The organism is Pseudomonas sp. TH07 (assembly GCF_016651285.1).
Taxonomy (GTDB): Bacteria; Pseudomonadota; Gammaproteobacteria; order Pseudomonadales; family Pseudomonadaceae; genus Aquipseudomonas.
Genome location: NZ_JAEKED010000001.1, coordinates 5672879 through 5730549 on the forward strand (window position 1 = coordinate 5672879; position 57671 = coordinate 5730549).

48 protein-coding genes (2 of these 48 running past the window's edge) are annotated in these 57671 nt (G+C 60.8%); 34 read left to right on the forward strand and 14 right to left on the reverse strand.

Annotated features, from left to right (window positions below):
- The 5 genes from JFU57_RS26050 to JFU57_RS26070 form a co-directional block, all read right to left on the reverse strand.
- Positions 1-657 carry the 5' portion of an ABC transporter permease gene (locus tag JFU57_RS26050; protein WP_201131263.1) on the reverse strand. 348 nt of this gene lie to the left of the window's left edge, so only the first 657 of its 1005 coding nucleotides appear in the window; the start codon lies at positions 655-657; the stop codon falls past the left edge of the window.
- Complete coding sequence (locus JFU57_RS26055) at positions 644-2197, reverse strand: ATP-binding cassette domain-containing protein (RefSeq protein ID WP_201131264.1); 1554 nt, start codon at positions 2195-2197, stop codon at positions 644-646. The genes JFU57_RS26050 and JFU57_RS26055 overlap by 14 nt, the downstream gene beginning before the upstream one ends.
- Positions 2194-3198 carry a sugar ABC transporter substrate-binding protein gene (locus tag JFU57_RS26060; RefSeq protein WP_201131265.1) on the reverse strand — a complete coding sequence of 335 codons (1005 nt, stop codon included), beginning with the start codon at positions 3196-3198 and terminating at the stop codon, positions 2194-2196. Before JFU57_RS26060 ends, JFU57_RS26055 begins: the two co-directional genes overlap by 4 nt.
- 232 nt (positions 3199-3430) lie before the next feature.
- A complete protein-coding gene (locus JFU57_RS26065; protein ID WP_201131266.1) occupies positions 3431-4414 on the reverse strand; it encodes an MBL fold metallo-hydrolase in 984 nt (327 codons plus the stop codon).
- Between the two features lie 115 nt (positions 4415-4529).
- Positions 4530-5405 carry a LysR family transcriptional regulator gene (locus JFU57_RS26070; RefSeq protein WP_201131267.1) on the reverse strand — a complete coding sequence of 292 codons (876 nt, stop codon included), beginning with the start codon at positions 5403-5405 and terminating at the stop codon, positions 4530-4532.
- Between the two features lie 126 nt (positions 5406-5531).
- On the opposite strand from JFU57_RS26070, the gene JFU57_RS26075 reads away from it, so the two are divergent.
- Together JFU57_RS26075 and JFU57_RS26080 are read left to right on the forward strand one after the other, a co-directional pair.
- On the forward strand, positions 5532-6752 hold the full coding sequence (locus JFU57_RS26075) for a YbfB/YjiJ family MFS transporter (protein ID WP_201131268.1): 1221 nt from the start codon (positions 5532-5534) through the stop codon (positions 6750-6752).
- Positions 6753-6808: 56 nt separating this feature from the next.
- Positions 6809-7807, forward strand: coding sequence for an NAD(P)H-quinone oxidoreductase (locus tag JFU57_RS26080; RefSeq protein WP_201132209.1), 999 nt, complete (start codon positions 6809-6811; stop codon positions 7805-7807).
- Between the two features lie 23 nt (positions 7808-7830).
- Here JFU57_RS26080 and JFU57_RS26085 read toward each other — a convergent pair whose 3' ends face one another.
- Together JFU57_RS26085 and JFU57_RS26090 are read right to left on the reverse strand one after the other, a co-directional pair.
- Complete coding sequence (locus tag JFU57_RS26085; RefSeq protein ID WP_201131269.1) at positions 7831-8451, reverse strand: hypothetical protein; 621 nt, start codon at positions 8449-8451, stop codon at positions 7831-7833.
- 35 nt (positions 8452-8486) lie between these two features.
- The gene (locus tag JFU57_RS26090; protein ID WP_201131270.1) at positions 8487-8990 is read right to left on the reverse strand and encodes a GNAT family N-acetyltransferase; all 504 of its coding nucleotides are present in this window, start codon (positions 8988-8990) and stop codon (positions 8487-8489) included.
- 532 nt (positions 8991-9522) lie between these two features.
- Here JFU57_RS26090 and JFU57_RS26095 point away from each other — a divergent pair.
- From JFU57_RS26095 to JFU57_RS26120, 6 genes are all read left to right on the forward strand, one after another.
- Positions 9523-10041, forward strand: a complete 519-nt coding sequence (locus JFU57_RS26095) for an Hcp family type VI secretion system effector (RefSeq protein WP_078468984.1) — start codon at positions 9523-9525, stop codon at positions 10039-10041.
- Positions 10042-10140: 99 nt separating this feature from the next.
- On the forward strand, positions 10141-12228 hold the full coding sequence (locus JFU57_RS26100; protein WP_201131271.1) for a type VI secretion system Vgr family protein: 2088 nt from the start codon (positions 10141-10143) through the stop codon (positions 12226-12228).
- A 15-nt stretch (positions 12229-12243) separates the two neighbouring features.
- Positions 12244-13749, forward strand: a complete 1506-nt coding sequence (locus JFU57_RS26105; protein ID WP_201131272.1) for a hypothetical protein — start codon at positions 12244-12246, stop codon at positions 13747-13749.
- 22 nt (positions 13750-13771) lie between these two features.
- Positions 13772-14773 carry a cell wall hydrolase gene (locus tag JFU57_RS26110; RefSeq protein WP_201131273.1) on the forward strand — a complete coding sequence of 334 codons (1002 nt, stop codon included), beginning with the start codon at positions 13772-13774 and terminating at the stop codon, positions 14771-14773.
- On the forward strand, positions 14745-15350 hold the full coding sequence (locus tag JFU57_RS26115) for a hypothetical protein (RefSeq protein ID WP_201131274.1): 606 nt from the start codon (positions 14745-14747) through the stop codon (positions 15348-15350). The genes JFU57_RS26110 and JFU57_RS26115 overlap by 29 nt, the downstream gene beginning before the upstream one ends.
- Before the next feature lie 291 nt (positions 15351-15641).
- The gene (locus JFU57_RS26120; protein ID WP_201131275.1) at positions 15642-16535 is read left to right on the forward strand and encodes a lysozyme inhibitor LprI family protein; all 894 of its coding nucleotides are present in this window, start codon (positions 15642-15644) and stop codon (positions 16533-16535) included.
- 1051 nt (positions 16536-17586) lie between these two features.
- Here JFU57_RS26120 and tssM read toward each other — a convergent pair.
- The 5 genes from tssM to tssH form a co-directional block, all read right to left on the reverse strand.
- A complete protein-coding gene (gene tssM / locus JFU57_RS26125) occupies positions 17587-21330 on the reverse strand; it encodes a type VI secretion system membrane subunit TssM (RefSeq protein WP_201131276.1) in 3744 nt (1247 codons plus the stop codon).
- A gap of 10 nt (positions 21331-21340) precedes the next feature.
- Positions 21341-22771, reverse strand: coding sequence for a type VI secretion system protein TssA (tssA, locus tag JFU57_RS26130; RefSeq protein ID WP_201131277.1), 1431 nt, complete (start codon positions 22769-22771; stop codon positions 21341-21343).
- Positions 22768-23385 (reverse strand): type VI secretion system-associated protein VasI, encoded by a 618-nt coding sequence (gene vasI / locus JFU57_RS26135; RefSeq protein ID WP_201131278.1) that lies wholly within the window; start codon positions 23383-23385, stop codon positions 22768-22770. Before vasI ends, tssA begins: the two co-directional genes overlap by 4 nt.
- Positions 23386-23450: 65 nt before the next feature.
- On the reverse strand, positions 23451-25013 hold the full coding sequence (locus JFU57_RS26140) for a sigma 54-interacting transcriptional regulator (protein ID WP_201131279.1): 1563 nt from the start codon (positions 25011-25013) through the stop codon (positions 23451-23453).
- A 5-nt stretch (positions 25014-25018) separates the two neighbouring features.
- Entirely contained in the window at positions 25019-27589 is a 2571-nt protein-coding gene (gene tssH / locus JFU57_RS26145) for a type VI secretion system ATPase TssH (RefSeq protein WP_201131280.1), read from the reverse strand.
- Between the two features lie 508 nt (positions 27590-28097).
- Between tssH and tssB the strand changes: the two genes are divergently transcribed.
- From tssB to JFU57_RS26250, 21 genes are all read left to right on the forward strand, one after another.
- Complete coding sequence (tssB, locus tag JFU57_RS26150; RefSeq protein ID WP_078468975.1) at positions 28098-28604, forward strand: type VI secretion system contractile sheath small subunit; 507 nt, start codon at positions 28098-28100, stop codon at positions 28602-28604.
- A 53-nt stretch (positions 28605-28657) separates the two neighbouring features.
- Positions 28658-30142, forward strand: a complete 1485-nt coding sequence (gene tssC / locus JFU57_RS26155; RefSeq protein WP_201131281.1) for a type VI secretion system contractile sheath large subunit — start codon at positions 28658-28660, stop codon at positions 30140-30142.
- A gap of 15 nt (positions 30143-30157) precedes the next feature.
- Positions 30158-30586, forward strand: coding sequence for a type VI secretion system baseplate subunit TssE (gene tssE, locus JFU57_RS26160; protein ID WP_078468973.1), 429 nt, complete (start codon positions 30158-30160; stop codon positions 30584-30586).
- A gap of 24 nt (positions 30587-30610) precedes the next feature.
- Complete coding sequence (tssF, locus tag JFU57_RS26165; protein ID WP_201131282.1) at positions 30611-32377, forward strand: type VI secretion system baseplate subunit TssF; 1767 nt, start codon at positions 30611-30613, stop codon at positions 32375-32377.
- Positions 32341-33360, forward strand: coding sequence for a type VI secretion system baseplate subunit TssG (gene tssG, locus JFU57_RS26170; protein ID WP_201131283.1), 1020 nt, complete (start codon positions 32341-32343; stop codon positions 33358-33360). Before tssF ends, tssG begins: the two co-directional genes overlap by 37 nt.
- Complete coding sequence (tagH, locus tag JFU57_RS26175) at positions 33357-34721, forward strand: type VI secretion system-associated FHA domain protein TagH (RefSeq protein ID WP_201131284.1); 1365 nt, start codon at positions 33357-33359, stop codon at positions 34719-34721. The genes tssG and tagH overlap by 4 nt, the downstream gene beginning before the upstream one ends.
- Positions 34718-35713, forward strand: coding sequence for a type VI secretion system lipoprotein TssJ (tssJ, locus tag JFU57_RS26180; RefSeq protein WP_201131285.1), 996 nt, complete (start codon positions 34718-34720; stop codon positions 35711-35713). The genes tagH and tssJ overlap by 4 nt, the downstream gene beginning before the upstream one ends.
- The gene (tssK, locus tag JFU57_RS26185) at positions 35710-37047 is read left to right on the forward strand and encodes a type VI secretion system baseplate subunit TssK (protein ID WP_201131286.1); all 1338 of its coding nucleotides are present in this window, start codon (positions 35710-35712) and stop codon (positions 37045-37047) included. Before tssJ ends, tssK begins: the two co-directional genes overlap by 4 nt.
- Before the next feature lies 1 nt (position 37048).
- Positions 37049-37924 carry a type IVB secretion system protein IcmH/DotU gene (icmH, locus tag JFU57_RS26190; RefSeq protein WP_078468967.1) on the forward strand — a complete coding sequence of 292 codons (876 nt, stop codon included), beginning with the start codon at positions 37049-37051 and terminating at the stop codon, positions 37922-37924.
- Positions 37925-37964: 40 nt separating this feature from the next.
- A complete protein-coding gene (locus tag JFU57_RS26195; RefSeq protein ID WP_201131287.1) occupies positions 37965-40091 on the forward strand; it encodes a type VI secretion system Vgr family protein in 2127 nt (708 codons plus the stop codon).
- Positions 40092-40093: 2 nt separating this feature from the next.
- The gene (locus JFU57_RS26200; RefSeq protein WP_201131288.1) at positions 40094-40981 is read left to right on the forward strand and encodes a DUF4123 domain-containing protein; all 888 of its coding nucleotides are present in this window, start codon (positions 40094-40096) and stop codon (positions 40979-40981) included.
- Between the two features lie 2 nt (positions 40982-40983).
- Entirely contained in the window at positions 40984-43233 is a 2250-nt protein-coding gene (locus JFU57_RS26205) for a toxin VasX (RefSeq protein ID WP_201131289.1), read from the forward strand.
- A 44-nt stretch (positions 43234-43277) separates the two neighbouring features.
- Positions 43278-43823: a hypothetical protein gene (locus JFU57_RS26210; RefSeq protein WP_201131290.1), complete on the forward strand. Its 546-nt coding sequence runs from the start codon at positions 43278-43280 to the stop codon at positions 43821-43823.
- A gap of 14 nt (positions 43824-43837) precedes the next feature.
- Positions 43838-44815 carry a hypothetical protein gene (locus JFU57_RS26215; protein WP_201131291.1) on the forward strand — a complete coding sequence of 326 codons (978 nt, stop codon included), beginning with the start codon at positions 43838-43840 and terminating at the stop codon, positions 44813-44815.
- On the forward strand, positions 44802-45311 hold the full coding sequence (locus JFU57_RS26220; RefSeq protein ID WP_201131292.1) for a hypothetical protein: 510 nt from the start codon (positions 44802-44804) through the stop codon (positions 45309-45311). The genes JFU57_RS26215 and JFU57_RS26220 overlap by 14 nt, the downstream gene beginning before the upstream one ends.
- A 133-nt stretch (positions 45312-45444) precedes the next feature.
- The gene (locus JFU57_RS26225) at positions 45445-46170 is read left to right on the forward strand and encodes a DUF6708 domain-containing protein (RefSeq protein WP_342032577.1); all 726 of its coding nucleotides are present in this window, start codon (positions 45445-45447) and stop codon (positions 46168-46170) included.
- A 2-nt stretch (positions 46171-46172) separates the two neighbouring features.
- Positions 46173-47027, forward strand: coding sequence for a DUF6708 domain-containing protein (locus JFU57_RS26230; RefSeq protein ID WP_201131294.1), 855 nt, complete (start codon positions 46173-46175; stop codon positions 47025-47027).
- Between the two features lie 133 nt (positions 47028-47160).
- Positions 47161-47418, forward strand: coding sequence for a PAAR domain-containing protein (locus tag JFU57_RS26235; RefSeq protein ID WP_078468962.1), 258 nt, complete (start codon positions 47161-47163; stop codon positions 47416-47418).
- Positions 47372-47875: a hypothetical protein gene (locus tag JFU57_RS26240; protein WP_201131295.1), complete on the forward strand. Its 504-nt coding sequence runs from the start codon at positions 47372-47374 to the stop codon at positions 47873-47875. The genes JFU57_RS26235 and JFU57_RS26240 overlap by 47 nt, the downstream gene beginning before the upstream one ends.
- Positions 47876-47921: 46 nt before the next feature.
- Positions 47922-48089, forward strand: a complete 168-nt coding sequence (locus tag JFU57_RS26245; protein ID WP_201131296.1) for a hypothetical protein — start codon at positions 47922-47924, stop codon at positions 48087-48089.
- Between the two features lie 199 nt (positions 48090-48288).
- The gene (locus JFU57_RS26250) at positions 48289-49071 is read left to right on the forward strand and encodes an IclR family transcriptional regulator (protein WP_043230036.1); all 783 of its coding nucleotides are present in this window, start codon (positions 48289-48291) and stop codon (positions 49069-49071) included.
- Between the two features lie 9 nt (positions 49072-49080).
- On the opposite strand, the gene JFU57_RS26255 is transcribed toward JFU57_RS26250, so the two are convergent.
- Both JFU57_RS26255 and JFU57_RS26260 read right to left on the reverse strand, forming a co-directional pair.
- On the reverse strand, positions 49081-50574 hold the full coding sequence (locus JFU57_RS26255) for a class I adenylate-forming enzyme family protein (protein WP_201131297.1): 1494 nt from the start codon (positions 50572-50574) through the stop codon (positions 49081-49083).
- Positions 50575-50576: 2 nt separating this feature from the next.
- The gene (locus tag JFU57_RS26260; protein WP_078468959.1) at positions 50577-51599 is read right to left on the reverse strand and encodes an alcohol dehydrogenase catalytic domain-containing protein; all 1023 of its coding nucleotides are present in this window, start codon (positions 51597-51599) and stop codon (positions 50577-50579) included.
- Between the two features lie 147 nt (positions 51600-51746).
- On the opposite strand from JFU57_RS26260, the gene JFU57_RS26265 reads away from it, so the two are divergent.
- From JFU57_RS26265 to JFU57_RS26285, 5 genes are all read left to right on the forward strand, one after another.
- Positions 51747-52448 (forward strand): enoyl-CoA hydratase/isomerase family protein, encoded by a 702-nt coding sequence (locus JFU57_RS26265; RefSeq protein WP_201131298.1) that lies wholly within the window; start codon positions 51747-51749, stop codon positions 52446-52448.
- 130 nt (positions 52449-52578) lie between these two features.
- Positions 52579-55104, forward strand: coding sequence for a TonB-dependent receptor plug domain-containing protein (locus JFU57_RS26270; RefSeq protein WP_201131299.1), 2526 nt, complete (start codon positions 52579-52581; stop codon positions 55102-55104).
- The gene (locus JFU57_RS26275; protein ID WP_078468956.1) at positions 55105-56451 is read left to right on the forward strand and encodes an MFS transporter; all 1347 of its coding nucleotides are present in this window, start codon (positions 55105-55107) and stop codon (positions 56449-56451) included.
- A gap of 21 nt (positions 56452-56472) precedes the next feature.
- The gene (locus JFU57_RS26280; protein WP_020298668.1) at positions 56473-57657 is read left to right on the forward strand and encodes an acyl-CoA dehydrogenase family protein; all 1185 of its coding nucleotides are present in this window, start codon (positions 56473-56475) and stop codon (positions 57655-57657) included.
- 9 nt (positions 57658-57666) lie between these two features.
- Positions 57667-57671 carry the 5' portion of an amidohydrolase gene (locus tag JFU57_RS26285; protein WP_201131300.1) on the forward strand. It continues 1321 nt past the right edge of the window, so the window shows 5 of its 1326 coding nt (coding positions 1-5); its start codon is at positions 57667-57669; its stop codon lies off the right edge, out of view.

Consider the following 57671-nt stretch of genomic DNA (forward strand, 5'->3'; position numbering starts at 1 on the left):
TGCCCGCGCCGCCTCGGGGTATTCGCCGACCGCGTACAGGCGCAGGCCGTAGGTGCTGTGCTGAATCAACAGGGTCAGCAGCGCCGCCACCGCCAACAGCACCCAGGCCAGGGCTGGCACCCCCAGCCAGTCACCAAAGGCCAGCCACTCCAGCAACGCGGACTCGGTGGGCAGCACGCTGTTCTGGGTCAGCACCAGCTCCAGGCCGGCCACCAGGTTCATGCTGGCCAGGGTCGCGAGCAGCGGCGGCAGGCCGAGCAGCAATACCGCCAGGCCATTGAAGGCCCCCACCACTACCCCGCAGGCCAGGGTCAGGGACAACGCCTGCCAGGCCTCGCAGCCTTGATTGTTCAGGCTGCTGTAGACCGCCGCACACAGCCCCAGATTGGCTGCCAGCGACAGGTCGAGGCCACCGGAGACCACATGGTTGCCGCCGCCGATCACTACGCAGGTCAGGCCAAAAGCGAGAATTCCGAGGATCGCCGACTGGGCAAAGACATTGGCGATGTTGCCGGCGCTGATAAAGTTCGGCGCGGTCAAGGCAAACACCAGCAGGATCAGGGCGAACACCAGCAACGAACCGCGCTGCGCCAGCCGTGGCAACAGGTGGTTCGCAGGTTCCGCAGCAGGTCGGGCTAAGGCTTCAAGACTGGACATCGGCAGTTTCCTTTTTCGCCAGAGGCAGGTGCGCCGGGGCCGAGGTCGGCCGCTCGCCGGAACCGGTGGCACATCTGAGCAATTGCTCGCTGTCGGTGGCGCGCGCGTCGAATTCGCCGGCGATGCGGCCACGGTGCATCACCAGGATCCGGTGACTGATGCCAATCAACTCCGGCAAGTCCGAAGACAGCACCAGCACCGCCGCACCGCTCTCGGCCAGGCGCGCGATCAGGCGGTAGATTTCCACCTTGGCCCCGATATCGATGCCCACGCTCGGCTCGTCCAGCAGGTACAACGACGAGTGCCGGCTAAGCCACTTGGCCAGTGCGACCTTCTGCTGATTGCCACCGCTGAGTTGCTGCACCGGCGCATCGGGGCCGGTGGTCTTGATCGCCAACTCATCGATCAGGCGCCGGCTTTCCCGGGCCTGCGCCCCTCGGTCCAGCAGACCCCAGCGGCTGAAGGTGCCGAGGCTGGCCAGGGTGATGTTTTCCAGCACCGACAACAGCGGCGCCACCCCATGGCTGCGGCGCTCTTCGGGCACCAGGGCGATACCGTGGCGCACCGCATCTGCCGGCGACTTCAAGCGCAGGGGCTGGCCGTGCAGGTGCATTTCGCCGCGCTCGGGGACGCCCAGGCCGAACAGGCTTTTCAACAGCTCCTTGGCCCCGGAGCCCACGAGGCCGGTCAAGCCCAGCACTTCGCCCCGGTGCACGCTGAAGTCGATGGCGTCATAGGCGTGCCCTGCCCCGAGCTGGTTGAGCTGCAACACCGGCGCGCCCGGCACGGCCCGGGTGCGCGGGTACATGTCTGCGACGTCGCGGTTGACCATCAGCCGCGCGATTTGTGCGGTGCTGGTGCTGGCCGGGTCCACCACGGCCACATCGCGGCCGTTGCGCAGCACCGTGACCTGATCGCACAGCGCCTCGATTTCCTGCAAGTAATGGGAGATGTAGAGGATCGACAGGCCCTGGCTGCGCAGGCGACGAATGATGCCCAGCAACTGGTCCACCTCACGCTTGACCAGGGACACGCTGGGCTCGTCGAACACCAGTATTTTCGGTTTGGCGAGCAAGGCCCGGGTGATCTGCAGCACCTGGCGCTGGGCGCTGTCGAGGTCGCGGACCAGGGCCCCGGCCGGGAACTGCAGATCAAAATAATCGCGCAGCAAGCGCGCCGCCTCGCGCTCCTGGGCGCGGCGATCGACAAAGGGTCCACGGCGGATTTCATGCCCGAAAAACAGCGCTTCGCCGACACTGAAGCTGGCGGGCAGCAACCGCTCCTGATGAATAAAGTGCACGCCCAGGGCCTCGACCTGGCGCGGCGTCGGCGCCTGCAATTGGTGGCCGTCGATGCTCAGGCTGCCGGCGTCCGCGCGGTGGATGCCGGCCAGGACCTTGATCAGGGTCGACTTGCCGGCCCCGTTTTCCCCTACCAGCCCATGCACCGTGCCGCGCTCCACGCGCAGGCTCGCGCCGTCCAGGGCCTGAGTGGCCCCGAAGCGCTTGTACAGGTCCTTCAGGTGCAGGGCTGGGGTCACTGATCGCCCCTCAGTTGCAGCACCTCAGGCAGGTTGGCGGCAGTGGTGAGCAAGGTCGCAACCTGGGTTTCCTTCGGCAGGTCGCGCTGCCCGGCCAGGTAGCGGGCCACGTTTTGCACCGCCGTCTTGCCGATCAGCGCCGGCTGTTGCGCGACCACCGCGCCGATCGGCGAATGCTCGCGCTTGAGCATGTCGAGCACCTCCGGCGTGCCGTCCACACCGTAGGTCTTGATCTCGGTGCGGCCGGCATCCACCAGGGCCTTGCTCGCGCCCAGCTGCGGAATATCCCAGGCCGACCAGATCGCGGTCACGCTGCCCTTGGGGTATTTGTTGAGCAGCGCCGAGACTTGCGAGTAGGCGTCCTGCACGGTGTTGGGGATCACGTCCCGCAGCTCGGGCTCGATGATTTTCAGGTTCGGCTGATCCTTGAGTGCCAGCTTCAACTGGTCGTAGCGGATGGCGCACACCGGCACCCCGTAGAAGCCGTTGAACACCAGAATATTGCCCTGGCCCGAGGCGTCCTTGATCAACTGCTCGGCCAGGGCCTTGCCCGTGGCGACGTTGTCGGACGTGGTGTTGTTCAGGCTGTATTGCGAGGGTGCGTCAATGGTGAACAGCGGGATACCGGCCTTGCTGATGCGCTTGAGCCAGGGGTCGATCACGCTCAGGGTGCCGAGGGTCTGGATCACCGCATCGGGCTTTTGCGTGACCACGGTCTGCAACTGATTGACCAGGTTTTTATCGTTGCGCCCGGCGTCCAGGGTGATCGGCGTTCCGCCCAGGCGCTTGACCTCGTCAACCTGGGCCTGAAAGGCCTTGATGTCGAAGTAGTGACTGGTGCCGGTCATGCTGATCGCGATGCGCTTGCCCGCCAGCGAAGGGACATCGCTGTCGTCGGCATGGGCGGTCGTGGCCAGGCTGGCTGCCACCAGGGCACACGCCAGCAGGCGCCATGAGGCAGTCAGGCGCGACCGCGAAAAAACAGAAACGGCATCAGGCATCCAGGTAGCTCCAATGATTGCGTGGGAATGGTCCTCGGCAAGCCATTGCACAGGCCATGCCCAAACCCTGGCAGTCGTTGTCGCTGCGCCCCCAAGCCACGGCAGCCGCCGCTCTGCGCCGGGCTCCCGCTACCGATGATCAACACCCCGTGGCGGCGGGCACGGGGCGTGGACGGGCAAATTGCCGAATCGCTGTTGCCAGGCCAACAGTTGCCCTGGGGAACTGCGCGCCCTACTCGATCAAAGGCACCTTGGCTGCACGCCGGTAAGGACCGTACTCCACCGGCACCCACTGGAACTGCTTGCCCTGGGTAGTGATGTGGCCGATGCCGGGGAACGGCAGGTGCGCCGCGGTGACCCAGGTCTTGCTGGCGGCGGCGGCGCTGAACACCTTGGCCCGGCTCTTGATCGCCTGCTGGCCGTCGACGTCGAAGCCGATGGAGACCTCGGGATGCTCGAACTGCACCGCCAGGTTATGCACCAGGTCGCCCATGAACAGGATGCTCTGGCCCTGGGAAGTGAAACGGTAAGTGGTGCTGCCCGGGGTGTGCCCGGGTTCCAGCACGGCTTCGACACCGGGCACCGGCGACTGGCCGGGGGCAAAGGTCTTGAAGCGGTCGGCGGCCACATAGGGCGCAGTGGAGTCCTGGGCGATCTTGAAGTAGGCCTTGGCGCCTTCGGGGGCCTTGGCCAGGGCCTTCGGATCGAGCCAGTAGGCGGCCTCGGCCTGGGCCGCGAACACCGTTGCATGGGCGAATACCGGCTGCTGCCCGGCGTCGACCAGGCCGCACACGTGGTCCAGGTGCAGGTGGGTCAGCAGGATAGTGTCGACCTGGGATGGGTCGTAGCCGGCGGCCTTGATATTGGCCGAGAGCATGCCGGCGGTGGCGCCGATGCACTGGCCGGCGCCGGTGTCCACCAGGATCAACTGCTTGCCGGTGTTGATCAGGAACGCATTGAACGCGGTCTGCACTCCCGGGGTTTCAATCGAGCGCCGGGCCAGCAGCGCGCGGATCTTGCTCTGGCTCAGGCCCTTGAGCAAGGTCGGCGACAGGTCGTTATAGCCGTCGAACAGCGCAGTCACCTCGTAATCCCCCACCGCCAGGCGATAGTAACCCGGCACTTGGGTGCCGACCTGGGCCGGGGCCTCGGCCAGGGAGATACCGGACGCCAATGCCAGCGTCAGGCCGAGCGTGCCCACCAGAGATTTTTTCATGCCGTTACCCTTGATCGAGTGGAAACAGGCAGCCCGCCATCGGACCGCCCCATGCCTCGATCTTGCGCCCTGGGGCAATGGGTTAATTGCAGCTATGTGCTGACTTGTTGCCGCCCTACCCGCCGGCGTCGCCAAACACCGCGACGATCTCCTCGATCACTGCCCGCACCCGTGCGGTGTGGCGCAAGTCGGCGTGGGTCACCAGCCATACGTCATAGGGCGTGGTGCGGTTGCGCTCGGGCCACAGCCGTACCAGGCCGTCGCGCTGGCCCATGGGCACCGGGATCTCCCCCAGGCCGATCCCGGCACCAATCGAGCGCCGCACCAGCAGGCTGGAGCTGAGGCTGGCGACAATGCGCCCACCGGTCATGGGCTCCGCGACCAGGGTCAGGTCCTTGTTGCCCTGCAGATAGGGTTGATACACCACCAGGTCATGCCCGGCGAACGCCGAACCCGGCTCCGGCACGCCGTGGGCCTCGACATAAGCCTGGGAGGCAAACAGCCCCACCGGCCAGCGGGCGATGCGCCGGGCGATCAGGTCCGGGTTATCCGGCCGGGTGTTGCGCACCGCGATGTCGGCTTCGCGCTTGGCCAGGCTGAGGATCTGCGTCGAGGCGTCCAGTTGCACCCGCACATCGGGGTGCCGCTGATGCAGGCGGGCAATCGCCGGGATCAGGAAATCGATGGCCAAGGAGTCGGTGGTGCTGACCCGCACACTGCCGGTCAGGCGATCGTCCAGCCCCTGGATCTGCCGCTCCAGCTCCAGGGCCGAATGCTCCATTTTTTCCACCGCCTGTAACGCTGCTTCCCCCACCGCGGTCAGTGCGTAGCCGTCGGAGGTGCGCAGAAACAGGGTCGCGCTCAGGGACTTTTCCAGGGCCGTGACCCGCCGTCCGACTGTGGCCTGATCCACCCCCAGCACCCTTGCCGCCCCGCGCAGCGTCGACTCGCGGCACACCGCCAGAAACACCCGAGCGTCATCCCAATTCATTGATTTGCTCCTATGCGTACTCGACCGTGATGCATATACGCATCACGAAGGCGCGAAATCGCAGCATTATTGCATCGATCAGGGTCGTTATGCTGGGCGCCTGAATCAACCCACAGGACCTTTGTCATGCTCAGCCCCTCTGTTGCCCCGGACGCCCGGCGCCAGGCCATCTGGCTGCCGATCTTCGCCGGCCTCTGCGCCAGCCTGGTCGGTATCGGCCTGGCGCGGTTCGCCTACACCCCGCTGATTCCGGCATTGATCCAGGCCCAATGGTTTTGCGCAGGCGATGTGGTGTACCTGGGTGCCGCCAACCTGGTGGGCTACCTGCTCGGCGCCTTGCTCGGGCGGCCCCTGGCCCGGCGCACCTCCAACACCCAGGCCCTGCGCCTGATGATGCTGGCGGTGACCCTGGCGTTTTTTGCCTGTGGTTTTCCGCTGTCGGTGGCCTGGTTCTTCGGCTGGCGCCTGCTGTCGGGGATTGCTGGTGGCGCGATCATGGTGCTGGTGGCCTCGACCGTGCTGCCCCATGTGCCGGCGGCGCGTCGGGGCCTGGCCAGCGGTGCGATTTTCCTCGGCATCGGCCTCGGCATTGCCGGCTCCGGGACCCTGGTGCCACCGCTGCTGAGCCTGGGCCTGCAACAAACCTGGTGGGGCCTGGGCCTGGTGTCGCTGCTATTGAGCGCGGCCACCTGGTTCGCCTGGCCGACAACTGACCCGCTGCATGCAGCGCCTGTCGCAACCCCGGCGCCCGCGGCCACCCACGACCCGAGCGTCTACCTGCTGTTCGCTCAATACGCCTTTATGGCTGCCGGGCTGGTGCCGGCCATGGTGTTCCTGGTGGATTACGTGGCGCGCGGCCTGGGTGCCGGGCCGCACATTGGCGCGCTGATCTGGGTCCTGTACGGCCTGGGCGCGATCATCGGCCCGGTGAGTTATGGCTTTCTGGCCGACCATCTGGGCGCCCGGCTGAGCATGCGCCTGGTGCTGGTGGTGCAGGCGATTGCCATGGGCCTGCTGGCGGTGTCCAGCTCCTTCACCCTGCTGGCGGTGCTGGCGGTGATTCTCGGCTCGTTCCCGCCGGGCATCGTGCCGTTGGCCCTGGCCCGGGTGCATGAGCTGATCCCCCGGCATCACCTGCAACAGATCGCCTGGAGCCGCGCCACGGTGTCGTTCGCCACCTTCCAGGCCATCGCCGGTTTCGCCTACTCGAGCCTCTTCAACGCCAGCGGCGGCCAGCACGCCCTGCTGTTTCTCATCGCCGCCGGCGCCCTGGTCATCGCTCTGTTGCTGGAACCGGCGCTGCGCCTGGTGCAACGCCGCGAGCGGCTTGAGCCGGTATTGAACTGAATCACCGGCCCCCGGCTGCGGTCCCACCCATGAACCCTTTGCCACAGGACATCGACATGCACCTGCCCCAGACCATGACCCTGATTGAAATCACCGAACCCGGCGGCCCCGACGTGCTGCAACCGCGCGAGGTCCCGCTGCCGGCGCCGGGCCCGGGTGAAGTGCTGATTCGCGTGCACGCCGCCGGGGTCAACCGCCCGGATGTGCTCCAGCGCAGCGGCCATTACCCGATGAAGCCCGGAATGAACCCGAACCCCGGACTCGAGGTGGCGGGTGAAGTGGTGGCCCTGGGCACCGACGTCAGCCAGTTCGCCCTCGGCGACCGGGTCTTTGCCCTGACCAACGGCGGCGGCTACGCCCAGTATTGCGCGGTGCCGGCCGGACAGACCTTGCCGATCCCGGGTGACCTGTCGTGGATCCAGGCGGCCGCGATCCCGGAGACCTTCTTTACCGTGTGGGCCAATCTGTTCAATATCGGCGGCGCCCACAAGGGCCAGCGGGTGCTGATCCACGGCGGTACCAGCGGCATCGGCACCACCGCGCTGATGCTGTGCCGGGAGCTGGGCATCGAGGCCTTCGCCACCGCCGGCAGCGCCGACAAATGCACGGTGATTCGCCAGTTGGGCGCCGAGCCGATCAACTACCGCGAGCAGGATTTTGCCCAGGTCATCGCGGAAAAAACCGCCGGTCAGGGGGTGAATGTGATTCTCGACATCATGGGCGGCTCCTACCTCAACAGTAACGTCGCGGCCCTGGCCCTCGAAGGGCGCCTGGTGATGCTGGGCTTTCTCGGCGGCGCCCGGGCCAAGGACATCGACCTGATGGCGATCATGGGCAAGCGCGCGGTGGTCACCGGCTCGCTGCTGCGCTCGCGCACCGGCGCCGAAAAAGCCGCCATCGCCGCGCACCTGCAGCAGCACGTATGGCCGGCGCTGGCGGCCGGCCGCTGCCTGCCGATGATCGACAAGGTCTACCCCTACACCGAGGCTGCCCAGGCCCACGAACGCATGGAGGGCGGCGAGCATATCGGCAAGATTGTGTTGCAGGTGGCTTGAGGGGTCGCCGGTGCGGGTGCCGGTCAGCCGGCCACCAGCAGCCGGTCCTCGAGGACCACGCTGATGCCGCCCTGGCGCCACAACTCGAAGTAGCGGGAAAAATCGATGTCCAGGGCAATCAGCGGCGTGGCGATGTACCAGGCCAAGTAATAGTCGGCCGCGATGCCATACAGCGCTTCGAGCAAGGCATGCACCTGGGCGTCCGCGTCCTTCAGGTCGTCGATCAGCGCATCGGCGATATGCTCGAACACCCAGGCATTAGGCACATCGCGCTGCAATAACGGGTACAGCTCATCACGACTGACGCACTGCACCTGTGGCTGCCAGCCGGGCTGCTCTGGCCAGGGGCCGCCAGTGGCCTCGCAGAAACGCGCCTGCTCGTGCCACCACTCCAGCGCCGCACTCTTGAGCCGCGCCTGATCGGTGCCCGGGGTCGGCAGCAGATACAGGCTGTGCTCCAGGGATCCGGACGCCAGCACCTGGCGCGCCCGCTCCTGGATGGCCAGGGCCTGGGGAAAGCCGGACAGGATCCGGCTCAGTTGCGAATCCCCCGGGTGCGCCTTGAACAGCCCGAGAAAATGCGACTTGTCGAAGTCAGCCCGGCCCTGACGGTAGGCGAGCCAGTCATCCAGCAACGAGCTCATGGGCAGGTGTGCGCCTGGGGTGCTGTGGTGGCCACTCAATGCACCGCCCGCGTCACCAGAAAACTCAGCAACTGCGGGTCGTCATCCAGCTCGATGGCTTGCACCGGACGCGGCAGGTCGTCGAGCACCGCGCGCCAGAACGCCTGGGAGGCTTCGTCCTGGTCATAGAAACGCACCAGCCAATTACTCTCGCCGCTGGTCAGCACCTGAGTCGCCAAGGCGCGGCCGATGCCCTTGCGCCGGTAGCGTTTGAGAATGAACAGGTCCGCCAGCTCCAAGGCGTTCAATCCCGGCAGTTCACTGCCCTCGATCAGCAGGAAGCCGGCGATATAGCCGTCGACCAGCAACAGGTTGGCGCTCCACTGCGGCTCTTGCCAGTAGCGGGCCAAGTGCTCTTCGTGGATGTAAAAACGCCCGTCCGGCTCAACGTCTTCCTGTTCCCAGTCCGAAGACTCGTAGGCATAGAACTGATAGAGGTTGCGAATCAGCTCGGCGTGCTCAGGGCCGGTCTGGATCAACTCGACAGTGGTATCGCTCATGACGTGGCCTCGCGTGTGCATGGACGAGGCAAACAGGTATCGGCAATCGACGGCATGCATATCTCGGTAACTGGACAAATGACAGAGGCGCTGGCGGGCTGCCCCTTGAATGGGCCGCCATTGTTTACAAAACCCGCCGCCAACGCCATCGCAAACAATGGGAAAGCTGGCGCCGGTATTTCTCCATGAGCCAGCGGCCATAGCCCTGGTCCACTGAGCATAAACCTGGCTGCGGGCCACATCTGGCCCGCAAGGCCACTCTTGGCCTGATTTTTATTCCTTCATTTTCAACAGGTTATCGATATTCGAGCCAGAACAGGCCCGAAAAGCCGGCGATAAAAACACCTGGCGCAATTGGGCGAGCTTAAAGACCGTCGAAAGCCGCCGAATAAAACTCATAAGCCGTTGTTTTTAAATGATAAATACAAGAACAAAGAAAGACTGGCACAGGGTTTGCGATAAGGCCCGGGTCATCACCGATGGCATCACGGCCCATCAAGCCTTATTCGTCAAACCTACAAGGAAGCAGCCAATGTCTACTCCCGCCTATATCAGTATCCAGGGCAAGACCCAGGGCAACATCACCCAGGGCGCCTTCACCGCCGACTCCGTCGGCAACGTTTACCAGGAAGGCCACGAAGACCAGATCCTGGTCCAGGAAATCGAACACCTGATCGCCACTCCGACCGACCCACAAAGCGGCCAGCCCTCCGGCCAGCGTGTACACAAGCCGTTTATCTTCACCGCGCCGCTGAACAAGGCCACCCCGCTGCTGTACCAGGCCCTGGCCTCCGGCGAGATGCTCCCGGAAGTGGAAGTGAAGTGGTACCGCACCTCCACCGAAGGCAAGCAGGAGCACTTCTTCACCACCAAGCTGGAAGACGCCACCATCGTCAACATCAACGCCGCCCTGCCCCACGCCCAGGACCCGAGCAAGGCCGGCTACACCCAGTTGATCAAGGTCGCCATGGCCTACCGCAAGATCACCTGGACCCACGCCATTGCCGGCACCGAAGCCTCGGACGACTGGCGCAAACCGCAGGAATCCTGACCCCAGCCAAAGGCACGACCGACGCCCAGTGCACCGGCCGTGCCGACTCTGCGCTGATCGATGATCCGGGCATTGACCCCGGTTGCAACGGAGCCTGTCATGCCTACCCAATCCGACCTGCGCTTTACTTTCAGTATTGGTAATGAATCTTTTGAGGTTGTTGAGTTCACCCTGCATGAAGCACTGTCCGAGACCTTCCACCTCGCGGTTGAACTGAGCAGCGCCAATCCGGCCATCGACTTTGGGCAGGTGCTGGATCGTCCGGCGTTGCTGACCCTCTGGCATGGCGAAACGCCGACGCGCTATGTGCATGGCGCCGTTTCCTCTTTCGTGCAACACGACAGCGGCTTCAGGCGCACCCGTTATTCGGCGGTGGTCGAGCCGCGTCTGGCAGGGCTGAAGCTCAGTTCCGACTGGCGCATTTTCCAGACCCTTACCGTGCCGCAGATTACCGAGGCGGTGCTCAAGGCTCACGGGCTGACTCAAGACTACGAACAACGGGTCACCAACGAGCATCTGTCACGTGAGTACTGCGTGCAGGCGGGCGATACGGACTACCACTTTGTCGAACGCATCATGCGCGAGGAAGGGTTCTTTTATTCCTTTCGACACAGTGCCGAAGGTCACCAACTGGTTCACAGCGACCGCCTGTTTATCCACGGTCGGGTGGGCGATGAGCCGGTGCAATACAATCCCACGCCCGGCGGTGATCAGCCTCAGCCTGCACTTCGCCGATTCGCCTATAGCGAAAACGTACGCACGGCGCGCCAGACCCAACGCGATTACACCTTCCTCCATCCGCGCTATGGCCATCAGCACAGCCGTGATGGCGTCGATCTCGACCATCAAGGTCGCCAATACGAACGCTACGATTACCCGGCCCGAGCCAAGTTTGATGAGGCCGGCAAGCCCTTCGCTGAAAACCGCCTACGTGGTCATCGGCGCGACGCGCGCATGGCCCTAGTGGAGGGCGATGATCCGCGCCTGCAACCGGGCATTTCCTTCACTCTGGCCGGCCACCCACGTGAAGATATGAACCGAGGCTGGCGCCCGATCAGCATCGTTCACCACGGTAAGCAGCACACCAGCCAGGCTGAAGAAAGTGCCGAGGCGCAGCTGAGTACGCACTACAGCTACCAGGCCGAACTGGTCCCCGATGATGCCGAATGGCGCGCCGAACCGCTGCCTAAGCCACTGATCGACGGGCCGCAAAATGCGCTGGTGGTTGGGCCACCGGGGGAAGAAATCTATACCGACGAATACGGCCGAGTGAAGGTGCAATTCCCTTGGGATCGCGAGGGCAAGCAGGACGAATACAGCTCCTGCTGGATCCTTGTTTCGCAGAACATCTCGGGCGCGACCTGGGGCCATATGGCGATCCCGCGAATCGGCCAGGAGGTTATCGTCTCCCATTACGACGGCGATCCCGATCAACCGATCATCACCGGCCGCACTTATAACCGCCTGCAACTGCCGCCCTACGAACTACCCCGGCACAAGACCCGGATGACCCTCAAAAGCAAAACCCACAAGGGCGAAGGCTTCAACGAACTGCGCTTCGAGGACGAAAAGGACCAGGAGGAAATCTATGTCCACGCGCAGAAAGACCAGAACATCCATATCAATCACGACGAGACCACCTTCATTGGCAATGATCGCAGCGAACAAGTCGAGCACGACGAAAGCATCAGCATCGGCCACGACCGCAAAGAGACGGTCGGCAACGATGAACAAGTCAATATTGGCCAAGACCGGCGCCACGATATCGGCCAGGACGACTACCTGACCATCGGCCGCAATCACACGATTCGCACCGGCAAGGACCGCACCGAAGAGGTCGGCAATCACCGCCGCGACAAAACCACGGCCAACCACTGGGTCAGCATCGGCGGGCATCAGGAACACAGCGTGGAAGGTCGATCCGAACTGCAGGCAGGTCAGGCGATTCGTCATCGCTCGCAGGTGATCGACCTGCAGGCCGGAGAAATCGTCCGACTGCGCGGCCCCGGCGGCACCATCACCTTGCACGATGGCGGCATCACCCTGGACGGCGTCGCCATCAACATCAAAGGCCCGATGACTCAACAGGGGGGTGGCAAGGGCAACTCGATGTCGTTGTTGAGCGACGTGGCAACAGGTGAAGAAGCGGACGCTTCTTTCCTCCCCTCCTTCTCCGGCGATGCCTAAGGAAACGCAGCAGCCATGGCCACATTCAAGTTTCCGTTCAAGGATCAAGCAGGCAAAGAGGTACGCAACGCCGACCTCTACTACGACGCCCTCACCATGGCGTCGAGCGGCTACTACCCGCTGGGCCCGTCGGGCGTGCATTGCGGTATTCACTACGAGTCCGCCATGGCCAACACCCTGGCCCTCGTCGACGGAATAGGCGCCATTGCCAAAGGCGAAGTGGTGGCTTACAGAGTCAACCGCCGTTACCTCGGCGTGCGTGGCCGGGCGACACCGCCCATGTCGGACAAGGTGCTCTACAGTTCGGGCTTCGTACTGACCCGACACTCACTCGAGTACCCCGCTGGCAACAAGCTGACCTACTTCTGCCTGGCCATGCACCTGCGGTCCTTTGAGGAATATGAGCGCCTGGGCGCCCGGGCCAAGCGCCCACCTTACTGGACGGCCAAGGTCTACCGCGTCTCGGAACAGGCCGATGACAAGCAAGACGCAACTGCGGGTTCTGCAGCAACCAGAATGACCGGACTGCGGGTGCGCGCCGAACCGTCAGCCGGTACTACACCTATCCTCGGCATTCTCCCGCACGGGGCCAGAATCATTGGCAGAAAGATCCATGACAGGAAGTGGGTGCGCATCCAGGCGTTGATCGAAGGCGACATGGCTCCATTGAACACAGGCGATGCCGCACCGGAAACCAGCGCGGCCATTGACGGTTGGGTGTTTCTCAAAAGCCTGACAGAACAGTCTCAGGTGCCGGATGCCTTTGACGAAGTCGTCTTCCCCACTCCCCCACTTAAAGTCAAAGCGGGAGCACTGCTTGGGCACCTCGGTGAATATCAACGAATAGCTGACCCCGGCTCTTCCCGACCCATGCTGCACCACGAAATCATCGTCGGCCCCGACCTGCCGGCCTATCTGCACAAGAGCAGAACCGCCGCGAAATCGGCCAAACCGGAACACAAGACCCTACTGCGGATGGCACCCAGCGCCCAGCTATACAACGCCGTACTGGCACCCGCCCAATCCGGCCTCCTCAGTGCAGGCACGGTCATCGAGCTGGAGAGCGCCCCACCGGACGATGCGGTCTATGTCAACGTCAAACCCGCAGCCACCCTGCAATGGATCGATCGCACGGCGAAGCTGCCCGCCGGGGCACGGGAAGCCAGGCTGTACCGCCACAGCAACACCGGCGCCTATACCGCTGCCGACATCATTGCCGAGGCAAGGCGTGGAACCGCTGGCCAAGCCGGTGCCACAGGCTATCGCGGCATCTTTGTCGATGCCAGCGACCAGACACCGATCTGGATCGCCAAGAACACCTACCGCGGCCTGCCCCCTGGGCAAACAGAAACTGCTGCTGTCGGACGTGGCACAGGGCTGGGACAGCTACCCCCTGACCTTTGCCGCAAACGGCCACAAAAACGGGGCCTTCCCCCAGCACTTCGCCATTTCAACCCTGGAACAGGCACGCCCCGCCACGCCAGACCCTGCCAGCGAGCCCATCGGCTTTGCTCTGGATGAAGCGGGAAAACGCTGGTGGCAAGTGCAACTGAAGGACGGCATAACCTCAGCCATCGGCTGGCTCGGAGAAGAAAACCACCCAGGCATCAGCGTGCATTCGCCTCACGAATGGGTGGACTTCAGCGTCATCGAAGCCGAGTCCCAGACGCCAGCCTACGGCAGCTACTTCCTGACCCTGGCAGAGATGGCAGCCTTCCAACGTGGTGAAAAAGCGCTGCAGAAAAACCAGCTGGATACCCCCTTGCAGGAAGTTTTTGACACCCTCGACAGCCACCCCGATGGCGCACTGACCTTGGGCGAACTACAAGCCGCACAACGCAGCCGTAGCACGCTGCAACGTTTGTCCCGAATCATCCTGCGCTACCCCACCGAGTGGAAAGCCGACCCTCAGGCTTGGGCGCACTATGATGCCGAAATTCCTCCGTCAAATAGGGCGGCCTGGGAAAGTGAAAAGCAGCGCATGGGGGAGTTGGTTTGGTGGGATGAGGTAGCGGGGAAGATCAATGACTTCCCCGCCGATCAACTTATCTTCCACTTCCATATAATTTCTTTTATATCAAACATGAAACATCCTGACCCTGACGAATTACGGCATTTATCCATGACTATATATGGTGAAGCGCGAGGACAGAATTACGCTTCAAAAATTGCAATCGCCTGGGCAATCAGAAATCGGCTGGAAAGTAGCCACTGGGGTGACACATACAAATCCGTAGTAACCGCAAGATATCAATTTACATGCTGGGAAAAGAACATAGACCCTGATGGCTATGAGGCAATACACAACCCAGTTGGAGAAGCATGGAAAGATAGCAAACTAGCAGCAATGGAAGTTATGCAAGCACCTCAATCAAAAAATGTACTTTCAGGAGCGACAAATTACTACAGTCCCAAGTCACAAGCGGCACTTCACAAAACCGACCCTAAACGCTACCCAAGCACACCAGCATTTGCAAACCCAGAAAAACGAGTACCAAATCCAAATGGAGTAAGCAATGAAGATTATCAGTTCTACAAGCCTTAATATATTTTGGGCGCTTATAGCCTTTATTCTATATCCAAGCATTTCTTATGGCGTAAATCTGGATGAAACGACAAATTTCCCAAAAAGCGACTATCAAATATCCTCACACTGCCACAACGTGAAAGGATCGCAGACTTGCAAAGTATATTTACTTCAAGATGTAGAAAAAACGAAAATTCTTGATTTCCCTTCCCCCCCTTCGTCCGTAAAACTACAGCACGACGTATTTATTATATTATTCCCGTGCGGCACACAGTGCTCTGCAACTTACTTTTACAGCAAAAAAAATGGATTAGATGGACCATATCCTTTAATAGTAGATTACGACCTAGAGCGCGAAATTGCTCTGAGCATTGCCAAAAACCCAATCCAGATACATAAGCTATTCAAAAGCAGGAAAAACAAGGCATACAAAAGCATTACGTTAGACTTACCACTGGACAATAAATTTGACCCCAGCTCAATAGTGGACGCACACATAGACAAAAACTCAATAACCATTGAGTACATTAATCAGATGGGCGAGCAAACCACCGCCTCTTATGTTATTACAGAAGAAGACACCATTCACAAATGACACAATCAATTACATTCAAACAGACCAATAAAAACTCACAGAACTTAAGAAAAGAACCTAAAAAAATACAATCCAAAAAAATATCACAACACAACAAACCGTTAAAATTAACCCTCGACATATAGACATGTTTTTTCTAAGAATTTATTATCCAAATCTATGCCCTAGAAATTACTAGCAACCATTCCGAAACACGAACACCACGTCCTTTCTACAAACAAAAAACACAGAGATACTTTTCGAACACATGACATTTATTCAAACGAAATCAATTCAATTATAGAGGACGCTATGAGCCTCATGAAAAATCTACCGACCAGCCTCAAGCACGTTATAAACCGACTACTCACTAAAATAAAATCTCAACTACAAAAAACAACTCTCTATATTCTACTACTTATTACAGGCGCCGCATCTGCGGCACCTTCAGCAATCCCTGAAGAACTGCTAGGCCAATGGGAAGTCCGCGAAGTTCACCTCAACACAACTTCAGGGCGCACCTTTCATTACGGCTGGAACTCCCCGTCACTTCGGTGGAGAATATTCAGCTTTGAAAAATCACACATTTCAAACAACACACCAGAAAAATCGATACCTTGTAATGCCCCCAGAGCGGATATCGAGTTCAAGAATGTCAGCAAAATGCTGAATACCCTTTCGGGTTATGACGAACATGCCGACCAATCAACAGCTGAACATTACAAGCTAGAAATCCCTGAACACCTCAATGCAAAGTTTATTAAAATCAACTGTTCAGACGGCGCGTGGAACGGAGCAATTTTTTCCGCAAAAAACACTAACGAACACTTTTCGAATGGGGCTTGGCTATTCTTTCTTAAAGAGGATGAAATTGCGCTGCGCTGGTACGATCAAACACTATTGATTCTCAAAAAAATACATCCAAATACTAAACCAACGCCTTCATTTCCTTGTGAGAAAGCAAGATTGAATGCCGAAATAGCAATATGCAAGTCTCACGAGCTTGCAGGCCTAGATAAGGGCGTGGCAGCAGCCTACAACACGCTTCTTAGCTTCACGAAGAACGAAACTCCCAATGATGTGAGCCGTGTACGACACGAACAAAATGAATGGCTGAAAGTGAGAAACTCATGCGGCGCCGAAACGTCATGCTTGTCAAAATCAATGGAGCAACGAGTTAACGAAATGGACATGCCGCTAGACTAACAACCCTGTTCAGAAAAGCATTACCCCTTCATTAACCCGCTCCAAACCTTGACCTAATGAATATTTCAGAGCGGACCACGAAACACTCGCTAAATAACAAAAAAGGCCAGCCTAGGGATTCCATCAGGAGAGACAAATGCACTCACTGACCAAGTCAATAAATCGAGTGAACTCAAGAATGAGAGCTGCACTGTATTATCTAGCAGTCCTTCTGCCCGAACATGCATGCGCTGCCAACCCCCCGATACCAAAGTTCACCGACTATCCTGCGGAAATTTACTCGGGAGGGTGGATGCTTCCTTCATCTATAAAACAGGATGGTGATATGTGGCGAGATAATATGGGGAAAATGGTCCCTCCGCCCTCTATAAATACAGCAGGAAAGTTTTACATAGCAGCACACAGCTGCGGAACTTCATGCAGATACTACACGCTTACCGACCTGTCCAACGGACGACCATCCCAAGCGCTTAGGTTATTTTCAAGTCAACATGCCAGCTCGAAAAGCTCTAAAATCGGACATGTCACAATAGTAGATCTAATCACTCACCCAGAGAGCTTTCTAGTTCTAGCACGTTCCTACAGCGAAACCACAGACCGACAGTTGCCTCATTGTTTGGCTCGCTACTTCGTACTATCTGACGACGGGAAGTTCATCAAGCCAATCACGAAGCCACTAGAATGCTCAGACAATTAAAACAGGAAGCACAAAAAAATATTGGACTACAGATGCATTGAAACTCCTCCGCAATACATGACTGTCTGAAAATAAAAGTTAGCGCCCGAAATAGTTGGCTCAGCCGGATGAAATAAAAGTGAGATTTCCGATAGAAAGAGCCACTTCCCACATCCATGCATTAGGCGTTGCGACGCGCATCCGACAGCATGTGAAAGTACCAAAACTCGTCATGGCAATAGCTTGGTTAAAGGTGATGGCGACCGGTGTAGTAACCGGACGCCATACTCGTGCTATCTGACTCGAATCTCTCGTCCCAGGTGCGCCTGTTGGGTCGTACGCACCTGGTTATTTCTACCCTGCTGCCTGTCGCTTTTATGCGGTGCCTGCTTCGCCGCCTTTACCTGAGAGCGGCTCTGGCGGTAGCCCGCTCTCCGCACTCTTGCGCAGCCCATCCTGCAGCAGCGTTTGCGGCAAGGAGAAGCCTTTGAATAGCGGCTGGGTAAAGGGGTTGTTCGCCTTCTCCGTGCTGATGCGGTAGCGCATGCCGCCGTCCGGTGCGGCGAAGCTGATGTCGACGCTGGTGCTGGTGGCGCCGTGCAGGCGGGCCTGGCTCAGCAGGCGATAGAGCGACCAGGGACCACGGTAAACCAGGCCGCTGCTGCTGCCGCCGGCGTTGACCAGCGTCATGCGGCTCTCGTTGCTGGGGGCCAGGGTGTTTGGCCAGATCAGCGCCGTGCTGGTGGTGGGGCCGTGGTTGTAGGAGACCAACTGCCCTTCCACGCTGAAGGAACTGCTGCGTTTGTTCGGCGCCATGCCCAGTGGTTCGACGTAGAACTGCACACCCAAGGTGCCACGGCTGTTGAAGAAGGCATCGCGGATTTTTTCGGCTGCTTCCAGTTGGGTCAGTACGTCGGTGCGCACCAGGTAGCCACCCAGGCGCTCGGAATACAGGGCTTCCAGATTGTCCTCGATAAACAGGTTGAGGTATTTCTCGCGAAATTGCTGCAGGCGTCCCTGCGGACCGAAGAACGCAGTGAAGTCATCCAGCGCCACTTCCTCGCGGCTGGCCGGGCTAAAGGGGTAACGGCTGGCCAGGCGTTCACGGTAGAAGCGATAGACGTCCGTCTCCCAACGGCGCTCCAGTTCCCGCAGCGCCTCCACCAGGATGACCCGCGATGATTCATCAGCCAGTTTGCCTACCTGGCGGTTCAGCGGTTCGGGCAGGCCGGCAGCGATGCGCTGCAGGTTGCTGATGGGGTCGGGGCCTTTAAGGCCGAAGCGCTCCAGCACCACCGCCAGCGCCGCCTTGCCGCGGTCTGGGCCGTCGTGGACGGTTCGCACCTTGTCTTGCACGCTGCCGATGGCTTGCATGGTCTCGTCGAGGTAGGACGGACGCTCGCCCTTGGCATCCAATAATTGGCTCATGGGCGCGAATGCCCGGGCAATGCCGATGATGGGCGTGGCTTGCGCCTGCGTTGTGTCGCCCGCGAGCTTGTCTGCCACCGCCATGGCTTGGCCGGAGGCAGCCTCGTCGTCGGACGCCACTGCGCTCAAGACGCGGGTACCCAGTTCGCTGTTGTCACGCACGGTTTCCACTAGGCGGCGCAGGGGCGCGGCCGGGCTGGTGACGCTGGCCAGTACGTTGACCGCCTCGGCAATGTCCTGAAAATCGCGCACCTCCAGTTGATTCAGATTCTGTTGCCAGGTGTCGATGTAGTCACGGCTGTAGATGGCCCGGATTCGATCGGCCAGCGCACGCTTGTCGGCGTCGGAATAATCGATATTGCGACGCTCGCCCAGGGCCCATTGATCGATCATTGCCAGCTCGGTGAGGTCCTCGCTGTGGGGGGCGAAGTAGCTGCGGTAGCCCTTGGCCGTGAGCAACGCGTCGATACGGCCATCAGCGGTGGCTTGTCCTTCCTTGCCCCTGCCGACTGTATCGGGTTTGTAGACCACATCGAATGCCGGGCCGATTTCGTTGCGCAAATCCAGCGGCGCGCGCAGGGTTTCCCCGGCCTGGCGGCGCATGGTCATGTACACCCGCTGCGGCAGCGGGATCTGCCGCAGCTCGCGCTGCACCACGGAGACCCGTTCCTGATACTGGGGCAGCTGGGTATCGGCGTATTTCATCGCATAGTCCAAGTGACGCATCAGCGCGCGCTGCACTTGGTCCTCTCCTGGAAATGCCCGCACCCAATGCTCGCCCATCCAGCGCTCGACTACGGGCGAGCGCCGATTGGCTCGATCCTCGATCATCCGGTAAACCCGCAGGGCAGCCAGTTGCCCATCACCGTCCACGGCCGGGCCGTCGAGTTGCTCCATGACACCACTGGCCAATGCGGGCAGGAAACGTTGCGACAGCAACGTGAGGTAGGCCTGGTCCACCTTGGGACCGATTTTCCGGCCCTGGTACAGGCCCAGGTCTGCGAGCACCGGCCAGGCATCGCGGTAGTCGCCATAGACGGCCACTGCATTGCTGATCTGATCCAACGGTTGCAACAGATTGCGTCCAGTGGGATCCAGTTTGCCGTCGATGGTATGGGTGCTGTAGGCACGACTGCGCTCAAGCACATTCATCGCCTTGTCGCGGTTCACCGAATAGTAGTGGTACCAAGCGCCAATCAGGACACTGCAGCCCAGGGAGGCAACACCGAAGCGCACGGCCAGGGCGCGTTTTTTGTCGGCGAGAACCCGCGGATTGTCTCCCGCAAGACCTGATTCGGGGTAGATGACACGCTGGAACAACTGCTGGGCGAAGTAGACCATGGCTCGCCCGCTGGGGTGCATGTTCGGCACCGGCTCGCGGATGTCGTAGTTCTGCGAGGCAGACGCGACAAAGGCGTTGGTCAACACACCCTGCTGATAGACCGAGGACAGGAAGACCCCGCGCGGCAACGCCGGGGTCATGTAGCGATCGCTGCCCAGGATGTCGCTCAATAACTCCAGCAACAATGGGCGCATGCCCGTCAGTTGCCGGACCAGGGAATAGAGCGCCTCCCGTTGCGCGAGTTCGCTGACGTCGGCCAGGGCATCGAAGACCTGCTCGTTCAGGCGCTTGAGGAACTCGTCGTAGCGCGCGCCGAGCTCATCGAGCCAGGCGTCATAGTTCTGCAGCGAATCGAGGGTGAACGTGAAGCCGAAGATGTCTTCGCGAACGGATTTCGGCAGCCGCGCGAAGAGCGGCTCGAAACCTTCGAGCAAGTCGAACTTGCTCAGCACCACATACAACGGCGGACGAGTCCCCAGTTGTCGACTGAGCTCCACCAGCCGTGCACGCAGCAACGAGGCCAGCGCCTTGCGGTCGCTGGGCTGCTGGTTGAGCAAGGTCACCAGACTGACGATCAGGACCACGCCATTAAGCGGGCGTCGGCTGCGGTTGCGCCCCAGCCAGGCGACGAAGCCGTCCCACAGCCGCGGATGGATATCTTCCGGCAGCACCGACGCAGCAGCTGGTTGCGCAGCGGCTTGGTGATCGCCCTCCTCGCCGGGTTGATCCGAATCCGCTGGCGCCGCCATACGCGGCTGGCTGATCAGTTCGCCGGGCGGATCGATAAGTACGCCCTGGTCGCCGATCCACCAATCAATGCGGTAGATCCTGTCGGGATCTTCCTGCATCCGCCGGCTGCTCGCCTTGACCTCTCCCGTCAGTGAAAAGCTCTGGCTGGAGCGGTTGACGAAACTGGTCTTGCCGGCGTTTTCCTGGCCCAGCACCAGATACCAGGGCAGTTGGTAGAGGGCGTTGCGCCCCTTTAGATTGGCCTGGAGGATGCTCAAGCTGTTGTCCAGGTCGCGCTCCTGAGCCTGCACATAGCGTAGACAGGGGTCCAGTTGCAGCGCCTGTTCCTGGTGGCTGTCGGCCTCCAGCGTCCGATTGCGTTGACGCAGGCGGCTCACCCAGACCAACAAGGGAAGAACCAGCAGCACCAGGGTCGCGAGGACGCGCGCGGCGAGACCGGCCAGGGGCTGATGCTCGCCCCAGGTCCATTGCGGCCCCAGCCACCAGATGCCCGCCAGGGCCAGTACCAGAATCAGCAGCAATGCCAGCGGCATGCCCTGCTTGGCCATGCCCAGGAGAGGCCGGCCATAGCGCTTCAGGTTCGACCAGATATTAAACATGAGATTGCTCCTAATTCTTGCGTTCCGTTGCTAAGTGCAGATGCTGTTGAAGCTGCTGAAAAAGATCCGGTTCCCACTCCGATGCCGACACGCCCTGCATCAGCTGATGCGCACGCGCATACAGGCCGTCCGCGAGCCAGGCCAGCCCGCGCTCGCCCAGCAGTTCGGCGGTAATGGTCATGACATGGCAGCCATGGCGAGGGTCTGTCGACGTGTGCTGGATCGCCTCAAGCCGCTGAAGCATGGATTCCACCCCAGAGGTCTCCAGCGCATGCCGCAGTTCATCGCGCAGCGCGGGGTATTGCTGCCCGGCGCCAGGCTTCGCAGCTGAGGCGTCGGCCCCACTGACCCAGGCCTGCGTCTCGCCATCCACGAACGGACGACCGTCGGCAAACTGCAACTGGGTCAGGGCCGGTAACTTCGCCAAAAAACGCTCGGTGGCCTGCCTGATGGCTTCGGCCACGTTCTGCATCTCAAGGCGACGGGCCATACCGGCCGCCAGGTAGCTGCCGCGCAACCAGTAGGGAGAAGAGGTGACGCTTTTTTCGAGGCGCAGCAGCATCACGGGGTCAACCATATTGGCCTTGAGCGCCTCCCAGTAGCCGTCGGCAGTCTCGGCAGGCACGGCCATCAGCTCCGTACGCAGGGTGTCCTTGCGAGTCGTTGGCGCCGCGCTCAAGTGCGCCCACAGGGCAAAACGGCGCAACAGATAGCCTGTCGGATCGTAGGCATCCTGTTGGTTGATGAGATCGGCCAGGCTGAGCAACGAACGCCGCGTTTCACGTTCGTTGCCAGGGTCCGGGGCAAAGGGCGTGAAGAAGGCCTCGGTGACCGCCGTCGTACGTGGGGACAATTCCAGTTGCGCCTGCGCCAACTCGGGCGCCCGCGTGGTCTCCGCCCTCTGCCGGAGCAGGCCTTCCAGCCGGGTCAGGACAGACGGATCGAGCCGGGTTTGACCAACGCTGGCTTGCAGTGTGTCCAACGCCTGCTGGCCCGCCTTGTAGTACTCCTCGGCAAAGCCCTTTTCATCGAGTTTTGCCAAGGCTTCGCCCAGGCGCTCAAGCTGTTGCGCCATCAAGCGTCGCTTGGCGGTCAGGCCCGAGGCACCGGGCTTGGGGTAGCTGCTGTCCCAGTACTGGCTGAGCATGCCGGCCAGCAGTGCCGCAGCCTCAGCCCAGCCGCGCCAGCCACCGATGCGCATGCGTGCTGTCGCCAGGTGCGCGGCGATGCGCAAATGCTTGCAATGGGCCTGGAGATACTGACGTGAAGCGTCATCCACATAGCGCCAGCTGATGCTCGCTTCCTGCAAGCCGCCGAGCTTCATCATCTCGGTATCGATGCCCTGGTAGGCGTTGTCTTCCTCATCGAAGTCGCCGGCCGGCCGCAGGGCGGTTATCGGGGCCAGAACGGTGTCGAGGTCCAGCGCAGGCTGATTGTTCACCAACGGCAGGCCTCACGTTGTTTCCCGATCATCTCGTGCAGCGCAGCGACGTCGAACGCCAACCCATCGAAGGGCCCATGGTCACTTTCCAGGCGTAGCTCCTGGGCGGGACGGGTCAAATGGCGGAGCTGTTCGATGGCCACCAGACCGCGACCGGCATCCGTGACCGTGCCATCCTCCACCACCTGCCACGGGCGGCTCGCAGAAATCGGCCGCCCGTCCAGCAGCATTCGGATGCTGACCCGGTTGACGTCAAGCGGTTGCGCGCTAAGCAACTGCAGGCGGGAGATGTTCTGCAGGCAGCTTATCGCCAGCTTCAGCCGAGGCTCGGTACCGCCCAGCGCGGGGGCTGAAATCACGACCTTGGTTTGCCCCGGCAGCGCATCTTCGACGCGCAGCAGCAACAACCCGGTTTGCTCGGCCTTGCGCCGAGACTCGTTGCGTTGCACCAGAGAAACGACGTCCGGCACAACCACCGATGCAGGTTGCTCGACGGCCGGGATCGGGGTCGCTGCAGCCGCTACAGAAGTCGGCGGTGTTCCCGCTGCGGCATCGAAACACCCGAGACGCTCGAGCGCCGAAACGATAGTCGTGCAATCTCGGGCCGCAGCCACTACCTCCTTTCCCGCACCGCATCCCACCAAGGCCGTGACTACCAGGAGCAATGCCCCACAAGTTCTCATCGTGACTCTTCTCCATTCAGATTCAGATCCAGGCATTTGCGCGCCAGGGTGCGTTTGGGAATGCCCAGGCTGATCGCCGCCAGCCGGCGCGATCCGGCAGCCTGGCGCAGACGGTCGTCCAGCAGCAGACGTTCGAACGTTGCCAGGGCGGCGGGCAGATTGTCGGTCTGCCATAAATGCTGCAGCACCGCCTGTGCATCGCGCTCCGCTGCGGGCCGTTGTCCGTTGCTCTCGAGCTCGACCAATTGATTGGTCTGGATGCGCTTGCCTCGGGGAGTGCGCTCTGCAGCCGCGAGCACCAGGCTGCGCAACTCCCGGACGTTACCCGGGAAGCCGTAGCGCTGCAGGCTCGCGAGGGCATTGTCGGAGATACCCGCTACCCGGCCGGGCTGCTCCCGGTTGTGCTCCAGCAGGATGTGCGACACCAGCGCCGGCACGTCTTCAATGCGCTCGCGCAACGGCGGGATGTGCAACACCAACTGGCGGATGCGGAAATACAGGTCTTCACGAAACAAGCCATCGCGCACCCGTTCCGGCAAGGGCCGGTGGGTGGCGCAGATCAGGCGGAAGTCCGAGGACTGTTCACGGGTGGCGCCCACGGGGCGAAATTTCTTTTCATTGAGCAGACGCAGCAGCGTGCCCTGTAGAGGCAGCGGCATGTCGCCAATTTCGTCGAGGAACAGCGTGCCCTTATCGGCTTCCGCGACCAGGCCCGTGCGGGCCTGGGTGGCACCGGTGTAGGCTCCGCGGGTGGCACCGAACAGCTCAGCCTCGATGAGTTCCCTGGGGATCGCCGCACAGTTCACCGGCACAAACTTGCCCTTGCGCGAGGACGCCTGATGAATAAGCCAGGCCGCATGGTCCTTGCCGGCTCCGGTTTCGCCAGTGACCAGCAGCGACAGCGAAGAGCCTGCCTGGCGCAGCATTTCTTCGCGCACTCGCCGCGCTGCCGCCCCTGCGCCGATGAAGCCGGCGGATAGCAGCCGCCGGCGCCCGCGCTCTTCATCCTGCTGCTGCAGAACGGCCTGCTGGGTCAACGCCAACTCGTCCGCGCCACTCCTGTTCAGGAGCCCGCTCAGCACAGCGTCGTAGAGTTTCCACAACTCCTGCCAAGCCGGGTCATCCAGCCACGCCTGAAGAGCCTCCCCTGTCCCCGCCAGCAGCACCACCGCAGCAGGTTTGCGCTGCGCGTCGAACAGCGGCAACACCTGCCAGGCGTCGCTGCCCGCCAGCCGCTCGCCGAGTTCCTCGTACCCTCGCCCTACACCGATCAGCGTGTCGAGTTGGCTGATATGACGAGCCTTACCGCTCCTCAGGCAGTAGACCAGCGGGTTGTCCAACTCTTGCAGCGACAGCAGCGGAAGCTGTTCCAGAGCTGTAGCCTGGCTCGCGATGGGCCGCATGCCGTCATCAGCCGCCTCTCGCCAATAGCAGACGCCATAGCGTATTCCGGACATGGTGCAGGCTGCTTTCAGGAAGCGCGCCGCGAGGGGCGCAATGCCCTCGGCCTGAACCAGCATGCGCGCGAGCGCCGCAGCGTCCCTGGGGCTCAAGGGCATTGCGATCACTCCAGGTGAGCGGCGAAAGCGGTGCCGCTCCAGCTGACCCGCGAACGCTGGAAAGGCTGGGCGCCGGCGAGGTGCTTCAATACCGCCAGCGACAACGGCGGCAACATATCCCCTTCAATGCTGGCATCCAGCAGGCGTGCGCCGTTCTGATGCCGTGTGCAGCGCGTGCGCAGCTCGGTCCTGGCGCAAGGTTCGAAGGTCAGTTGCGCGGCATAACGTTGCTTGAACTGCTGCTGGAGGCGCTGCAATCGGCTGTCGACAATCTGCTCCAGCGTCGCCTCGTCCAGGTAGCGGAACGGCACGATTTGCATCCGTGCCAACAGGGCCGGCTTGAAGAACTGTGTAAGACGACCCCGCAACGCCTCGCTGCCGAGGTCTGACAACGGCCCTTCATCCTGATCGAAGCCCAGGTTTGAGGTGAGGAAAAACAGAATATTCTGGCAGTCGATCCGCCGCCCCTCGCCATCGGCGAGCTCGCCCTTGTCGAAAGCCTGGTAGAAGATATTCAGGACTTCCGGGTGGGCCTTCTCGACTTCATCCAGCAGTACCACTGAATAAGGCTTTTTGCGGATGGCTTCGGTGAGTACGCCTCCCTCGCCGTAGCCGACGTAACCCGGTGGCGCACCGAGCAGGCGCGAGACCGTGTGTTTTTCCTGGTATTCCGACATGTTGATGACGGTCAGGAATTGCTCGCCACCGAACAGTGCATCCGCCACCGCCAGCGCGGTTTCGGTCTTGCCCACTCCGCTCGGCCCCACCAGCAAAAAGGCGCCCATGGGCGTACCCGGGCGGCGCAGATCGGCCATGGCCGTCAACAGACGCCGGTGAACGGCCTCGATTGCGGCGTCCTGCCCCTTGACCCGCACGCGCAAGGTAAAGGGCAATTGATCAAGACGCTGAAACTGGTCGCTATTGATGGTCGCTGCGGGAATCCCGGTCCAATCGGCAATGACCTGGGCAATCTGCTCGGCCCCCACATCCGCATGGAGCAAGGCGCCATTGCGTTGCAGCTCGGCCAACAGCGCGACCTTGTCTTCCAGGAGTCGTGCCGTTTCGTCCTGATGTTCACTGGCGCGCAGGGCAACGATTTCGTCGATCAATACCTTCTGTTGTTCCCAGGCAAGCTGCAGTTGCTCAATGTCTCGTTGGACTTGCTGGCGGGTGACATCCAGTGCTTCCAGCCTGGCCAGTTCGGGCTTGCGTCCGGCGCGGGCATCGCGCCACAACTGCTCTGACTCGGCGTCGACCTGCCGCCGTTCATTTTCCAGTGCGCAAAGGCGTCGCGGAGGCTCAGCCAAGGCCGTGGCGACTCGCGCACATGCGGTGTCCAGCACATCGATGGCCTTGTCCGGCAGCTGGCGTCCCGAGAGATAGCGCGCCGAAAGCGCCGCAGCGGTTTTCAGGGCATCGTCGCCAATGTAGACCTGATGCGCCTGTTCATAGACCGCCCGCAGACCCCGCAGGATATGAACCGCCTGCTCGACGCTCGGCTCATCCAACTGCACCAGTTGGAAGCGGCGTGTCAGGGCTGGGTCCTTCTCGAAGTATTTTTTGTACTCGGACCAGGTGGTGGCCGCAATCGTCCGCAATTCTCCTCGAGCCAGCGCCGGTTTCAGCAGGTTGGCCGCATCACTGCCCCCAGCGGCATTGCCGGCCCCGATCAGCGTATGCGCCTCGTCAATAAAGAGAATGATGGGGTGTGGGGCGTGCTTGACCTCGTCGATGACCGCCTTCAGGCGCTTTTCAAACTCGCCCTTGACTGACGCCCCAGCCTGCAGCGCCCCGAGGTCCAGGCCCCAAAGGTGCACCGCCTGCAACGGCTCGGGCACCCGCTTGTCGACGATGCGCTGTGCAAGCCCTTCCACCACAGCGCTTTTGCCGACACCGGCGTCGCCGACCACGATGGGATTGTTCTTACGGCGACGCGAGAGAATGTCGATCATCAGATCGATTTCAGCATCCCGGCACAGGACAGGGTCAACGCCGCCGGCGCGTGCCTGTGCCGTAAAGTCATGTCCGTATTTCTGCAGCGTACTGTCGCCGGTATTGGGTGCAGCACCGACTGTCTCAGCCGACGTCAAGACGGGCGCCTCGGATGATCGGGCGAGCAGTTCGGAGAATCGCTTGCGCAAGGTTTCACGATTGACGCATTCGAGACGTTTAATCACCGCCAGAGGGAGGTAGCGCGCCGGGTTCTGCAAGGTCGCCAGCAACAGGGCGCCACTTCGAATCTCGGCCTGAGCCAGCTCTACGCTGCTCAGCAGCCACGCATCCTGCAACGACTCCACCAACAACGGGGAAAATGATGGATACGCATGGCCATACCCACCATCGCGCTCGGCGAACGCGGTAGCGAATGAATGGCGTATCTCGTCGAGATCCAGGCCGGCATCAGCCAGCACCAGGCGAACATCACACAGCGGTTGCTCAAGCAGTTTGTAGAGCAGGTGCCCCACCGTCACTTCCGCACCACGCTGGCTGATGCAGAGGCTACCCGCCTCCTCCAATGCGTGTCGGCAAACGGGGTGTAAACGCTCTAGAAGCGCCGCCAGATCAATCGTGATCATACTTGGACTCTCTCATCATCGATGAAACTTACATATTGTTTGATTGGCAAAGCCAAACCGAAGCGCATTACGTAATTAGCGGGGAGTTGCTTTAGAAGTAACAATACGAAGATCAAAGGCAACCGAGCACTCGTATAAACACAGGGCGATTTACTGCCAAACAACACAAGCCGTTGAAAAGAACACAGGCAACCAGCCTATATCCATAAGATATTTCTTATATCGCCAAGGCATTTTCTTTATTTGCAGAATTACCCTTAACCGCGAATTAGATTATTCGCCACCACCTTTAAGAAACTTCCTATATACGGACCTAAAGTATTGACCGTAGCCTCACCCTCCAACGTCCAGCCTGTCGAGTTTCGTCGCTCTCCAAAAGTGGAAAGCTCAAGCTCCACCCCTTGCAGCAGTGCATTTTTCCACTCTCTGCATGGGATCTATTGCGGACTCTCGGCCCTGATCGGCATTAGCAGGCATCAACTAGAAAGTTAATTACAAGGAGTAGCCCATGGCTTCAAAGACTGGCTCAGTCGCCCCCAAGGAACGCATCAATATTCGCTACGTCCCGGCGACAGGCAATGAGCAAGAAGAAATAGAAATTCCTCTGAAGATGTTGGTACTCGGCGACTTCAAAGGGCATAGCGATGAAACTCCGCTGGAAGATCGCCCAGCCGTCCAGATCAACAAAGACACTTTCAACGACGTTATGGCAGAAGCCGGACTTAGTTTGAAAGTTGAGGTGCCGGCAGTCCTGGAAGACGGCAACGACAGTGACACCCTCAACGTCAGTCTGAAGTTCAAGAACATAAAGGATTTCTCTCCCGACTCCATCGCCCGGCAGGTCCCTGAATTAAGCAGGTTGCTGGAACTGCGCGAAGCCTTGGTGGCACTCAAGGGGCCGATGGGCAACATCCCGGCGTTCCGCAAGCAGATCCAGGCGCTGCTGGGTGATGACAGCACACGCGGCAAATTAGCCCAGGAACTTGATCAGTTGCTGGCTGCCTCCGAGGCCTGAAGCCTCGCTTCCTGCCCATCCTCATTTCTCCAGGTTTCAATAGGGACGCAAAGATGACGCAAGCTCAAAACGCCGAAGCCCAGAAACACGCTGACGGCCAGCCAGAGGGCGGCCTGTTGGCCCAAATCATGGCCCAGACCCGTCTTGAACCCAGCCAGGAAGGCTATGCGATCGCCGAACGCGGAGTCGCCGCGTTCATTTCAGAAATGCTCAAGTCCGATGCGCGCGAGCAGCCGATCAATAAGCAACTGGTCGACCAGATGCTCACTGAAATCGATCGCAAGCTCAGCAAACAGATGGACGCCGTCCTCCACCAGCCGGAGTTTCAGGAACTCGAATCGATCTGGCGCTCCCTATACGATTTCGTGCAGCGAACCGACTTCAGAGAAAACATTCAGGTTGTCTTCATCCCCGTCACCAAAGACGAGTTGCTGGAGGACCTGGAAAGCGCCGCCGACATCACCCGAAGCGGACTCTACAAACATGTCTACACCGCAGGCTACGGCCAGTTTGGCGGCCAGCCGATTGGCTGCATGATCGGTAACTACACCTTTGGCCCCTCCGCCCCGGACATCAAGCTACTGGGTTATCTCGCCTCCATCGGTGCGATGTCCCATGCGCCGTTTCTCGGTGCTGCCGGGCCGGAAATGCTCAACCTGGAGTCCTTCGAGGAGCTGCCCAACCTCAAGGAGGTCAAGGACATTTTCGAAGGCCCGCGCTTTGCAAAATGGCGCAGCCTGCGTGAGTCCGAAGACGCGCGCTACCTCGGGCTGACCATGCCCCGCTACCTCCTGCGCCAGCCTTACGATCCACTGGAGAATCCGGTTCGCAGTTTCACCTACGAGGAGACCATCGACGGCAACCATCACAACTACCTGTGGGGCAACACCGCCTTCCTGATGGGCAGTCGCGTTACCGACAGCTTCGCCAAATTCCGCTGGTGCCCAAACATCATCGGCCCGCAGTCCGGTGGCGCGGTAGAAGACCTGCCGATGCACCTTTACGAATCCCTGGGCCAGTTGCAGGCCAAGATCCCCACGGAAGTGCTGGTCTCCGACCGCAAGGAATTCGAACTCTCCAGCGAGGGCTTCATTCCGCTGACGATGCGCAAGGACAGCGACAACGCGGCGTTCTTCTCCGCCAACTCGGTGCAAAAGCCCAAGCTGTTCCAGAAAACACCTGAGGGCCAGGCGGCACAGACCAACTACATGCTGGGTACGCAGTTGCCCTACATGTTCATCATCAACCGCCTCGCGCACTACATCAAAGTGCTCCAGCGCGAGCAGATCGGCAGTTGGAAGGAACGCCAGGATCTGGAGCGCGAGCTCAACAACTGGCTTCGTCAGTACGTCGCGGACCAGGAAAGCCCTTCCAGCGATGTTCGCAGCCGCCGCCCCCTGAGGGCCGCCCATGTCGTCGTCCAGGATGTCGCCGGCAACCCCGGCTGGTACCAGGTCGCGCTGTCGGTACGTCCGCACTTCAAATACATGGGTGCCAACTTCGAGCTGTCGCTGGTCGGCCGCTTGGACAAGGACTGACAGGGAGCCTGAACCATGCCTCGGTCGCCGGGACAGGGAAGCCTGTTCGAACGTCTGGACCCGGACCTGCCGCTACGACGCAGCCGCACGCGTCAAGACGTGGCGACCGAGCGTATCCGCGCCATCAAGCGCCAGTTGGAATGGATCCTCAACTCTCGCCACGGCAGCTCCCTGAGCAGCCCCGGACTGGGGCTCAGGGACTTGAATGACGCGGCAATCGGCACAGTGGATCTGCGCCAGCAGGTGTGCCTGGATATTCGTCACGCCGTTGCCCAATACGAACCTCGGGCTCGCATCATCGAGGTCAAGCCCCTGGGTAGCACGGCCTCACCGCTCGATCTGGGCTTTCGGCTGGTCTGCCTGGTTCCTCTGAACCACAGCGACCAGAAAGTGGAGATCGACCTATTTCTTCACCATCAGGGCCGACAGGTCAACGTCACGTAGCAAATAGCCCGGGAGGCTAGCTGGATGCCATTGAAGGGAAAATTCCGCGAGGAACTGGATTATCTGCGTCGCTTGCGCCGCGTGTTTGCTCGTAACAACCCGCAATTGGCCCCGTTTCTGGGTGAGGAAGCCACGGACCCTGATGTCGAGCGGCTACTGGAAGGCTTCGCCTTTCTGACCGCCAAACTGCGCCTGAAGATCGAAGATGACTTTCCGGAGCTGACCCACTCGTTACTGCAAATGCTCTGGCCGAACTATCTGCGCCCCTTGCCTAGCGCCACCATCATCCAGTTCGAGCCGGCGGACCACTCCATCACCGGGCGTCAAACCGTCCCCCAAGGCACCTATATCCAATCGCGGCCCGTGGCTGGCATCCACTGCCAGTTCCGGACCTGCCAGGACGTGTGCGTGTACCCATTCAATATCGCTGACATCAGCGATGGCCATTCCCTGGAAAAATCGATCGTACGCGTCGACTTGTCCACCTTGAGCCAGAGCCCGCCCAACACCTACGACTGCGACAGACTCGACTTCTACCTCAGCGGCAGCGACTACAACGCACAGACGCTGTACCTCTGGCTGGCCAAGTATCTGAGTGAGATCCGCATGGAGGTGGACGGTGTGGTTCGGCACATTCCGCTCAACCAGATCGATTTCCCCGGCTTTGAGGCCGACGCCGCGTTGCTGCCCTATCCGAAGAACGCCATGGACGGCTATCGCATCCTCCAGGAGTACTTCCTCTTTGCCCGGCGTTTCTACTTTTTCGGGCTGAACAATCTGCGCGCCTTCTGGCCGGATCAGTCGACCACAGGCATTCGGATCGAATTCCACTTCAGCCGCCCGATGCCGGTGGATGTCCGAGTGCGCAAGGACGACCTGGCCCTGTATTGCACGCCGGCGGTCAATCTGTTCGAGCATGATGCCGAACCCGTTCGCCTGACCGGCAAGGCCGCGGAGCATCGCCTGCAACCCGGCGGACAGCGTCCGGATGCCTACGAGGTCTTCAGCATCGACAAGGTCGACGGCTGGAAGAATGAGGACAGCGGCCAGCCCGGAGAATGGCTGCGCACCTACCAGCCATTCGAGTCGCTGCGCCATCAGATTGAACACGAGCATGGCCGGACCACCCTGTACTATCGCGCGCGGCTATCCCCGTCCCTGGTCGAGTCGGGAGTTGAGCACCGCATCGCCTTCGTCAGGGGTGATGACCACCACTACATCGGGCGGGAAGAAACGGTTTCACTCTCGCTGACCTGTACCAATCGCGACCTTCCCCTGGCCCTGGGCATTGGCGATATCTGCGAAGGCACCCGCAATACGCCGGCCTTTGTTCGCTATCGGAACCTCACCGCGCCAACCCCTTCCTACCGCCCGATCCTCGACGGCGACCTGCATTGGAGCCTGATCTCCAACCTGTCACCGACCTACCTCTCACTGCTGTCGGTCGAGCCTCTGAAAGCCATCATCGGCAACTATGACTTCTCGGCGCACCACGACATCCAGCGCGCCCGGGCGACGCAAAAGCGCCTGGACAGCCTTCAGGAAGTGGTCAGTACCCCACTGGAGCAGATGTACAAGGGGCTGCCGATTCGCGGCACTCGGACCGTGATGAAGCTGGATCAGGAGGGGTTCTCATGCGAGGGCGACCTCTATCTGTTTGGCACCGTGCTCAGTCGTTTCCTCGCGCTGTACGCCAGCATCTCATCGTTCCACGTGCTGGAAGCGATCAACACCTCCAATCAGGAGCACTACGCATGGCCGATGCGCAGCGGTACGCAACCCCTGATCTGAGCGAAAAACTGTTGCACGACGCCAAGGGGCATGACTTCTTCCGCCTGTTGGAGCGCCTGCACGCGCTGCATGCAGACGACCTAGAGTCGCCGGACAGCTATGAAGCCGAGCACCAGCGAATCCATCTGAGCAACCATGCCGGCCTGGGTTTCCCCGCCTCGGATGTCGCATTTGCGGAGCACCTCGAAGGCACAATCCCGCACCAGTATCGCGTGCAGGCGACCTTCTTCGGTATGCACGGCACCGACTCGCCCTTGCCCGGTTACTACCTGGACCGCCTGGCCTACGAGGCCGGACAGGGTGTCGGGGTCCGCCCCGCTTTTTTCGACTTTTTCAATCACCGACTGCTGACGCTGCTGCACCAGGCATGGCGCAAATACCGCTACTACATTCGGTTTCGTCCTGGGGCCGACGACCAGTTTTCCCGGCGAATTTTCGCACTTATTGGCCTGAAACATGACGCCACCCGTGGCGACACACCGATCGCCTGGAGCCGCCTGCTGAGTTTTGCCGGCGCCGTCGTGTTGCGCAGCCGCTCACCCGGGATGCTGACAGGCCTCATCGCCCATTGCTTCGACCTGGAGGACGTGCAGATCCGCGACTTCGAGTTGCGCTACACGATGATCACCGAAAACGACCGGATTCGCCTTGGCCAAAGCAACGGCCAACTGAGCGAGAGTTTCCAGATCGGCGACAGCGTCCGCACCCGGCACTGCAAATTCACCCTCGTCATTTCGAACTTGAGCCAGAAGCGCTTTCGCGAGTTTCTGCCGCACGGCGAGAACTTCGAACGGTTGCAGCAACTGATGGTGTTCCTGTTGCGTGACCCGGTGCCTTGCGACCTCGAACTGGGCTTGCGCCTAGACGAAGTGCCTCCCTTCAACCTGCGGCAGGCCGAGGGCACCCAACTGGGGTGGACCAGCTTCCTGGAACAGCCAGCCTTGAGCAGGCCGCCACCTGTCAGAGTTTCCTTGCGTACATGAACAGCACACTCTCCGCCCAACACCTGGCCCTGGTGGTCGACAACCCCCAGGTTCTGCACAAAGGCAGTCAGCCAAGGCACGTCTTCGATAAAGCCGGGGGCACCATCGGTGCCCGTGGTGCCGACTGGATCCTGCATGATCGCGCGGGCCGGGTTCGGTCCATCTATTGCGAAATCCGCCACGAGGATGGGCACTTCTTCGTCATCGACCGCAGCGGCCAAACCCGCGTCAACGACCAGGCAGATCCTCTCGGCGAACTGATGAGCGTCCAGCTGCGCAGCGCCGACAAGCTCCATGTCGGCCCGTATCGCCTCACTGTCAATGTGGATGAGGAGGCTCACGCGCTACCCGACCCTTCCCGACATCTTGCGGAACATGAGGTCGGTGAACTGCTGGGTTCATCGATCGACTCTCTGGACAGCCTGCCCGCCGCCGGCGACGACTCGCCAGCGGCAGGCTTCCAGCCACGACAAGAGCCTGGCTGGTCCGACTTCGAGTCACTGTCCGAGCCGGCAGCGCCCCATGGCCAGCTCGATCCGCTGCAGGCCCTGGAAGCCGCTGCGGGTCAGCGCAGTACCACACCGGATGGCTCCGCCCTGGACACTCGGCACTATGGATCCTCGGTTCTGGCCGCCCAGGTCGATCTTTCCACCACCCGCTTCGAAGCCGTTTCCGGCGCCCCCAAGCACGCCTCTGGAGATTTCCCCATGTCGGGACAAAACAGCCCTTCTACCTCGGCCAACCCCTGGCTGGATGACCACTACACCCAGGGTGGGGACCCGGCCGGGCTCGTGGCCCCTTTTGTCGAGGGCCTGGGCGCGCCCGTGGGCGCACTGGACCCGCATGCGGTGCATGACCTGCTGTTCGAAGCCGGCAACACCCTCGCCGCACTCATCCGTGGTCTCGGCAGCTTGAGTCAGGCGCCATCAGGTCAACGCCTGGGGCTGGCGAACCGGACCTTGCAGCCCATCGAAGACAACCCCCTGCGCCTTGGCCAAAGCTACCCGGAGACCGTACGTGCACTCTTTTCCAGTGAGCGCAGCCTGGTTCACCTGTCGCCTGCCGCAGCGGTCGAGGAATCCCTGGAACAGATTCTTCGGCAGCAGGGCGCGATGCTCAAGGCGGTTGCCGCCGGTTTGAGTGCGCTGCTCAAGGCGTTCGCCCCCGAACAACTGGAGCGCAGATTCGCCCGCTATCGATCCGGCCAGGACGGCCAGGCACTCCCTGGCGACCGAGCCTGGCAAATGTACCGGCACTATTACGACGAACTGAGCTCCAGCCGCCAGCAAGGCTTCGACAAACTGTTCTGGGAAGTGTTCGACCAGGCCTACGACCAGGCACTGCGCGCGGAGGCGCCATGAGACAAGCCATCGCACTGCTGTTGGGCGGCGCGTTGCTGTCCGGTTGTAGCACGGTGGGCAACGTGTTCAGCAAAACCGGCCAGGTCCTGATGGATCCCGAGATCCAGGTGGGGGCGATAGAGGATCAGCCCACGCAGATCGCCTTGAGCCTGTATGCCAGCAGTGGCGTCAACCCGAATCCGATTGCCGAGCCGGATATCGAACTCGAGATCAGCGAGCCACTCGATGAGGGTCCCTTCGCCGTCAACCTGCACAGCAACACCCGAGAGGAACTGGTGCTGAGCCTGCGCGCCTTGCTCACCCACCTGCAGGAGGAGTTGCGCGCCGCGCCGACCACTATAGCGGGCGTCAAGCAGCCCCCCACCTTCGAACTTAACGTGGACGCTACGCAGCCTTCGTTCGTTTTCGACCCCTGGGTCGACGTCAGCTCCGCAATGAGCCCGCTGCCCTCCCCAGCGCATTGGGGATTGCGTCAAGGCACTGCCCCAGAGGACGCCGACGACGTGCTGGCCCTTGGTGCAGAGCCCGAGGACGTGGCCTTGGGCCAATACCGCAGGCAGCTGACTCTCACGCCCGCGCCTGCTCCCCAGGTGCAAGCGTCCACCAGCGCCACGCCCGTGTCCTTTCGCGTGATTCAGCTCAAGGATGATTCGCTGCTGGAGAACGCCGACCCCAACCTGATTCACAGCAAACCCAAGAAGGCCCTGGGCAGCACCTACATCACTGCGGACGATTACCTGCTGGTGCCCGGCCAGTTCAAGTTCGTCAATTTCAGTGCCCTGGACGAAAAGACCCGCTACATCGCCGTGGTGGCCGCGTTCCACGCGCCTGACGCCCAGCGCTGGTACGACGTGTTTCGTGTGGAGCCTCGCGGGCGAAAATACGCCTTGCTGGTGACCCTGCAGGAGACCCGTGTCGCCATCACCGACGAAAGCTACCGTCCCGAGCACGCTGCCCCGCACGCCCCCACACAAGCGAGAAAGTACCCATGACCACCCGCAACCCCATCGTCTGGAGCGAGGGGCAATTCGTAAAGCCGCAGCACTTCCAGCAGTCCGATCGCTACCTTGAGCACTACGTCAATGTTCGCCTGGGCAGCAAGTACGCCTATGGCTTCGCCGACCTGGAGCTCAACCAGGAGTTTCTGTCGTTCGGCAAGATCGCGATCGTACGCGCCCGGGGGATCATGCCGGACGGTACCGCCTTCAATATTCCCCATGACCAGCCGCCACCGGAACCACTGGCGATTTCCAACGCGGCCGCCGCCAACCAGACGATCTATCTGACCCTGCCGCTGCGCTCGGATGGGGTATCCGAGGTGCGCTGGCCGGATACCTTTGGCAATACCCGCTACGTTCACCGAGCGGAAGATATCCGTGATACCCATAGCCACCAGGGCAACCACACCCCCATCGCCCTGGCCGTGCCCAACCTCCAGTTGGCACTGGAGCGCGACGACCGCAGCGCCTTCACCAGCCTCGCCCTCGGACGCATTCTGGATCGGCGCCCCGATGGCAGCCTGCTGCTGGACAGCGATTTCCACCTCACCGGCATGTACCTGCAGGCGATCCGGCCACTGGCGCACTTCATGGAAGAAATTGCCGCGCTGATCCACGAGCGCGCCAAGAGCATCGCGCAACGTATCGGCTCTCCCGGCCAATCAGGCGTGGCCGACGTGACTGACTTCAACCTGCTGCAGGCCCTTAACCGCTGGCAGCACCTGTTCCGACACCTGGCGCGCGACGCCGATGTTCGGCCAGTGGACGCCTACCTGGCGTGCGGGCAAGCCTGTGGCGAACTGACAACCTTCACCGATGAAGGGCGCACGCCCCAGGACTACCCCGCCTACCAGCACGACAACCCCCACGCTTCGTTTCGCATGCTTGAAGAAACCCTGCGCCGGGTGCTCAGCACCGTGCTGCAACCTCGGGCCGTTTCCCTGCCGCTGGAAAAACAGGGCCACGGCGAACTCACCGCGCATGTCGGCGACCCGAGCCTGCTGCAAAGTGCCGATTTCATTCTGGCCGTTCGCGCGCGCATGCCGCTGGAGCAAATGCGCCAGCTGTTCGTCCGTCAGGCCAAGGTCGCCTCGCAGCAATCGCTGCATGAACTGATACGCCTGCAACTGCCGGGCATCCCCCTGATGACGCTGCCGGTAGCGCCCAGGCACCTGCCGTTCCACGCCGGTTTTACCTACTTCCAACTCGACCGCTCGCATCCCAATTGGCAACGGCTGATGCAGCGCGGGGCCACCGGCTTTGGTTTCCACATTACCGGCGACTTCCCGGAACTGGAGTTGCAGTTCTGGGCCATTCGGAGTCAATAAGATGAACACAACCGTGGTGGTCGGTAACGATCGTAACGACAGCAACCGTCCGCAATCCGCCGCACTCGATGTGCCGGACGACTTTATGCGAACCCCCAGGGAAACCGGCATCCAGGACCGCGAAAGTGTCCTGTACCAAGGGGTCCATGGCATCAACGCCGACGAGGACCTGCAATTCCAGCTGCGCGGGCACAGCATCAATCCGCTGGTGGATATCGCCCAGCCGATGTTCGGCCTGGTGATGCGCCTGCGGCGCATGAATCAACTGGCGGAGACCGACATCAATCGGCTCTACGAGAGCGTCCGCGACCACATCACCGCGCTGTCGGAAGAGGTCAGACAACTTGGCTACGACGGTGCGACCCAGCTGTCGTTCCGCTATGCGCTGTGCGCCTTTATCGACGAAGCCGTGATGGGCACGCCCTGGGGCGTGGGTTCACGCTGGAAAGGACGCTCCCTGCTGAGCTACCACCACAACGAAACCTGGGGCGGCGAGAAGTTCTTCACCGTGCTGTCGCGCATGCAAATGGACGTTGCCAAGTACCACGACGTGCTGGAGTTCAAGTACCTCTGCCTGTGCCTGGGCTACCAGGGCAAATACGGCCAACAGCACAACAACAAAGACACCCTCAACGCCACCATCGGCAAGCTGCACCAGCAACTGCGCCATCTGCGCGGCGACTCACCCGAGCGACTGATGGATGTGCTGAGCAACGTCGCCACGCTGCGTTACCGCCTGGGGCGCCAATGGCCACTGTGGACGCCCTGGGCCATCGCCGCCGTCGTCGTCGCGGGTGCCTACCTGTATTTCTCCATGAGGCTCGGGTCCGCGACCCAGATGGTGCTGGATTCACTCGAGAGCATCCTCAAGCTATGACAGCCCCCGCCACGGCTCAATGGAGGTAAGGAACAACCCTATGGCCATCCAATCCGACCTGCGCTTCACCTTCAGCATTGGCAATGAGTCTTTTGACGTTGTTGAGTTCACCTTGCACGAAGGCTTGTCCGAGACCTTTCATCTTTCCGTCGAACTGAGCAGCGCCAATCCGGCTATCGACTTTGGGCAGGTGCTGGATCGTCCGGCGTTGCTGACGCTCTGGCATGGCGAGGCTCCCGTGCGCTATGTGCATGGCGCCGTTTCCTCCTTCGTCCAGCACGACAGCGGCTTCAGGCGCACTCGTTATTCGGCAATGATCGAACCGCGCTTGGCACGGCTCAAGCTCAGCTCCGACTGGCGAATTTTTCAGACGCTGACTGTTCCGCAGATTACCGAGGCGGTGCTCAAGGCACACGGTCTGACTCAAGACTACGAACAACGTCTCACCACCGAACACCAAGCCCGCGAATACTGCGTGCAGGCCGGTGACACCGACTACCACTTTGTCGAGCGCATCATGCGCGAGGAAGGTTTTTTCTACTCCTTCCGCCACGGCGCCGAAGGCCATCAACTGGTGCACAGCGATCGCCTGTTTATCCACGGTCGGGTGGGCGATGAGCCGGTGCAATACAACGCCACGCCCGGTGGTGATCAGCCGCAACCCGCGTTACGCCGCTTTGCCTACAGCGAAAACGTGCGTACCGCGCGCCAGACTCAGCGCGATTACACCTTCCACCATCCGCGCTACAGCCACCATCACAGCCGTGATGGCGTCGATCTCGACCACCAGGGCCGACAGTACGAACGCTACGATTATCCGGCACGCGCCAAGTTCGACGAGGCCGGCAAACCCTTCGCTGAAAACCGTTTGCGTGGTCATCGGCGTGATGCGCGTATGGCCCTGGTCGAGGGCGATGATCCGCGCCTGCAACCGGGTATCTCCTTCACTCTCGCGGGCCACCCACGGGAAGACCTGAACCGTGGCTGGCGTCCGGTGAGCATCGTCCACCACGGCAAGCAGTACACCAGTCAGGCTGAAGAAAGCGCCGAGGCGCAACTCGGCACCCACTACAGCTACCAGGCCGAACTGGTGCCGGACGATGCCGAATGGCGCGCTGAGCCGCTGCGCAAACCACTGATCGACGGTCCGCAAAACGCCACGGTGGTTGGCCCAAAAAATGAGGAAATATTTACCGACGAATACGGCCGCGTGAAGGTGCAATTCCCCTGGGATCGCGAAGGAAAAGAGGACGAATACAGCTCCTGCTGGATCCGCGTTTCGCAAAACATCTCCGGCGCGACCTGGGGCCATATGGCCATCCCGCGTATCGGTCAGGAAGTCATCGTGGACCATTTCGACGGTGATCCGGACCAACCGATCATCACCGGCCGCACCTACAACCGCCTGCAACTACCGCCCTACGAACTGCCCCGGCACAAAACCCGGATGACCCTCAAAAGTAAAACCCACAAAGGCGAAGGCTTCAACGAACTGCGCTTCGAGGATGAAAAGGATCAAGAGGAAATCTACGTCCATGCGCAGAAAGACCAGAACATCCACATCAACCACGACGAGACGACTTTCGTCGGCCACGACCGCAGCGAACAGGTCGAGCACGACGAAACCGTTTCTATCGGTCACGACCGCAAGGAAACAGTCGGCAACGACGAACAAGTGAACATCGGCCAAGACCGGCGCCACGATATCGGCCAGGACGACTACCTGACCATCGGCCGCAACCACACAATCCGCACCGGCAAAGACCGCACCGAAGAAGTCGGCAACCACCGCCGGGACAAGACCACGGCCAACCACTGGGTCAGCATCGGCGGTCACCAGGAACACAGCGTGGAAGGCCGATCCGAGCTACAGGCAGGCCAGGCGATTCGCTATCGAACCAAGGTCTACGAGATCCAGGCAACCACCCAACTGACCCTCAAGGGGCCCGGTGGGAGCATCCGTATCGACGGCTCCGGCATCACGCTCAATGGCATCAACATCGTGTTGAAGGGGCCGATGAACAAGCAGGGGGGTGGAGCGAGTCCTATCCCCGCCCCCCTGGGAGTGCCTGCCCCTGGTGTGCCGTTCGATGTGTTGTGCATGAAACGCAGCGATGGCAGTTGCCCACGCCCAGACTGCCCTTGCGGCAACTTTCAAGGAAGCTGAGCATGCTACAAGCCTTGAAACAGCCCCATCTGCCCGACGTGCAATCGTCATCGCTCACTACCTATCTGCTACTCGAAAGCGAAGTACTGGAAGAGTGGCTGATGCAACAACCGGACGCGCCGGAACAACCATCCATTGCCGATTTCGTGCGCACGGTCGACTACGCCACCTCGCAACACTGGGTCTGGAGCGAAACCGAGTATGACCAATACCGCAGCGACGGGCCGCTGCTGGTGCAGTACCACCCAGGCTCTGATTTGCCCGCACTCTTTCTCGACCAATGGGCAGCCATCGGCGGTGCAGTGTTCATGGCATCAGTCCGACCAATCGACGATGTGCTTGCCCAGCTACGGGAAGTCCTGTTCGTACTGATGCCCAATGGCAATAAGGCACGCTGGCGACTCCAGGAGACTGCGGCGCTCGCGAGCATTCTCGGCACGCTCGAACCCCACCGCGCCGCAGCCCTGCTCGGCCCTGTGCAAGAACTGATATGGCGTGAAAACTTCGGCCCGGTGCACCAGTGGTGGCGCTATCAACACGCCCACGGCCCGCTCCCGGTCCAGGGGGGCTTCCAATTCAGTCATGGAGAAATGACAGCTATCGATACCGGGCTTGGCGAGCATCACCTGCGCAAAAACATCGCGCTCACCCAGCAAGCCCCACACAGCTTTTACGACAGCGCACGCCGGCAAACCCTGATCTGGCTGGACCAGCTCAAACGCTGGGGCTTCGAGGAGATCCAGCACCTGGATAGCGCCCTGGAAGTCTTCCGACACCCGGCCTACTCCAAGCGCGCAGACGTGGTGATCACCCTGCTGCAAGACCCCAGCCTGACGCCCGGCGCCCGCGCTACCCAGGCACTGAACCACCTGATGACAGAAGGACACTGACCATGGCAGGAAGCACCCAATACAGCAGCACCAACGAAAGCTGCCAAGCCCGAATTCCGTTGTTTCCCTTGCGTTATTCCGCGCATCCGCGTCCGAAGGGTGGGGCGGATTATGCCTATGACGAACCAACGTTAGCCAAGGGCTTCAAGAAGCTCGACCATGCTCAATATGGCCTGCGTTGTGTGGGCGGTGGCTTTATCTACCTGTTCGACGAAACAGAGGGCAAAGTTTACGTCTGGCGAGTCAATGAAGAGAACGGGCAGTTCATCGAACTGCTGTCAAAGCACCGCTCCCTGGAAGCGGCGATTGAAGGTTACAGACCCGGAAAATCAGTTCCCCACATTTGGGCAAAAGAGTGTTCCGTTGTGCATATCCTGCTGACCGACACGTTGCTGACCGAGCGCAAGATCCGTGACATCGAGTCCGACCGGGATGGGGTGCGAACAAAACTGGCAACCACTATCGACCTCAATATCTGGCAAGCCAGCGCACTAACGAAGCACACCTTCGCAGCTGCACAGTTGGACAAGCTGGTGGAGGAGTTTAAGGGCACCCATCTAACTTTCTCACCCTGGAAAATCAAGCAGTCAACTCCCACGGCCCAGGCGTTGGTAACCGGCATGAAAACCGTAGCGCCTGCCAAGCAGATCGCCGTGGTCATGCACGACAATATTGCGTTGGTGCAGGACCTTGGGGGTGTATTCCATGAGTCGCGCCAAAAGATGGAAACGTACAATTCGACGCCCGAGCAATCCAGCAACGCAGACCATGTCCAGCGTTTTCGTAAAATGCTCATTGCCCAGATGATCGAGCGCGTCTACGAATCAGCCTATGCCGACAAAGCTGGTGTGACAGGCAAGGGTAAGGAAGCCTTCGAACGTGCCCTCAAGCGTGACATGGATGAGCGAGAGTGGAAGCGCCAACGTTTTACCGAAAACCTGGCAGTGATAGAGCGAGAGCCAGCCAAATATCGCCCATCTTCCTACCCCAATGCGCGACGACTACTCGATTCGTTGCCCTCTGACCCGATTAGCCAGCGGGCTGCTGTTCTGTCGGAGGCCGCCCCACTCTATGTCCGTCACGTAAAGGAAGCGGATCGGGTGAAGTTCATACAGGACTTCACCAAGGAGCTCGAGAAGCGGCACGCTGCAGTCATGGACAAGAAGAACGACCGTTGTAAATGGCTAGAAAGCTACCTAACGACGGCAGCACCACACGATATGGGCACGACCTTCTTGCGCTATGACACCAAAGAGCCCAGGTCCTCGACGAGTCATGCAATTGCATTCTCCTTGTGCATCGAAGGCATGATCTGGGGTACAGAAACGATGCCTCCAGGCAAAGCGGACGCCGAGCGTGAGCTCTTCAACCGGTGGTGGAAACTGCCTTGGAAGACCAACCCCATTCTGGTCAACATCGAGCACGACAAAGGATTTGTGGATGCGATCTGGCAAAACAAGATGGACGTCGCCACCGATACGACATTGGGTAAAGGATCAGCGCAACTCCTACGCTACGCGGCAGTTCATTATCTGATGGAACAGGTCGGTGTCTATGTTTTAAGCCGTTTTCCGAATTCTGATGTGGGCCGACCTTGGCATGGCGCTGCGCGCAACACAGTTGCCGAACGTATTCATCAATTAGCGGGTACAGGGACGTTGGATGACGCCAACCGTTTAGTGCAAATGCTAGAAACACGCTACCAAGATCGTCTGATGACTCGCCGACTTACCCAGCAGGAAGCCATTACAGCTCTTGAAGATGCTGCTCGTTTTCCACGAGGCTCTGTGGCAACGGGATCACTTGCAATGGGAGCCGGAGACACAATGGAAGTAATCGTCTGGCAAAGGTTGACGCCAATGACGCGATACGCCAATCCGTTCTTACAAGTCTTTGAACGTGGTGCAGCTGCAGGTGTAGCGATTTTCAGTCTAATAAATTTAAAAGGTGCCATCCTTGCTTTAGATATCAACAAAGCCTGGTCAACAAGTTCAAATTTAATGGCCGCCATCATGGGAGTAGGGAGCGCAACAAACGGCCTACTCATTGCCTTTAGGGCATATATCCCCAACATCTACAACCGGGTTTCCATGGCGAGCTTACTTGTTCGTAGATTATCAAGTGTAGGAGCAACTCGTTTGTTCGGATATGGCGGCGCTATATTCGATGCTCTATCTAATTGGTTTAAGGCGGCTGATCAGAAAAAATTGGAAACCATGAAGCTGCTACAGCCTATGCATTGGCAGGCTTAGGGCTCGGACTTGGTGGGGCAGCCATAACAACAGGTGGGGTAGCAATGGCTGGAGCAGCGGCAACTGTACCCGTTTGGGGCTGGATTGCAGCAGGAATGATACTACTTGGGATAGGTCTATGGTTCATGATCAAAGGGGATCAGTATCAATTCACCCCACTAAGTTATTGGTTGAATGATGGGAGTTTCGGAAAGCAAGAACTTCTTGATCGCGACAGCCTTTCTGCCTACGCAACTCTGGACGAAGAAAATATGGGATATATCCAAGCCCTGTATAGCCCGCAAAAACTTGAGGAAGACTGGCATATAACAAGTAACACTCTCACCTTGAAAATAGCTTATCCGCTAGTCGGAAAAATCAACACCATCAAAATGATTGAGATAGGCTCTTCAAACACCTCGATTAAAAACACATCTAGTGTGGAGAAACTACCCAGCGGGGGCAGCACTCTATCCTACCAAATAACAGGACTTACCGGCGGGCACGACTTTACTTGCAACGTAAAACCTAGCTATGTACCGACCCTCCTTGAAAAAAATCTAGAATCATCATTCCTTCTCACTAAAAAAGATGCACCTTGGTACTATTAGAGAGGAATATCTCAATGAAAAGAAATACAGTTCCAGAAATAGAAAAAATCTCCTTTTATTTATCTGCCGATGCATTACGCCTAGCGGCCCCATCTCTTGGCGTCACTCCCGCCGCCGACAACAACGTGATGAAAGTCACTGAAAAATGCCTCTTTATACGTCCCGTATCCGGGAGTATTTATGGTGGACGGTCCAGTATGAGCTGGTGGGCAACAGTAGTACTGCCCTTTATATTCGTATTTTTTTCTATAGTAGAGTTTTTCAGCTACCGTCACGACACAGCTACAAACGGATATAACGCCGGAGCTATAAGTCACTACATGGAAAACTGGCATTACCCAGCCGGCATAACCTTTGTATTTTTCCTCTGTTGCATTTGGATATTTATCCCATGGCGCACTCAGCTCCCGATCATATTCAACCGTGAGACGCGCAAAGTCACATGCATTATCAAAGGAAAATGGATCAGCCAGAGATACGAGCATCTGGAAGTTTATATAAAAGATATAACAACCATCGCCTCAGGAGGCGCACCTATTAACGAAGGGGTATTGATACTGGCCTTTCCTTATGCAGAACAGGACAAAACATTTTCTAATGACCAGTTACGTATTAGCATCAGCGCAACAAAGGATGCAGACGAAGCTTTCTTCAATCGAGGTATATACGGAGCCGCAATGATTTTGGAATATATTCGACTTTTCATGCATCAAGGCGCAGGAACTCTTCCGCCCTCTTCTGCCATAAGTAACTATAAATCCACAAGCATTCGAGAGTGCTTCTCTATGTGGTCGCCATTCAAAATCTTCCAAAGCAAAGTTTGGTGGAAGCGTCTTATAGCACCATTTTTATTCCCACTCGTAGCGCCAACACTTTGGTTAATAACCTTAGGAGATCTGCTCTACATGGCGCTTGATCGTATACTCCCACGAAAGAAATGGCCCCAGGAACTCATTGACGCTTGTGACGGTGTCTGGAATGGAGAGGAATAATGAAAATTCGTTGAATTGGATTTTGATGCGCAAAGCTCTACCGCCCTATGGGGGTTTTACTGAAGAAATTAAAGACTGGCATGCCGCTGACTTCGCGCAAGCATTATTGGAAAAGCAACAGCTCGAGGCATTGGGTTTGACGGGCATCGATAGCCGGTGGCACGACGACTCTTCATGGGTAACGTCAACTTGGGGTGCGATCACGATGAACCCCGCACCGGAAGTACCGAATGTTGTGGAGTTTGCCGTCCTCTTGCGCGGTTACATCATCGGACAAAGCCACTGGACAGGTGCCCTGGGCGCACTTGGGCCCAGCCAGGACAGTGTTGCAATTGCCAATAAGCCGACCTGCCATTTGATTCCTGGCGGCTTGGTCCTTCACTTCAAGAGCGAAATATCGACGCACAACAACGTGCTCTTGAATATTAACTACAACCCGAACCAGGGACTCGATGAAAGTGCGGGAGCTTCCGCGCAGTTTGGATTGGAGCGTTAAATACATGGCAATTACATGGCAGTTTTCCCGATCGACCCGCACAAGAGTGCCACCAGCAATTCGAGATCAATTGGTGGACGTGGACCATGATGTTCTTTCCTTGCGTAATCCATGGATATCGGATTCAGTTTTCATGGCCAAGATGTATATTTCCACAACCTCAATTTGTGCATTACTTATTACATACTTATTTTTTCACGAGGGAGATATCGACTCCGCTTTATTACTGGTCTATTCGATACTCATGATTTTCCCTGCATTCATAGCGTTTATTGTCTGGTACCGCACGCTCTTAATAAAGCGTTTATCCAACCTCATCTTCAACCGCAAAACAAAAAAGATTTATTACCAACGCAACAAAACTCTTATTACCTTTGATTGGGCACAAACCGAAGGCGGCATTTTCGTACGCAATGAATTTGGCGGACGCTCTTTCAGCACCAACTTCGCCCTCGCCTTCGGCCCCCGCCCAGCCGCCGGTGAAGAGAAAGACCGCATCGTCCTCTGGGTCGACAGCAACCATCCCAATGACCCAGACCCACGTTACATCGCCGAGGTCTGGGAATACATCCGCCAGTTTATGGAAGAAGGCCCGGACAAATTGCCGGCACCGGGCGAACCCAATTGGTGGTATGTCCCGCTGCACCGCATCTGCCTGACGCCGGCCGAAGCCTGGCGCCACTACGCGCCCTGGCGTACCGGCGAGCCTGGTGAGTTGCAGGGCAAGAAGAACTGGCTACTGCCGATGTGGCTGCTGTTATTCCCCTACAACCTGTTTTCGGCCCTGTGCTGGTACGCCGTCTGTCGCCTGTTCAACGTGCGCAGCGCTCCGCCGCCGCCCGAAGCGCTGGAGCATTGAGCATGGCGATCACTTGGCAATTCTCCCATCAGACTAAAACCGGCGTACTACCAGCAATTCGAGATCAATTAGTAGACGTTGATCGTGATGTTCTTTCCCTGCGCAATCCATGGGTAGGGGATTCGGTATTCATGGGGAAGATGTATATCTCTATGACTTTTATTTTCTTACTAGATGCTACATATGGATTTATTGAAGCTGGCGAATTCGACGCCACCTCACTTTTTATCTATGTAATTTCTCTAGCGTTCTCTGCACTTATAAGCATCTTGATTGGCTATCGCATTTTCTTAATCAAGCGCCTGTCCAACTTCTACTTCAACCGCAAAACAAAAAGAGTCTATTACCAACGCAACAAAACCCTTATCACCTTCGACTGGGCACAAACCGAAGGTGGCATTTTCGTACGTAACGAATTTGGCGGCCGCTCTTTCAGCACTAACTTCGCCCTCGCCTTCGGCCCCCGCCCAGCCGCCGGTGAAGAGAAAGACCGCATCGTCCTCTGGGTCGACAGCAACCATCCCAATGACCCGGACCCGCGTTACATCGCCGAGGTCTGGGAATACATCCGCCAGTTTATGGAAGAAGGCCCGGACAAATTGCTGGCACCGGGCGAACCCAACTGGTGGTATGTCCCGCTGCACCGCATCTGCCTGACCCCAGCCGAAGCCTGGCGCCACTATGCGCCCTGGCGTACCGGCGAACCTGGTGAGTTGCAGGGCAAGAAGAACTGGCTGCTGCCGATGTGGCTGCTGTTATTCCCCTACAACCTGTTTTCGGCCCTGTGCTGGTACGCCGTCTGCCGCCTGTTCAACGTCCGCAGCGCCCCGCCGCCGCCCGAAGCGCTGGAGCATTGAGCATGGCGATTAATAGGCCAATCCCGACAACAACATGCCCACGTACAGCCTGGCACTGCGCTTGCCACTCAGAACCAATGGCGCAGCCAGTTGCTGGTGGCGCCCTCCTACGTTTAAGCAAAGGAAACCAAACATGAAACCCATCGTTCTCGTAGGCCACGCACACAGTTGCCCTATTCATGGAGGTGGAACCGTGGTCAGTGGCGCGAGCTCTGCCACCGTCAATGGCAAAGCGGTGGCCCGGGTAGGTGACCAGACCAGTTGTGGCGCGGTTATCCAGAGCGGTTCGCCCGGAACCATCATCGAGGGCCAGGCCGCTGCTCGCCAGGGGGATACCACGAGCCATGGCGGCACGCTGGTCGAAGGTGAAAGCGGTTGGTTGGTCGAGTGACCGCGAACATCGCGTCGGCCTTGCCATCGTAAAGGCTCGCAGCAGTTCAATTTCTTCGGCAGCCCCGCCGGGCGATTCGGCAAAAACCAAGGCAGCAAAGCCGCTGACCTACAAGCAGGCGCTGAGTGCCGAAGAAGAGATCCTGCGCAACCCCATGACCAGGAGGATGCTCGACAACGGAGGGAGCATCGGTGACGGGAAATCTCTCGAGGTGATAGACCGTACTCAGCGTGCAGGCAAGGCCGGAAAGCTGCCGGAGGCGGTCGCCGAGCGGCTAGAGGTGTGGCGAAAGCAGCGTGTGGTGGAGCAAGCCTATCTCGATGAATATGACCGCGGTGCGCCTCGGCATGACCTGGGCCGTGGAGATGCAAGTACTTGCCCCAAGTATTTCCCAGTGCGAAACGCCTATCGAGGCCGTACGCAAGCTCGCCGCCGCCATCGAGTTCGAGCCAGGTGAAGACTACGGGGATGCGGGCGTTGGCACCCCAGGTAGTGCGTCATCCATGACCGATGTCATCGGCGGACCGCACCTGCGGTATTTCGACTACGGCGCAGAATTGCAGCGACAACGCTCGTGGGACACGGTCAAGACGTACCTCCTCCGATACTCGCCGCTGTTGCTGATCGTCGTGATAGCCATCGCGCGGGCCATAAGACGCCGAAACGCCTAGTGACCAGGGATGCCGCGTTTCGGCAGTCCCCATGAACGGCGTGCCGCAGTCACCGACAGCGGTACTGCCTCACCCGGGCAGTCGCTCAGCGAATTCAGATTGCTCTTCACCCCGCACCCGATCACGGCTAACCTTGGCCACCGGCCAAGCCTGCGATCTGCGCTGGCCGACCAAAATGATTTCGGAAGCCGCTGCCACAATGGATATTTCTTCGATTCATCCCCCCCTCACCAGCAGCAAGGACAGTGCGGGCGGGCGCGTTCAGGTCATCGACCGGTCGATTGTGCTGTTGCGCACGCTGTCGGGCCTCAAGCACGGGGCCAGTGCACTGGACCTGGCGCGGCTGACCGGGATCGACCGCACCACTATCCATCGCCTGCTCAAGACCCTGACCTACTGGAGCCTGATCGAATCCCAGGGCGGCACCTATCGCATCGGGCCGGAGTGCCTGATTTATTCGGCGGCGTATCTGAACCGCCTCAACCTGCGCAAGATCGCCCTGCCCTACGCCATCGAGTTGCAGCGGGTGATCGGCGAGCGCCAGGCCATTGTGTCGCTGTCGGTGCCGGTGGGCGATCAGGTGGTGTTGATCGAGCGCATGTGGACCCCGACCACCCCGCTCAACGTGATTGTCGACCTGGCTGACCAGTTCCCCATCGACGGCAGCCCCAGTGGCCGCGCGGTGCTGGCCACTTATGACGCGGCCACGGCCCTGGGGATTCTCGGCGAGGCGCGTTATGCCAAGGCCTTGCCGGCCCTGGAGCAGATCCGTGGCCAGCAGGACTTTGCCTTCGGCCATGGCGAGTTCAAGCCGGGGCTCTCGTCGGTGGCCTTCCCCATTCGCCTGGAGGCCGGGCCGGCGATCGGTGCCGTGGTGGTGGCCGGGCTGGAGATGGAGCAGGAAACCCACCCCGCCTCCTCCCTGGCCAGCCATGTACGCCGCGCCTGTGAAGGCATCGCGGCGCAGTTGGGCAACCTCTAGCCCGCAGAGTCAGGACGCCAGTTCCGGCCCCAGCACGGCGAGCAGCCGGTTCTTTTGCACCTTGCCGTAGTGGGAGCGTGGCAGTTCATCGACCACGAACACCCGGCGCGGCACCTTGTAACGCGACAGCAAGGCGCGGCAGTGTTCCATCAGCTCCTGCGCACTGGGCTTGCCGGCGCCATTGAGCACCACAGCGGCGCACACCTGCTCTCCCCATTCGACATCCGCCAGGCCGAAGACATGGGCATCCTGCACCCCGGGATGGCTCAGCAGGCTCTGCTCGACTTCCCCCGGCTGCACTGACTTGCCGCCGCTGCGAATGATGTCCTTGCAGCGCCCGAGTACCCGCAACTGGCCATCGGCATCGAGCCGCCCGAGATCACCGCTGCGCAGCCAGCCGTGCTCCAGGACCCGCGCGCTGAGGGCGTCCTGTTGCCAGTAACCGCTCATCAATTGCGGGCCGCCCAGCAGAATCTCGCCCACGCCCTGGGCATCGGGCTGGTCGATGCGCACCGCCGCCGCGAACACCGGGCGCCCCACCAGGCCCTCGGCCCCGTTTGCACTACGCCGGGCTGCCGCCATCTGCGGCGCCGACAAGTAGCAACTCCAGGGCGCCTCGGTCATGCCGTAGAGCACGCTGATGCGCTCGCTGAACAGGCTGCACGATCCTTCCAGCACCTCCCCGCTCAACGCGGCGGCGCCCACATCGAGGCTCTTGAACGCTGGCAACGGCAGCGGCGCGGTGCCGGCTTCACGCAACAGGCGCAGCAGTTGGGTCGGCACCAGGGAGCTGAAGGCCACCCGATACTCAAGCAGTTGGGCGACAAAGGTCTTGCCATCAAAGCGCCCGCCGAGTACCACCTGGCCGCCACTGAGCAGGTGCGCCAACACCGCCACCGCGGCAATCGGCCATAGCGGCCGCACATTGAGCAGCACATCGCCGACCACCGCGCCGCGAGCCATGACAATGTTCTGCAACACCGCGCACAGGCTGGCATGGCGATGCATCACTGCCTTGGGGGTGCCAGTGGTGCCGCCGGTGTAGTTCAGCGAGGCCAGGGCCTGGGGCGACTGGGCCGGGCGTGACCTGAGGTCGCCAGCGGCCGGGGTGGTCAGGGTCTCCAGGGGCCGGCAGTCGATGCCCGCCTGGCGCAGACGTTCAACCAGGGCCAGGTGCTGGGGGGAGAACAGCAGCAGGACAGCCCCGGCATCACGCACCTGGGCCAGCACTTCATCGGCGGCCAGGGCCGGGTCCAGCGGCACCCGCACCCGACCGTTGGCCATGCAGCCGTAGTCGGCAATCAAATAGTCGAGGCTGGCCTCGGCCAGCAGGGCCACCCGCGCCCCGGGCGCCACCTGCAGCCGCTCCAGGGCCTGGCCGAACCCGCTGAGCGCCCGGTCCAGCTCGGCGAAGGTCAGGCTGCGGGCGCTGGCAGGCTCGCTCAGTGCCGGTTGCTCGGGCCATTTGCCGGCCGCCTGGGCCAGCAGCGTACTGATATCCATGCTCACCACCCACTCAGGACGATGCGCCCGCTGACCTGGCGCGACTCCAGTAGCGCGTGGGCCTCGGCCACCTGCGGGAACGGCAGGATACGGTCGATCAGCGGCCGCACCTGGCCACTGTGGATCAACGCCAGGGCCACCCGCAGTTCTTCCAGGGTGGCGCTGCCCGAGCCCTGGACCTTGAGCCGGCGACCGATCAGCAAGCCGGGAGACACTGCCACATTGCCCGGCTGCACATTGCCCAGCACCACCACTCGTCCGCCGAGGGTCATGCTGCGCAGGGTGTCTTCCAGGGTGTGGCCGAGGTTGTCCATGGCCACGTCGACCCCGCGCTTGCCGGTCAGGCGCCAGACCTCGGCGCTGTAGCCCTGGTGGCTGACAATCACTTCATGGGCTCCAAGGCTCTTGAGGAATTCACTCTTTTGCGCACTGCCGGTGACCGCGATCACCCGCGCGCCCAGTGCCCGGGCCAGCTGGATCTGGTGCGCGCCCAGGCCGCCGCTGGCGCCGTTGATCAATACTGTTTCCCCGGGCTTGAGCGCCGCCTCGCCGTACAGCGCGCGCACGCTGGTGGCGATCGGGCATGAGGCCAGGGCGGCCAGGGTGTAGTCCAGGCCGTCGGGCAACTCCACGGCGGAGATCGCCGGCACCCGCAGGTACTCGGCATAGGCGCCTTCGGTGTCCACCGATGGCAGGCCCAGGGCGCGGCACAGGTCCTGGCGGCCGCGCAGGCAGTCGCGGCATTGCCCGCAGAAGCGTCGCTGGTAGATCACCACCCGGGCTCCCACCCGCAGTTGCAGGACTCCGGCGCCGACTTGCACCACTTCGCCCGCCACTTCATGGCCCAGTACCACCCCGGTGTGGGCCCCCGGCAGCTGCCCGGCGCGGTGCAGCAGATCGTGGTGGCAAACCCCTGCCGCATGCACTTTGACCAGCACTTCACCGGCCCCGGGTTGCGGTGTCGGCACCTCCTCGACCTGCAGTTGCTCCGGCCCGCCGAAGGCTTTTAGAACTATCGCTTTCATTTTTTATAACCGTTTGTGACCTGATAAGAATATGTTCATATAACAAACATGTTGTTTGCATTGTGCACATCAATTAAGTTTTCCCCACTTTGACGCCGACCTCAAGGGGCAAAGCGTCTTTCTTTCACAATCGATGAAATCCAAACCATGACAGTCGAGTACCAACACGTTGGCGAAGGGATCCTGGTGGTCAGCCTCAACCGCCCCGAGCGCCTCAACGCCCTGGACAGCCAGGCCAAGCACGAACTGGCCGACGCCTGGCAGCGCGCCCAGGATGACCGCGCCGTGCGCGCCATCGTGCTGCGTGGCACCGGCGAGCGGGCGTTCTGCGCCGGCTCCGACCTCAAGGAAATCCGCGAAACCGGCGAGACCGTCAGCAGCCAGGTGCTGGCCCGCGCCCTGCCCGGCGTCGGCCATGAGCTGAGCAAACCGGTGATCGCCGCGTTGCACGGCCACACCCTGGGCCTGGGCATCAGCCTGGCCATTCATTGCGATTTCCGCATCGCCCGCCACGACACCCGCTTCCATTTCCCGGAAGTGCAGCACGGCATGTTGTCCGGCTTCAGCGCCATCACCTTGCCGAGCCTGATTGGCGAAGCTGCGGCCCTGGACATCATGCTCAGTGCCCGCCGGTTCGAGGCCCGCGAGGCCCTGGCCATGGGCCTGGTGAATGAAGTGGTGGACGACGCCTATGCCCGCGCCCTGGAACTGGCGGCGCAGCTCGCGGCCCATTCCGCCAAGGCCGTGGAATGGACCAAGCGCCTGCTGCTGGCCGAGCGCAACAGCCGCCTGCAGCGGCATCTGGCACTGGTCGACCAGGCCCGACAGGACGTCATGCTCGACCGTTGAGCGCGGCCCACGAAGGCCGCCCGCACCCTCTGCCCATAACGAGAAACACCAACACTTCAGCCTCGCCAGTACTGTCAGGAACTCCCACCACCAGGAATGGAAAGCGGCACCTAAACATTGGAGCCTCACCATGTCTCGCCCGTACACCCGCTTTCACCCCAGGCTCAGCCTGCTGACCGCCGGCATCCTCGGCCTGTGCGCCAGCCCGGCGGCCCTGGCCGACGAGAGTGGCGCCCGCACTTCGGCCACCGGCGACACTGCGTTGCAGACGGTCATCGTCACCGGCGCCCGGGACAGCGGCCGCACCGTGGCCAAGAGCCTGGCGCCGATCGATGTGATCAGCGCCGACGACCTGGCCCGTTCCGGCAAGCAGAACCTGCGCGACGCCCTGGCCGCCGCCGTGCCGTCCTACACCAACGCCGCCGGCTTCACCGGTGGCACCGGCCTGTCGGTCAAGTCCGCGACCCTGCGCGGCCTGGGCGGCAATCACGTGCTGGTGCTGGTCAATGGCAAGCGCCGGCACAACACGTCGCTGATCTTCGTCCAGACCGCCGCCACCGCCAGTGGTCAGTCGCCGGCCGACCTCGACCTGATCCCGGTCAGCGCCGTGGACCACATCGAAGTCCTGCGCGACGGCGCCGCCGCGCAATACGGTTCGGACGCAATTGCCGGGGTGATCAACATCATCCTCAAGAGCAACCACTCCGGCGGCAGCGCCAGCGCCCTGTACGGGCAGTACGCGAATCGGGTTGGCGGCAAGGGCAATTTCGGCGCCCGGGGCCAGGGTCAGATCAACCAGGGCTTCGAGCTGCCCAATGAGGGCTTCTTCAGCCTCAGCGCCGACATCGGCGTGCAGGAAAGCTCCAACGTCGCCGGCGCGGTACCGGATCGCACCAGTATCTATTTCCGCCAGAACGGCCAGCCCGACCCACGGGAAACCAGCGAAAGCCGCTACCGCCAGCAACTGGGCCAGCCGCGCTCCCAGACCTACAACTTCGGCTACAACGCCGAACTGCCGCTGAACGAGGCCTACACCCTGTACTCGTTCTCGACCCTGAGCCACCGCAACTCCACCAGCTGGGGCACCTACCGCACCGCCAACTCGCCGCAGAACATCGTTTCGGTATACCCGGACGGGTTTTCGCCGCGCTTCGTGGTCGAGGAAGACGACTTCCAGAGCGTGTTCGGCGTGCGCAACGACGACTTGCTGGGCTGGCACTGGGACCTGAGCACCAGCTATGGCTACAACAATGCCAACACCCGCAACGAACGTTCGCTGAACCCATCCCTGGGGCCGAACAGCCCGCGTGACATGGACGGCGGCAACCTGATCGCCAGCCAGTGGACCAACAACCTGGACCTGACCCGGGCCTTCGACACCGGGCTGTTCGCCAAGCCGCTGAACGTCTCCACCGGCCTTGAGTTCCGCCGCGACGGCTTCGAGATCCAGGCCGGCGAATACGCGTCCTATGCCGATGGCGGTTATGTGTTCCCCGCCGGCAGCCCCCTCGCCGGCCAGCGCCCCAACCCAGGTGCGCCCGGGCTGGTGGGTTTTACCCCTGCCGATGCGCATAACTATTCGCGGACCAATACCGCCGCCTATATCGACTTCAGCCAGAGCCTGACCGAGCAGTGGGACATGAGCCTGGCCGGCCGTTTCGAGCACTACAGCGATTTTGGCGACACCGGCAGCGGCAAGCTCTCGACCCGCTATGCCTTCAACCCACAGTTCGCGGTGCGCGGCACCCTCAGCAACGGCTTTCGCGCGCCGTCCCTGCAACAGCAGTACTACTCCTCGTCGCTGACCGCCTGGCGCACCAGCCCGCTCACCGGCCAGCTGGAGCAGGCCACCACCCGCTACGTGACCGTCGACGACGCCGCCGGCAAGGCCCTGGGCGCCAAGGCATTGAAGCCGGAACGCTCGACCAACTACAGCCTGGGTTTTGTGCTCACACCGACCGAGAACCTCGACGTCACCCTCGACCTGTACCAGATCGACATCAAGGACCGCGTGCTGCAGACCAGCAACCTGCAAGGCACCGCCGTGTCCAACCTGCTGGCGAGCAACGGTCTGGACCCGAACCAGATCGTGTCCTACTTCGGCAACCTGGCCGACACCCGCACCCGGGGCATCGACCTGGTGGCCGACTACCGCTATGACCTGGGCCGCTACGGCAAGACCAAGTGGACCCTGCTCAGCAACCAGAGCCTGCAGACCATCGAGAAAATCAAGGAGCCCGAGGCCCTCGCCGGCACCGGGGTCAGCGCGGTGGGCCGCGACCGCCAGGGCAACCTGACCTCGGCCTATCCGAAAAACGTGACCTCGCTGACCGCCGCCTGGCAGCTGGGCGACTTCGACGTCACGCTCAAGGGCACCCGCTACTCGAAAGTCACCGGGCGCAACCAGATCAGCGCCAGCCGTGACGAGGAAATCCGTCCGGCGCTGATCACCGACCTGAGCCTGGGCTACTGGCTCAGCGATGCGGTGAAGGTCACGGTGGGTGGCGAAAACATCTTCGACCGTCGGCCGCAGCAGTTGAATGACGAGGCCAAGCGCTTCTACTTCTTCCCCACCGACAACCCGACCTACAGCTGGTACTCGCCCTACGGCCTGGAAGGCGCGTACTACTTCGCCAAAGTCGACGTGAGCTGGTAAATGAGCATTTCCAGCACCCTGCCCGTTGATGCCCGGCCCAGCGCCGGGACCTCGGTGCCCGAGTTCGACCAGCGCCTGTACCGCAAACTGGCGTGGCGCATCATGCCGTTCCTGTTCCTGTGCTTCGTGCTCAATTGGCTGGACCGGGTCAATATCGGTTTCGCCCATTTGCAGTTCAAGACCGACCTCAACATCAGCGACGCCACCTTCGGCATCATCGTCGGCGTGTTCTCCATCGGTTACCTGCTGTTCGAGATCCCCAGCAACCTGTTGCTGGAAAAAATCGGCGCCAAGAAAACCATGACCCGGATCATGATCCTCTGGGGCCTGGTGACCATCGCCACCGCCTTCGCCCAGACCCCGGCGCAGTTTTACGTGCTGCGGGTGCTGCTGGGGGCGGCCGAAGCCGGGTTCTTCCCCGGGGTGATCCTGTACCTGACCTACTGGTTCCCGGCCAGCCACCGCGCGCGGATCACCTCGCGTTTTATCATGGCGATTGCCGTGTGCGGAATTATCGGCGGGCCCTTGTCGACCTCGATCATGAGCCACTTCGCCGGCATCGCCGGGTTCACCGGCTGGCAATGGCTGTTCGTGATCACCGGCATTCCGCCGGTGCTCGCCGGGCTGTTCGCCTGGTACTGGCTGGACGACAGGCCGGCTTCGGCCAAATGGTTGAGCGCCGCTGAAAAGCACGCCATCGAACAGGCCCTGGTCCGCGAGCGGCAACAGCGCAAACCCGGCGGCCACACGCGCTTTGTCGAGGCCTTGAAAGACCGCAAGGTGTGGTTCATCACCCTGGCCTACTGCCTGACCATCATGTGCACCGGCAACGTCACCAATATCTGGGCGCCGTCGATCATCCGCGACTCCGGGGTCAGCAACCTCGGGCAACTGGGTCTGCTCTCGGCCCTGCCCTATGTGGTCGGCGTCAGCCTGATGCTCTGGGCCTGCCGCCATTCGGACCTGCACCAGGAGCGGCGCTGGCACTTCGCTCTCGGCGGTCTGGCAGCGGCCCTGGCGATGCTGATTCTGCCCAACTTCCTGTTCAGCCCGTATTCGGCGATTGCCGTGCTGACCCTGATGACCAGCGGCTACCTGGTGGCCACGGCGATTTTCTGGACCATCCCCACCTACTACCTGTCGGACCACGCCAAGGCCGCCGGCCTGGCCCTGGTCAATTGCTGCGGACAAATCAGCAGCCTGCTGACGCCGATCATGATCGGCGCGATCAAGACCTCCACCGGCAGCATCAGCCTGGCGCTGTACATCGTCGCCGGCCTGGTGGCCTGCGGCACGCTGATCCTCTTGCTCGGCGTGCCGCGACACGCCCTGCGCGACGCTTCCTGACTTTTTTTGATGGACACTTCCATGACCGATTACCTCGCCCTGGCCCAGCAGTTGGCCACCCAGATTCAACCCGGCGCCGCCGAGCGCGACGCCGGGCGGATCCTGCCCCATGCCCAGCTGGACCTGATCCGCGACTCCGGCCTCGGCGCCGCCCGGGTCCCACGGGAGCTGGGCGGCGGCGACGTCAGCCAGTTGCAGGTGGCGCAGATTTTTATCGCCCTGGCCAAGGCCGACCCCAGCGTGGCCCAGGCGCTGTTTCCGCACTTCGCCACGGTCGAGCACCTGCGCCTGATCGCCAACCCCGAGCAACAACGCCAGTACCTCGGCGCCTTCGCCGAGCGCCAACTGTCTTCGGGGGCGATCGCCGAGCGCAGCGGCACCTTTCGCGGAGAAATCCACACCCGCCTGGAGCGCCGTGGCGAACACCTGGTACTCAATGGCAGCAAGTTCTACAGCACCGGTTGCCTGTTCGCCGACCTGCTGAAAATCCAGGCCGTGGATGAAGCCGGCAACGCGCTGTACGTGATGCTGCCGGCGGCGACTCCGGGCATCACCCTGCTCGACGACTGGGACGGCATGGGCCAGCGCGTGACCGCCAGCGGCAGCACCCTGCTGGAGGACGTGGTGGTGCGCCCGGAGCAGGTCATTCCCCTGGCGCAGTGGTACCAGCGGCGCAATTACATCGGCGCCAGCGCGCAGCTGATCCATTGCGCGATCGACATCGGCATTGGCCTTGCGGCCCTGGACGATGCGGTGCAGTGGGCGCGGACCGGCTCGCGTCCGGTGCGCGAAAGCGGCGTCGACCAGGCGCGCAACGACCCTTACATCCTGCACACCGTGGGTGACCTGGCGGCCCGCATCCATGGCGCCGAGGCCCTGGTGGAAAAAGCCGCCGGCGCCGTCGAACTGGCGGCCCGCAGTCAACTGCTGGGCCTGGCCGAGGGTGAAGAACTGGAAGCGATCCTGGTGCGTTCATCCATCGCCGTGGCCGAGGCCAAGATCGCCTCGACCCGCGCCGCCCTGCATGTCTGCGAACGCCTGTACGAGGTGGGCGGTGCGGCCACCACCCAATCGCGCTACAACTTCGACCGCCACTGGCGCAACGCCCGCACCCACACCACCCACGACGCCCTGGCCTACAAGTACAAGGCGATCGGTGACTACCTGCTCAATGCCCATTCACCGCCCATTGCCTTCACCTACTGAGACCGGACCATGCC

Bases quoted from the DNA above. Each gene is read 5' to 3' on its own strand.
- JFU57_RS26230 (WP_201131294.1), top strand. From the start codon at position 46,173: ATGGCGATCACTTGGCAATTCTCCCATCAGACTAAAACCGGCGTACTA.
- JFU57_RS26220 (WP_201131292.1), top strand. From the start codon at position 44,802: ATGGAGAGGAATAATGAAAATTCGTTGAATTGGATTTTGATGCGCAAA.
- JFU57_RS26260 (WP_078468959.1), bottom strand. From the start codon at position 51,599: ATGAAAGCGATAGTTCTAAAAGCCTTCGGCGGGCCGGAGCAACTGCAG.
- JFU57_RS26255 (WP_201131297.1), bottom strand. From the start codon at position 50,574: ATGGATATCAGTACGCTGCTGGCCCAGGCGGCCGGCAAATGGCCCGAG.
- JFU57_RS26250 (WP_043230036.1), top strand. From the start codon at position 48,289: ATGGATATTTCTTCGATTCATCCCCCCCTCACCAGCAGCAAGGACAGT.
- JFU57_RS26275 (WP_078468956.1), top strand. From the start codon at position 55,105: ATGAGCATTTCCAGCACCCTGCCCGTTGATGCCCGGCCCAGCGCCGGG.
- JFU57_RS26070 (WP_201131267.1), bottom strand. From the start codon at position 5,405: ATGAATTGGGATGACGCTCGGGTGTTTCTGGCGGTGTGCCGCGAGTCG.
- JFU57_RS26215 (WP_201131291.1), top strand. From the start codon at position 43,838: ATGAAAAGAAATACAGTTCCAGAAATAGAAAAAATCTCCTTTTATTTA.
- JFU57_RS26060 (WP_201131265.1), bottom strand. From the start codon at position 3,198: ATGCCTGATGCCGTTTCTGTTTTTTCGCGGTCGCGCCTGACTGCCTCA.
- tssF (WP_201131282.1), top strand. From the start codon at position 30,611: ATGCCATTGAAGGGAAAATTCCGCGAGGAACTGGATTATCTGCGTCGC.
- tssE (WP_078468973.1), top strand. From the start codon at position 30,158: ATGCCTCGGTCGCCGGGACAGGGAAGCCTGTTCGAACGTCTGGACCCG.
- JFU57_RS26090 (WP_201131270.1), bottom strand. From the start codon at position 8,990: ATGAGCGATACCACTGTCGAGTTGATCCAGACCGGCCCTGAGCACGCC.
- tssG (WP_201131283.1), top strand. From the start codon at position 32,341: ATGGCCGATGCGCAGCGGTACGCAACCCCTGATCTGAGCGAAAAACTG.
- JFU57_RS26235 (WP_078468962.1), top strand. From the start codon at position 47,161: ATGAAACCCATCGTTCTCGTAGGCCACGCACACAGTTGCCCTATTCAT.
- JFU57_RS26205 (WP_201131289.1), top strand. From the start codon at position 40,984: ATGGCAGGAAGCACCCAATACAGCAGCACCAACGAAAGCTGCCAAGCC.
- tssM (WP_201131276.1), bottom strand. From the start codon at position 21,330: ATGTTTAATATCTGGTCGAACCTGAAGCGCTATGGCCGGCCTCTCCTG.
- tssH (WP_201131280.1), bottom strand. From the start codon at position 27,589: ATGATCACGATTGATCTGGCGGCGCTTCTAGAGCGTTTACACCCCGTT.
- JFU57_RS26105 (WP_201131272.1), top strand. From the start codon at position 12,244: ATGGCCACATTCAAGTTTCCGTTCAAGGATCAAGCAGGCAAAGAGGTA.
- tagH (WP_201131284.1), top strand. From the start codon at position 33,357: ATGAACAGCACACTCTCCGCCCAACACCTGGCCCTGGTGGTCGACAAC.
- JFU57_RS26065 (WP_201131266.1), bottom strand. From the start codon at position 4,414: ATGAAAAAATCTCTGGTGGGCACGCTCGGCCTGACGCTGGCATTGGCG.
- JFU57_RS26095 (WP_078468984.1), top strand. From the start codon at position 9,523: ATGTCTACTCCCGCCTATATCAGTATCCAGGGCAAGACCCAGGGCAAC.
- JFU57_RS26140 (WP_201131279.1), bottom strand. From the start codon at position 25,013: ATGCCCTTGAGCCCCAGGGACGCTGCGGCGCTCGCGCGCATGCTGGTT.
- JFU57_RS26240 (WP_201131295.1), top strand. From the start codon at position 47,372: ATGGCGGCACGCTGGTCGAAGGTGAAAGCGGTTGGTTGGTCGAGTGAC.
- JFU57_RS26080 (WP_201132209.1), top strand. From the start codon at position 6,809: ATGCACCTGCCCCAGACCATGACCCTGATTGAAATCACCGAACCCGGC.
- JFU57_RS26100 (WP_201131271.1), top strand. From the start codon at position 10,141: ATGCCTACCCAATCCGACCTGCGCTTTACTTTCAGTATTGGTAATGAA.
- tssC (WP_201131281.1), top strand. From the start codon at position 28,658: ATGACGCAAGCTCAAAACGCCGAAGCCCAGAAACACGCTGACGGCCAG.
- icmH (WP_078468967.1), top strand. From the start codon at position 37,049: ATGAACACAACCGTGGTGGTCGGTAACGATCGTAACGACAGCAACCGT.
- JFU57_RS26210 (WP_201131290.1), top strand. From the start codon at position 43,278: ATGGCTGGAGCAGCGGCAACTGTACCCGTTTGGGGCTGGATTGCAGCA.
- JFU57_RS26265 (WP_201131298.1), top strand. From the start codon at position 51,747: ATGACAGTCGAGTACCAACACGTTGGCGAAGGGATCCTGGTGGTCAGC.
- tssK (WP_201131286.1), top strand. From the start codon at position 35,710: ATGACCACCCGCAACCCCATCGTCTGGAGCGAGGGGCAATTCGTAAAG.
- JFU57_RS26115 (WP_201131274.1), top strand. From the start codon at position 14,745: ATGAAGATTATCAGTTCTACAAGCCTTAATATATTTTGGGCGCTTATA.
- JFU57_RS26085 (WP_201131269.1), bottom strand. From the start codon at position 8,451: ATGAGCTCGTTGCTGGATGACTGGCTCGCCTACCGTCAGGGCCGGGCT.
- JFU57_RS26225 (WP_342032577.1), top strand. From the start codon at position 45,445: ATGGCCAAGATGTATATTTCCACAACCTCAATTTGTGCATTACTTATT.
- JFU57_RS26200 (WP_201131288.1), top strand. From the start codon at position 40,094: ATGCTACAAGCCTTGAAACAGCCCCATCTGCCCGACGTGCAATCGTCA.
- JFU57_RS26280 (WP_020298668.1), top strand. From the start codon at position 56,473: ATGACCGATTACCTCGCCCTGGCCCAGCAGTTGGCCACCCAGATTCAA.
- JFU57_RS26245 (WP_201131296.1), top strand. From the start codon at position 47,922: ATGACCGATGTCATCGGCGGACCGCACCTGCGGTATTTCGACTACGGC.
- tssJ (WP_201131285.1), top strand. From the start codon at position 34,718: ATGAGACAAGCCATCGCACTGCTGTTGGGCGGCGCGTTGCTGTCCGGT.
- tssB (WP_078468975.1), top strand. From the start codon at position 28,098: ATGGCTTCAAAGACTGGCTCAGTCGCCCCCAAGGAACGCATCAATATT.
- JFU57_RS26195 (WP_201131287.1), top strand. From the start codon at position 37,965: ATGGCCATCCAATCCGACCTGCGCTTCACCTTCAGCATTGGCAATGAG.
- JFU57_RS26270 (WP_201131299.1), top strand. From the start codon at position 52,579: ATGTCTCGCCCGTACACCCGCTTTCACCCCAGGCTCAGCCTGCTGACC.
- JFU57_RS26075 (WP_201131268.1), top strand. From the start codon at position 5,532: ATGCTCAGCCCCTCTGTTGCCCCGGACGCCCGGCGCCAGGCCATCTGG.
- JFU57_RS26120 (WP_201131275.1), top strand. From the start codon at position 15,642: ATGAGCCTCATGAAAAATCTACCGACCAGCCTCAAGCACGTTATAAAC.